Annotated in this window: 56 protein-coding genes and 1 riboswitch (1 of these 57 running past the window's edge); of the genes, 48 read left to right on the top strand and 8 right to left on the bottom strand. The window is 69.9% G+C overall.

Annotated features, from left to right (window positions below; translation table 11 throughout):
* Positions 1-213: the start of an HSP90 family protein gene (locus tag RMT89_RS28775; RefSeq protein ID WP_315886690.1), read on the bottom strand. 1,623 nt of this gene lie to the left of the window's left edge; only the first 213 of its 1,836 coding nucleotides appear in the window; it begins with the start codon at positions 211-213; the stop codon falls past the left edge of the window.
* Positions 214-402: 189 nt separating this feature from the next.
* On the opposite strand from RMT89_RS28775, the gene recG reads away from it, so the two are divergent.
* The 8 genes from recG (at position 403) to mutM (ending at position 7,653) form a co-directional block, all read left to right on the top strand.
* Positions 403-2,610 (top strand): ATP-dependent DNA helicase RecG, encoded by a 2,208-nt coding sequence (gene recG / locus RMT89_RS28770; RefSeq protein WP_315886689.1) that lies wholly within the window; start codon positions 403-405, stop codon positions 2,608-2,610.
* Positions 2,611-2,714: 104 nt separating this feature from the next.
* The gene (rsmD, locus tag RMT89_RS28765; protein WP_315886688.1) at positions 2,715-3,302 is read left to right on the top strand and encodes a 16S rRNA (guanine(966)-N(2))-methyltransferase RsmD; all 588 of its coding nucleotides are present in this window, start codon (positions 2,715-2,717) and stop codon (positions 3,300-3,302) included.
* A gap of 26 nt (positions 3,303-3,328) precedes the next feature.
* The gene (gene coaD, locus RMT89_RS28760; RefSeq protein ID WP_315886698.1) at positions 3,329-3,808 is read left to right on the top strand and encodes a pantetheine-phosphate adenylyltransferase; all 480 of its coding nucleotides are present in this window, start codon (positions 3,329-3,331) and stop codon (positions 3,806-3,808) included.
* A 58-nt stretch (positions 3,809-3,866) separates the two neighbouring features.
* Positions 3,867-4,913 carry a cell division initiation protein gene (locus tag RMT89_RS28755; protein WP_315886687.1) on the top strand — a complete coding sequence of 349 codons (1,047 nt, stop codon included), beginning with the start codon at positions 3,867-3,869 and terminating at the stop codon, positions 4,911-4,913.
* A gap of 152 nt (positions 4,914-5,065) precedes the next feature.
* Positions 5,066-5,722, top strand: coding sequence for a DUF177 domain-containing protein (locus RMT89_RS28750; protein WP_315886686.1), 657 nt, complete (start codon positions 5,066-5,068; stop codon positions 5,720-5,722).
* A 2-nt stretch (positions 5,723-5,724) separates the two neighbouring features.
* Positions 5,725-5,898: a 50S ribosomal protein L32 gene (rpmF, locus tag RMT89_RS28745; RefSeq protein ID WP_003951102.1), complete on the top strand. Its 174-nt coding sequence runs from the start codon at positions 5,725-5,727 to the stop codon at positions 5,896-5,898.
* A gap of 7 nt (positions 5,899-5,905) precedes the next feature.
* Positions 5,906-6,712: a ribonuclease III gene (gene rnc, locus RMT89_RS28740; protein ID WP_399498495.1), complete on the top strand. Its 807-nt coding sequence runs from the start codon at positions 5,906-5,908 to the stop codon at positions 6,710-6,712.
* Positions 6,713-6,792: 80 nt separating this feature from the next.
* Positions 6,793-7,653 (top strand): bifunctional DNA-formamidopyrimidine glycosylase/DNA-(apurinic or apyrimidinic site) lyase, encoded by an 861-nt coding sequence (gene mutM, locus RMT89_RS28735; protein WP_315886684.1) that lies wholly within the window; start codon positions 6,793-6,795, stop codon positions 7,651-7,653.
* Here the strand turns inward: mutM and RMT89_RS28730 are convergent.
* Positions 7,626-8,027 carry a helix-turn-helix domain-containing protein gene (locus RMT89_RS28730; protein WP_315886683.1) on the bottom strand — a complete coding sequence of 134 codons (402 nt, stop codon included), beginning with the start codon at positions 8,025-8,027 and terminating at the stop codon, positions 7,626-7,628. The two genes, mutM and RMT89_RS28730, sit on opposite strands and share 28 nt — an antisense overlap.
* 82 nt (positions 8,028-8,109) lie before the next feature.
* Positions 8,110-9,216, bottom strand: coding sequence for a CAP domain-containing protein (locus RMT89_RS28725; protein WP_315886682.1), 1,107 nt, complete (start codon positions 9,214-9,216; stop codon positions 8,110-8,112).
* Between the two features lie 160 nt (positions 9,217-9,376).
* On the opposite strand from RMT89_RS28725, the gene RMT89_RS28720 reads away from it, so the two are divergent.
* The 4 genes from RMT89_RS28720 to RMT89_RS28705 all read left to right on the top strand — a co-directional run bounded on the left by RMT89_RS28720 (position 9,377) and on the right by RMT89_RS28705 (position 15,635).
* Positions 9,377-9,658: an acylphosphatase gene (locus RMT89_RS28720; RefSeq protein ID WP_315886681.1), complete on the top strand. Its 282-nt coding sequence runs from the start codon at positions 9,377-9,379 to the stop codon at positions 9,656-9,658.
* 378 nt (positions 9,659-10,036) lie between these two features.
* The gene (locus RMT89_RS28715) at positions 10,037-10,240 is read left to right on the top strand and encodes a hypothetical protein (RefSeq protein ID WP_009327638.1); all 204 of its coding nucleotides are present in this window, start codon (positions 10,037-10,039) and stop codon (positions 10,238-10,240) included.
* 212 nt (positions 10,241-10,452) lie between these two features.
* Positions 10,453-14,037, top strand: coding sequence for a chromosome segregation protein SMC (gene smc / locus RMT89_RS28710; protein WP_315886680.1), 3,585 nt, complete (start codon positions 10,453-10,455; stop codon positions 14,035-14,037).
* Positions 14,038-14,222: 185 nt separating this feature from the next.
* Positions 14,223-15,635, top strand: a complete 1,413-nt coding sequence (locus RMT89_RS28705; protein ID WP_315886679.1) for a sugar porter family MFS transporter — start codon at positions 14,223-14,225, stop codon at positions 15,633-15,635.
* A gap of 90 nt (positions 15,636-15,725) precedes the next feature.
* Here the strand turns inward: RMT89_RS28705 and RMT89_RS28700 are convergent, their stop codons facing one another.
* Entirely contained in the window at positions 15,726-16,697 is a 972-nt protein-coding gene (locus RMT89_RS28700; protein WP_315886678.1) for an LLM class flavin-dependent oxidoreductase, read from the bottom strand.
* Positions 16,698-16,990: 293 nt separating this feature from the next.
* Between RMT89_RS28700 and ftsY the strand changes: the two genes are divergently transcribed.
* Positions 16,991-18,199: a signal recognition particle-docking protein FtsY gene (gene ftsY / locus RMT89_RS28695; RefSeq protein WP_315886677.1), complete on the top strand. Its 1,209-nt coding sequence runs from the start codon at positions 16,991-16,993 to the stop codon at positions 18,197-18,199.
* 63 nt (positions 18,200-18,262) lie between these two features.
* Here ftsY and RMT89_RS28690 read toward each other — a convergent pair whose 3' ends face one another.
* Positions 18,263-18,919 carry a bifunctional DNA primase/polymerase gene (locus tag RMT89_RS28690; RefSeq protein WP_315886676.1) on the bottom strand — a complete coding sequence of 219 codons (657 nt, stop codon included), beginning with the start codon at positions 18,917-18,919 and terminating at the stop codon, positions 18,263-18,265.
* 458 nt (positions 18,920-19,377) lie between these two features.
* Between RMT89_RS28690 and RMT89_RS28685 the strand changes: the two genes are divergently transcribed.
* From RMT89_RS28685 to ffh, 5 genes are all read left to right on the top strand, one after another.
* Positions 19,378-20,868, top strand: coding sequence for a hypothetical protein (locus RMT89_RS28685; protein WP_315886675.1), 1,491 nt, complete (start codon positions 19,378-19,380; stop codon positions 20,866-20,868).
* 324 nt (positions 20,869-21,192) lie between these two features.
* On the top strand, positions 21,193-22,530 hold the full coding sequence (locus RMT89_RS28680) for an ammonium transporter (protein WP_315886674.1): 1,338 nt from the start codon (positions 21,193-21,195) through the stop codon (positions 22,528-22,530).
* Positions 22,527-22,865 (top strand): P-II family nitrogen regulator, encoded by a 339-nt coding sequence (locus tag RMT89_RS28675; protein ID WP_003997576.1) that lies wholly within the window; start codon positions 22,527-22,529, stop codon positions 22,863-22,865. The genes RMT89_RS28680 and RMT89_RS28675 overlap by 4 nt, the downstream gene beginning before the upstream one ends.
* A 30-nt stretch (positions 22,866-22,895) precedes the next feature.
* Positions 22,896-25,343 carry a [protein-PII] uridylyltransferase gene (locus tag RMT89_RS28670; protein ID WP_315886673.1) on the top strand — a complete coding sequence of 816 codons (2,448 nt, stop codon included), beginning with the start codon at positions 22,896-22,898 and terminating at the stop codon, positions 25,341-25,343.
* Between the two features lie 83 nt (positions 25,344-25,426).
* Positions 25,427-26,980, top strand: coding sequence for a signal recognition particle protein (gene ffh / locus RMT89_RS28665; protein WP_315886672.1), 1,554 nt, complete (start codon positions 25,427-25,429; stop codon positions 26,978-26,980).
* A 217-nt stretch (positions 26,981-27,197) separates the two neighbouring features.
* Here the strand turns inward: ffh and RMT89_RS28660 are convergent, their stop codons facing one another.
* Both RMT89_RS28660 and RMT89_RS28655 read right to left on the bottom strand, forming a co-directional pair.
* A complete protein-coding gene (locus tag RMT89_RS28660; protein WP_315886671.1) occupies positions 27,198-27,803 on the bottom strand; it encodes a hypothetical protein in 606 nt (201 codons plus the stop codon).
* A 154-nt stretch (positions 27,804-27,957) separates the two neighbouring features.
* Complete coding sequence (locus tag RMT89_RS28655; protein ID WP_315886670.1) at positions 27,958-28,815, bottom strand: SAM-dependent methyltransferase; 858 nt, start codon at positions 28,813-28,815, stop codon at positions 27,958-27,960.
* Positions 28,816-29,013: 198 nt separating this feature from the next.
* Between RMT89_RS28655 and proS the strand changes: the two genes are divergently transcribed.
* The 20 genes from proS (at position 29,014) to RMT89_RS28555 (ending at position 44,706) form a co-directional block, all read left to right on the top strand.
* Positions 29,014-30,426 carry a proline--tRNA ligase gene (gene proS, locus RMT89_RS28650; protein WP_315886669.1) on the top strand — a complete coding sequence of 471 codons (1,413 nt, stop codon included), beginning with the start codon at positions 29,014-29,016 and terminating at the stop codon, positions 30,424-30,426.
* Positions 30,427-30,685: 259 nt separating this feature from the next.
* The gene (locus tag RMT89_RS28645; protein WP_186282930.1) at positions 30,686-31,282 is read left to right on the top strand and encodes a hypothetical protein; all 597 of its coding nucleotides are present in this window, start codon (positions 30,686-30,688) and stop codon (positions 31,280-31,282) included.
* A 300-nt stretch (positions 31,283-31,582) separates the two neighbouring features.
* On the top strand, positions 31,583-32,002 hold the full coding sequence (gene rpsP, locus RMT89_RS28640) for a 30S ribosomal protein S16 (RefSeq protein WP_315886668.1): 420 nt from the start codon (positions 31,583-31,585) through the stop codon (positions 32,000-32,002).
* 5 nt (positions 32,003-32,007) lie between these two features.
* A complete protein-coding gene (locus RMT89_RS28635) occupies positions 32,008-32,247 on the top strand; it encodes an RNA-binding protein (protein ID WP_003973401.1) in 240 nt (79 codons plus the stop codon).
* Between the two features lie 88 nt (positions 32,248-32,335).
* A complete protein-coding gene (gene rimM / locus RMT89_RS28630; protein WP_315886667.1) occupies positions 32,336-32,878 on the top strand; it encodes a ribosome maturation factor RimM in 543 nt (180 codons plus the stop codon).
* Positions 32,878-33,711 carry a tRNA (guanosine(37)-N1)-methyltransferase TrmD gene (gene trmD / locus RMT89_RS28625; protein WP_315886666.1) on the top strand — a complete coding sequence of 278 codons (834 nt, stop codon included), beginning with the start codon at positions 32,878-32,880 and terminating at the stop codon, positions 33,709-33,711. Before rimM ends, trmD begins: the two co-directional genes overlap by 1 nt.
* A 132-nt stretch (positions 33,712-33,843) precedes the next feature.
* Positions 33,844-34,194 carry a 50S ribosomal protein L19 gene (gene rplS, locus RMT89_RS28620; protein WP_128435180.1) on the top strand — a complete coding sequence of 117 codons (351 nt, stop codon included), beginning with the start codon at positions 33,844-33,846 and terminating at the stop codon, positions 34,192-34,194.
* A 45-nt stretch (positions 34,195-34,239) separates the two neighbouring features.
* Complete coding sequence (lepB, locus tag RMT89_RS28615; RefSeq protein WP_315886665.1) at positions 34,240-34,956, top strand: signal peptidase I; 717 nt, start codon at positions 34,240-34,242, stop codon at positions 34,954-34,956.
* Complete coding sequence (gene lepB / locus RMT89_RS28610) at positions 34,949-36,034, top strand: signal peptidase I (protein WP_315886664.1); 1,086 nt, start codon at positions 34,949-34,951, stop codon at positions 36,032-36,034. Before lepB (RMT89_RS28615) ends, lepB (RMT89_RS28610) begins: the two co-directional genes overlap by 8 nt.
* Positions 35,925-36,929 carry a signal peptidase I gene (lepB, locus tag RMT89_RS28605; protein ID WP_315886663.1) on the top strand — a complete coding sequence of 335 codons (1,005 nt, stop codon included), beginning with the start codon at positions 35,925-35,927 and terminating at the stop codon, positions 36,927-36,929. Before lepB (RMT89_RS28610) ends, lepB (RMT89_RS28605) begins: the two co-directional genes overlap by 110 nt.
* A gap of 233 nt (positions 36,930-37,162) precedes the next feature.
* The gene (locus tag RMT89_RS28600; RefSeq protein ID WP_315886662.1) at positions 37,163-37,543 is read left to right on the top strand and encodes a hypothetical protein; all 381 of its coding nucleotides are present in this window, start codon (positions 37,163-37,165) and stop codon (positions 37,541-37,543) included.
* Positions 37,544-37,585: 42 nt separating this feature from the next.
* Positions 37,586-37,993, top strand: coding sequence for a hypothetical protein (locus RMT89_RS28595; protein ID WP_315886661.1), 408 nt, complete (start codon positions 37,586-37,588; stop codon positions 37,991-37,993).
* A gap of 97 nt (positions 37,994-38,090) precedes the next feature.
* Positions 38,091-38,846: a signal peptidase I gene (lepB, locus tag RMT89_RS28590; RefSeq protein ID WP_399498494.1), complete on the top strand. Its 756-nt coding sequence runs from the start codon at positions 38,091-38,093 to the stop codon at positions 38,844-38,846.
* 19 nt (positions 38,847-38,865) lie between these two features.
* Positions 38,866-39,342 carry an NUDIX hydrolase gene (locus RMT89_RS28585; protein ID WP_315886697.1) on the top strand — a complete coding sequence of 159 codons (477 nt, stop codon included), beginning with the start codon at positions 38,866-38,868 and terminating at the stop codon, positions 39,340-39,342.
* A gap of 56 nt (positions 39,343-39,398) precedes the next feature.
* On the top strand, positions 39,399-39,707 hold the full coding sequence (locus RMT89_RS28580) for a DUF2469 domain-containing protein (protein ID WP_003965949.1): 309 nt from the start codon (positions 39,399-39,401) through the stop codon (positions 39,705-39,707).
* A 58-nt stretch (positions 39,708-39,765) separates the two neighbouring features.
* Entirely contained in the window at positions 39,766-40,158 is a 393-nt protein-coding gene (locus RMT89_RS28575) for a YraN family protein (protein ID WP_315886659.1), read from the top strand.
* Positions 40,158-41,783: a YifB family Mg chelatase-like AAA ATPase gene (locus RMT89_RS28570; RefSeq protein WP_315886658.1), complete on the top strand. Its 1,626-nt coding sequence runs from the start codon at positions 40,158-40,160 to the stop codon at positions 41,781-41,783. The genes RMT89_RS28575 and RMT89_RS28570 overlap by 1 nt, the downstream gene beginning before the upstream one ends.
* Positions 41,780-42,940, top strand: coding sequence for a DNA-processing protein DprA (dprA, locus tag RMT89_RS28565; RefSeq protein ID WP_315886657.1), 1,161 nt, complete (start codon positions 41,780-41,782; stop codon positions 42,938-42,940). The genes RMT89_RS28570 and dprA overlap by 4 nt, the downstream gene beginning before the upstream one ends.
* A gap of 282 nt (positions 42,941-43,222) precedes the next feature.
* Complete coding sequence (gene whiG / locus RMT89_RS28560) at positions 43,223-44,065, top strand: RNA polymerase sigma factor WhiG (RefSeq protein WP_315886656.1); 843 nt, start codon at positions 43,223-43,225, stop codon at positions 44,063-44,065.
* An 83-nt stretch (positions 44,066-44,148) separates the two neighbouring features.
* Positions 44,149-44,706: a helix-turn-helix domain-containing protein gene (locus tag RMT89_RS28555; RefSeq protein ID WP_315886696.1), complete on the top strand. Its 558-nt coding sequence runs from the start codon at positions 44,149-44,151 to the stop codon at positions 44,704-44,706.
* A 181-nt stretch (positions 44,707-44,887) separates the two neighbouring features.
* Here the strand turns inward: RMT89_RS28555 and RMT89_RS28550 are convergent, their stop codons facing one another.
* Complete coding sequence (locus RMT89_RS28550) at positions 44,888-45,439, bottom strand: M23 family metallopeptidase (protein ID WP_315886655.1); 552 nt, start codon at positions 45,437-45,439, stop codon at positions 44,888-44,890.
* Between the two features lie 272 nt (positions 45,440-45,711).
* Here RMT89_RS28550 and rpsB point away from each other — a divergent pair, with 272 nt between their 5' ends.
* The 10 genes from rpsB to RMT89_RS28500 all read left to right on the top strand — a co-directional run bounded on the left by rpsB (position 45,712) and on the right by RMT89_RS28500 (position 56,219).
* Positions 45,712-46,635: a 30S ribosomal protein S2 gene (rpsB, locus tag RMT89_RS28545; protein WP_315886654.1), complete on the top strand. Its 924-nt coding sequence runs from the start codon at positions 45,712-45,714 to the stop codon at positions 46,633-46,635.
* A gap of 158 nt (positions 46,636-46,793) precedes the next feature.
* The gene (gene tsf / locus RMT89_RS28540) at positions 46,794-47,630 is read left to right on the top strand and encodes a translation elongation factor Ts (protein WP_315886653.1); all 837 of its coding nucleotides are present in this window, start codon (positions 46,794-46,796) and stop codon (positions 47,628-47,630) included.
* A 186-nt stretch (positions 47,631-47,816) separates the two neighbouring features.
* A complete protein-coding gene (gene pyrH, locus RMT89_RS28535) occupies positions 47,817-48,575 on the top strand; it encodes a UMP kinase (protein ID WP_315886652.1) in 759 nt (252 codons plus the stop codon).
* 141 nt (positions 48,576-48,716) lie between these two features.
* On the top strand, positions 48,717-49,274 hold the full coding sequence (frr, locus tag RMT89_RS28530) for a ribosome recycling factor (RefSeq protein ID WP_186286237.1): 558 nt from the start codon (positions 48,717-48,719) through the stop codon (positions 49,272-49,274).
* Entirely contained in the window at positions 49,274-50,398 is a 1,125-nt protein-coding gene (locus RMT89_RS28525) for a phosphatidate cytidylyltransferase (protein ID WP_315886651.1), read from the top strand. Before frr ends, RMT89_RS28525 begins: the two co-directional genes overlap by 1 nt.
* 109 nt (positions 50,399-50,507) lie before the next feature.
* Positions 50,508-50,957, top strand: coding sequence for an SRPBCC family protein (locus RMT89_RS28520; RefSeq protein ID WP_315886650.1), 450 nt, complete (start codon positions 50,508-50,510; stop codon positions 50,955-50,957).
* 294 nt (positions 50,958-51,251) lie between these two features.
* On the top strand, positions 51,252-52,358 hold the full coding sequence (gene rlmN, locus RMT89_RS28515) for a 23S rRNA (adenine(2503)-C(2))-methyltransferase RlmN (protein ID WP_315886649.1): 1,107 nt from the start codon (positions 51,252-51,254) through the stop codon (positions 52,356-52,358).
* A gap of 24 nt (positions 52,359-52,382) precedes the next feature.
* A riboswitch (TPP riboswitch) is annotated at positions 52,383-52,490 on the top strand.
* Positions 52,487-53,563, top strand: a complete 1,077-nt coding sequence (locus tag RMT89_RS28510; protein ID WP_315886648.1) for a thiamine ABC transporter substrate-binding protein — start codon at positions 52,487-52,489, stop codon at positions 53,561-53,563. (Overlaps the previous riboswitch by 4 nt.)
* A 35-nt stretch (positions 53,564-53,598) precedes the next feature.
* On the top strand, positions 53,599-55,200 hold the full coding sequence (locus RMT89_RS28505; protein ID WP_315886647.1) for an iron ABC transporter permease: 1,602 nt from the start codon (positions 53,599-53,601) through the stop codon (positions 55,198-55,200).
* Positions 55,200-56,219 carry an ABC transporter ATP-binding protein gene (locus RMT89_RS28500; RefSeq protein WP_315886646.1) on the top strand — a complete coding sequence of 340 codons (1,020 nt, stop codon included), beginning with the start codon at positions 55,200-55,202 and terminating at the stop codon, positions 56,217-56,219. The genes RMT89_RS28505 and RMT89_RS28500 overlap by 1 nt, the downstream gene beginning before the upstream one ends.
* Positions 56,220-56,240: the final 21 nt, after the last annotated feature.

Genomic DNA, 56,240 nt, shown 5'->3' with positions numbered 1-56,240 from the left:
GTCGACGGACAACCGCACCCGCGCCGGGGCGTCGGGCTGCTCGGCCCGCCGGGCGGTGATGGCGTCCACGGCGTTCTGCAGCAGTTCGCGCAGATAGACCTTCGGACTGGAGTAGAGGTGATGGGAGAGCAGGTCCACCAGGCCGCGCAGGTCGACCTGGAACGTATGAGGGGACTGGGATGCCTGGGATGACTGTGAGGTCTGGGAGTCCATCGTCGCAGCGCCGGTGGGGGGAGCGCGTCGGCGCGGGGTCGGGCGGTCCGTGTGAGGCGATAACCGCGAAAGGATGGCCGGAGGCGCGTCATCCTAAGCCCCCGACCACCCGTCTGACCAGGGGTTTCCTCGGACGTATACGGCTTCGGCCGTGGAGGGTCTACGGCATTGTCAGTGCGGTGGTGTGCAATGGATCTCGTGCCCGCACTGCAAGAACCACTCCAGCAGCCACTGAAGTCGGTGCTCGGCCCCGCCACCGCGAAGGTGATGGCCGAGCACCTCGGCCTGCACACCGTCGGCGACCTCCTGCACCACTACCCGCGCAGATACGAGGAGCGCGGCCAGCTCACCCACCTCGCCGACCTCCCCATGGACGAACACGTGACCGTGGTCGCCCAGGTCGCCGACGCCCGGCTGCACACCTTCGCCTCCGCCAAGGCCCCGCGCGGCAAGGGCCAGCGCCTGGAAGTGACCATCACCGACGGCAGCGGCCGACTCCAACTGGTCTTCTTCGGCCACGGCGTTCACAAGCCCCACAAGGAGCTCCTGCCGGGCACTCGCGCGATGTTCGCGGGCAAGGTCTCCGTCTTCAACCGCCGCCTCCAGCTCGCTCACCCGGCCTACGAGCTGCTGCGCGGCGACGGCGACGAAACGGTCGAGACCTGGGCCGGCGCCCTGATCCCGATCTACCCCGCCACCGCCAAACTGGAGTCCTGGAAGATCGGCAAGGCCCTCCAGACGGTGCTGCCGACCGCCGAGGAGGCCGTCGATCCCCTTCCCGACGGCCTCCGAGAGGGCCGCGGTCTCGTACCGCTCCCCGAGGCCCTGCTGAAGATCCACCGCCCGCACACCAAGGCGGACATCGCGGATGCCCGCGCCCGTCTCAAGTGGGACGAGGCCTTCGTCCTCCAGGTCGCCCTGGCCCGCCGTCGGCACGCCGACGCCCAACTCCCCGCGGTGGCCCGCACACCCAAGCCGGACGGCCTGCTGACCGCCTTCGACGACCGCCTCCCCTTCACCCTCACCGAGGGCCAGCAGAAGGTCTCGCGGGAGATCTTCGGCGACCTGGCCACGGAACACCCGATGCACCGGCTGCTCCAAGGGGAAGTGGGTTCCGGGAAGACGATGGTGGCCCTGCGGGCCATGCTCGCCGTCGTCGACGCGGGCGGCCAGGCCGCCATGCTCGCCCCCACCGAGGTGCTCGCCCAGCAACACCACCGTTCCGTCGTCGAGATGATGGGCGAACTGGCCGAGGGCGGCATGCTCGGCGGATCGGAGCACGCCACCAAGGTGGTGCTGCTGACCGGTTCCATGGGAGCCGCCGCCCGCCGCCAGGCCCTGCTCGACCTCGTCACCGGCGAGGCCGGCATCGTGATCGGCACCCACGCGCTGATCGAGGACAAGGTGCAGTTCCACGACCTGGGCCTGGTCGTGGTCGACGAACAGCACCGCTTCGGCGTCGAGCAGCGCGACGCACTGCGCGGCAAGGGCAGACAACCGCCCCACCTCCTCGTCATGACGGCCACCCCCATCCCGCGCACGGTCGCGATGACCGTCTTCGGCGACCTGGAGACCTCGGTCCTCGACCAACTCCCGGCCGGCCGCTCCCCGATCGCCAGCCATGTCGTCCCCGCCGCCGACAAGCCCCACTTCCTCTCGCGCGCGTGGGAGCGCGTGCGCGAGGAAGTGGAGAACGGCCATCAGGCGTACGTCGTCTGCCCCCGGATCGGGGACGAGGAAGTGGATCCCAAGAAGAAGTCCGCCGAGGACGATGCGGAGAAGCGCCCGCCGCTCGCCGTCCTCGAGGTCGCCGACCAGCTCGCCAAGGGCCCCCTCTCCGGCCTCAAGGTGGAGGTCCTGCACGGCCGTATGCACCCCGACGACAAGGACGCGGTCATGCGCCGCTTCGCCGCGGGCGAGACCGACGTCCTGGTCGCCACGACCGTCATCGAGGTCGGCGTCAACGTCCCCAACGCCACCGCCGTGGTGATCATGGACGCCGACCGCTTCGGCGTCTCCCAGCTCCACCAGCTGCGCGGCCGCGTCGGCCGGGGCTCGGCACCCGGTCTCTGCCTCCTGGTCACCGAGATGCCCGAGGCAAGCCCGGCCCGCCAGCGTCTGAACGCCGTGGCCGCCACCCTCGACGGCTTCGAGCTCTCCCGCATCGACCTGGAACAGCGCCGCGAGGGCGACGTCCTCGGCCAGGCCCAGTCCGGCGCCCGCACCAGCCTGCGGATGCTGGCGGTCATCGAGGACGAGGAGATCATCGCGGAGGCGAGGGAGGAAGCCACGACAGTGGTCGAGGCCGACCCGGACCTCCAGAACCTTCCGGGCCTGCGCACGGCCCTGGACGCCCTCTTGGACGAGGAAAGAGAGCAGTACTTGGAAAAGGGGTGAGGGAGACTTCCCCAGGGGCGCGGGCTGTACCCAGATGCGGCTACCGCCGCGCGGGCGCGACCAGCCACACTGATACCAAAGCCGCCCACGACCAAGGACCGAAGATGACCCGCGTGATCGCCGGCGCAGCCGGCGGACGTCGCCTCGCCGTGCCGCCAGGCACCGGCACCCGCCCCACCTCCGACCGCGCACGCGAGGGCCTCTTCTCCACCTGGCAGTCGCTCCTCGGCGGCCCCTTGGACGGCGAACGAGTCCTCGACCTGTACGCGGGCTCCGGTGCGGTCGGCCTCGAAGCGCTCTCCCGTGGCGCCGGCCACACTTTGCTCGTCGAGGCCGACGCCAGAGCCGCCCGCACCATCAGGGAGAACGTAAAAGCTCTCGGCCTCCCCGGCGCCGAAGTGAGGGCCGGCAAAGCCGAACAGATCATCCAGTCACCGCCGCCGACCGAGCCGTACGACCTCGTCTTCCTCGACCCGCCCTACCGAGTCACAGATCACGATCTTCGCGAGATTCTGCTCACACTCCGCTCAGAAGGCTGGCTCGCGCCGGAGGTGCTCGTCACCGTGGAGCGCAGCACCAGAGGCGGCGAATTCCGCTGGCCGCACGGCTTCGAAGCGATCCGGGCCCGTCGCTACGGCGAGGGAACGTTTTGGTACGGTCGCGCCGCCTCTACGTGCGAAGACGCACGATGACCGGACCGGAGAGCGAGGGACCTCAAGTGCGCCGTGCCGTCTGTCCAGGATCGTTCGACCCCATTACCAACGGACACCTCGACATCATTGCCCGCGCCTCCAGGCTGTACGACGAGGTGTACGTCGCGGTGATGATCAATCAGGCCAAGAGGGGTCTGTTCGAGATCGACGAGCGGATCGAGCTGATCCGCAGGGTCACCGCCGAGTACGGGAACGTGAAGGTCGAGGCCTTCCACGGCCTCCTCGTCGACTTCTGCAAGCAGCGCGACATCCCCGCCATCGTCAAGGGCCTGCGCGCGGTCAGCGACTTCGACTACGAGCTGCAGATGGCCCAGATGAACAACGGCCTCTCGGGCGTCGAGACCCTCTTCGTACCGACCAACCCCACCTACAGCTTCCTGTCCTCCTCGCTGGTCAAGGAGGTCGCGACCTGGGGCGGCGATGTCTCGCACCTGGTCCCGCCCGCCGTGCTGGAAGCCCTGAACGAGCGGCTGCGCAAGGACTGATGGGGCTACAGTCGTCCCGTCCGTCTCCAACACAGCTGTAGAGAGTGGCGAGCACACGGTGGACGTGCAGAAGAAGCTCGACGAGATCGTCTCGGCGGTCTCCAGTGCCCGGTCGATGCCGATGTCGGCCTCGTGCGTGGTCAACCGCGCCGAGCTGCTCTCGCTGCTCGAAGAGGTCCGCCAGGCCCTGCCCGGCTCCCTCGCGCAGGCCCAGGAGCTGATCGGCGACCGCGAGCAGATGGTCGAGCAGGCCCGTCAGGAGGCCGAGCGGATCGTCCGCACCGCGCACGCCGAGCGGGGCTCCCTGATCTCCGACACGGAGGTCGCCCGCCGCTCCCAGGCGGAGGCCGACCGCATCCTCGCCGAGGCCCGCAAGGAGGCCGAGGACATCCGCGCCGAGGCCGACGACTACGTCGACTCCAAGCTCGCCAACTTCGAGGTCGTCCTCACCAAGACCCTCGGCTCCGTCGGCCGCGGCCGCGAGAAGCTCCTCGGCACCGGCCCGGGCGTCGACGAGCAGGGCTACGAGGACGAGGACGCCCCCGAGCGCAGCCACGACCCGGAGACCCTGCGCCGTACCGCCGACGAGTACGTCGACGTCAAGCTCGGCGCCTTCGAGGCGGTCCTCGCCAAGACCCTGGACGCCGTCGGCCGCGGCCGCCAGAAGCTGCACGGCCGGATCGCCTCCGACGACCTCGGCGCCCTCGCCGACGACATCAGCACCGTCCAGCACTCCAGCGACGCCGACTACCTCGCCGACCTCGCGGCCCTGGCCGAGCAGGACGCCCAGGTCCCGCAGCAGCACCAGCCCGAGCAGCCGGACTACGCCCCGCAGCAGCCGGACTACGCCCCGCAGCAGCCGGCGTACGACACGTACAGCGGCTATCAGCAGCCCGCGTACGCCCAGCAGGACCCGTACGGCTACCAGCAGGCCGACCCGTACGCCTACCAGGGCTACGACGCCCAGCAGCCGGCGTACGACCCGCACCAGATGCCCCAGCAGGCCCAGCAGGGCTATGCCCTCGACGAGACCAGCCTCTTCGACACCGGTATGATCAGCGCGGAGCAGCTGCGGGCCTACGAGCAGGGCCGCGGCCAGGGCTGAGCCGCGGGCCGTGACCGGGAGAGCACACCGGATTGGGCTGTCGGCGAAAGGTCCAGTATCCTGGCTCTTCGGTCGCGCGTACGTCCGCGATCAGCGCTGCCCTCGGACACCGAAGGGCGGCGTCCCCTGAGCTCAGAAGATCGAAAGCAGGAATGGCTCTGAACGCCCGCCTCGACCACCGCAACCCTCTCGTGTTCGACACACACGAGCTGGGGCGGCGTCCTGGCGCGCTCCAGCGCCTGAACCGCACGATCGACGCCCCGAAGGACCTCGGTCTGAAGGACGTCATCGGAGTGCCGGAAGGCGCTCCGGTGGAGCTCGAACTCCGACTTGAGTCGGTCATGGAAGGGGTGCTTGTCACAGGCACCGCCCGTGCGCTGGCCGAGGGGGAGTGCGTAAGGTGTCTGGAGCCGCTTCAGCTCGATCTCGAAGCGGACTTCCAGGAGATGTTCTCGTACCCTGACGCCGACGACCGGGGCCGCGCACACCGTGCGGAACCCGTCGACGACGCCGAGGAAGACGAGGACAGGCTCTATCTCGAGGACGGCTTGTTCGACCTCGAACCCGTGCTGCGGGATGCGGTGGTGCTCGCACTGCCGATGCAGCCGGTGTGCCAGGAAGACTGCCCAGGTCTGTGTGCCGAGTGCGGCGCACGCCTTGCGGACGACCCGGACCACCACCATGACGCCGTCGACATCCGTTGGGCGGCACTGAAGGGACTCGCCGGTTCACTCGAAGACGGCGAGAAGGACGAGATGAGCGGCGGCGCGCCTCAGTCAGCACGCGCCGACGAGAAGCAGGAGAAGTAGCCGTGGCTGTTCCGAAGCGGAAGATGTCGCGCAGCAACACGCGCCACCGCCGGTCGCAGTGGAAGGCTGCGGTCCCCACCCTGGTTGCGTGCGAGCGCTGCCACGAGCCCAAGCAGCAGCACATCGCGTGCCCGTCTTGCGGCACCTACAACAAGCGCCAGGTCCTCGAGGTCTGAGCGGCTGGTGAGAGGCACTGTGTCCACGCCGAAGAAAAACTCTGCGGAGACCACGGCCTCGTCCCACACGCTGTTGGAAGGGCGGCTCGGGTACAAACTCGAGTCCGCCCTTCTGGTGCGTGCACTGACCCACCGGTCGTACGCATACGAGAACGGCGGTCTGCCGACGAACGAGCGTCTTGAGTTCCTCGGGGACTCCGTGCTCGGCCTCGTCGTCACCGACACGCTGTACCGCACCCACCCCGACCTGCCCGAAGGCCAGCTGGCCAAGTTGCGGGCCGCGGTGGTCAACTCGCGTGCGCTGGCGGAGGTGGGCCGTGGGCTCGACCTGGGTTCCTTCATCCGGCTCGGCCGCGGTGAAGAGGGCACGGGCGGCAGGGACAAGGCATCCATCCTCGCCGACACCCTGGAAGCGGTGATCGGCGCGGTCTATCTCGACCAGGGCCTGGACTCGGCGGCGGAGCTGGTGCACCGCCTGTTCGATCCCCTGATCGAGAAGTCCTCGAATCTCGGAGCCGGCCTGGACTGGAAGACCAGTCTCCAGGAGCTCACCGCGACCGAAGAACTCGGCGTGCCCGAGTACCTGGTCACGGAGACCGGCCCCGACCACGAGAAGACCTTTACTGCTGCCGCCCGCGTCGGAGGCGTCTCGTACGGCACCGGCACCGGCCGCAGCAAGAAGGAGGCGGAGCAGCAGGCCGCCGAGTCCGCCTGGCGGTCCATCCGGGCCGACGCGGACGAGCGCGCCAAGCATGCCGCCGCGGCAGCGGAGGCCGCGGCGACGGAAGCCGACGAGGCGTCCGCCTCCGCCTGAGAAGAACAGCGCGACCCGAGCGCCCGCACCCGTACCGGGGCGGGCGCTCGGTTCATACACCGGCTTGTACGGGGGATCCCATGCCCGAGTTGCCCGAGGTCGAGGTCGTACGACGCGGTCTGGAACGGTGGGTCGCCCACCGGACCGTCGCCGATGCCGAGGTGCTGCACCCGCGTGCGGTGCGCCGGCACATCGCGGGCGCCGACGACTTCGCGCACCGGCTCAAGGGCCACCGCATCGGCGTCCCGAGCCGTCGCGGCAAGTACCTGTGGCTGCCTCTGGAGGACACCAACCAGTCGGTCCTGGCCCATCTCGGCATGAGCGGCCAGCTCCTCGTCCAGCCGCACGAGGTACCGGCCGAGAAGCATCTGCGCATCCGGGTGCGCTTCGCCGACGCCCTCGGCACCGAACTGCGCTTCGTCGACCAACGCACCTTCGGCGGGCTGTCGTTGCACGACAACACACCCGAAGGCCTGCCCGACGTCATCGCGCACATCGCCCGCGACCCGCTCGACCCGCTCTTCGACGACGAGGCCTTCCACCAGGCGCTGCGCCGCAAGCGCAGCACCATCAAACGGGCCCTGCTCGACCAGTCGTTGATCAGCGGCGTCGGCAACATCTACGCGGACGAGGCCCTTTGGCGCGCCCGCCTGCACTACGACCGCCCGACGGCGACCTTCACCCGCCCGCGCAGCCTCGAACTCCTGGGCCACGTAAGGGATGTGATGAACGCGGCCCTCGCCGTGGGCGGCACCAGCTTCGACAGCCTGTACGTCAACGTCAACGGCGAGTCGGGCTACTTCGACCGGTCCCTGGACGCGTACGGCCGTGAAGGTCTGCCGTGCGGGAGGTGCGGTACGCCGATGCGCAGGCGCCCGTGGATGAACCGGTCGAGCTACTTCTGCCCCAAGTGTCAGCGGGCGCCGCGGGTTTCGTCGTAGCGCTCCCGTGCGTCGAGCACGTCGTCCATCTGCCCTTCCAGGAAGTGGATGAGGGTGAGCAGCCGTTCCGCGACGCCGCGCCCGAGCGGTGTCAGTTCGTAGTCCACGCGGGGCGGGTTGGTCGGCTGGGCCTCGCGGTGCACCAGGCCGTCGCGCTCCAGCGCGTGCAGGGTCTGGGACAGCATCTTCTCGCTGACGCCGTCGACGCGGCGACGCAGCTCGTTGAAGCGCAGCGGCCCCTCGTGCAGGGCGCCGAGCGTGAGCGCGCCCCAGCGTCCCGTGACATGCTCCAGCGTGCCGCGCGAGGGACAGGCCTTCGCGAACACGTTGTACGGCAGGTCCTGCTCCGCCGTGCGCTCCTGGGTGGTGTCCATACCTGAAGCGTACTGGCATACAGCGCTAACGGGGATTTTGCGCTAACTTATCGTTAGTTGTCTTCGGCTTGACTACGCGCTTCTAGTACCCGAAGTTCTGCGTCCACCAGGGTCCGCCGGGCGCGATCTGTACGCCGACGCCCAGCGTCTTGAAGTCGCAGTTCAGGATGTTGGCCCGGTGGCCGGGGCTGTTCATCCAGGCGCCCATCACCGCGGCCGCGTCGGCCTGGCCCCGGGCGATGTTCTCGGCGCCGAGGTTGGTGATACCGGCCTTGGCGGCCCGGTCCCAGGGGCTCTCGCCGTCCGGGTTGGTGTGGTCGAAGAAGTCGCGCTTGGCCATGTCCTCGCTGAAGGCCGAGGCCAGCTCGGACAGGGCGCTGTTGGCGGCGACGGGGCTGCAGCCGGCCTTCGTCCGCTCCTCGTTGACGAGATTCAGCACCGCGGCCGCGGCGGCGGCCTCCTCCGACAGGGTCACCGGCGGGCTGGTCTTCTCCGGCGCCTTGGTCTCGACCTGCGACGGCGTGGCCTTCGGCTTCTTGGACGGAGTGGCCTTCGGCTTCTTCGACGGGGTCTCGGTCGGCGCGGCCGACGAGGTCGACGGCGACGCCGACGGCGAGGCCGCCCGCTCCTGGTCACGGCTGGCCGGCGAGCTGTCGTCGCGGCTCTCCGCGCTGCCGGAGGTGCCGCCCTGCTCGCTCGGCGAGCCGGTCGGGGAATCGACCGCCTGCACCTTGTCGCCGCTGCCCCCGCCGAGGGTGTAGTTGTCGCCGCCGGGCAGCACGCCGGTGGCGACCGCGACGGTGCCGAGGGCCACGGCCGCGGAGACCCCGAGCAGTCCGGTGCGCACCGGGGTGACGGCCTTCCTCTTCTTGCGGTGCGAGCTCATGCGCCGGGAGCCGTCGTCGGGCGTGAAGCCATCGCTCGCGAAGACGGCGGTGTCCGTGACGCGGGCGTAGTCCTCGGCATAGCCCTCGTCGCCAGCGAAGAGGTACGCCTCGGTCTGCGCGTAGGCGCCGGCGTACGCGTCCTGGTGCAGGTAGGGCGCGATGCCCACCGAGTCGTCCGGGTGCGAGTCCGGGTACGAGTTCAGCGGGTCAGGATTCCTCGGGGAGGAACCCTCTGTGTGATTGACCCCCGTGGCGCGGCCCGTGGCGGCGCGGCCGGCGGCGGAGCGTCGGTGGCGTCCCATGTCCTGGCCTTCCTCGTCCGTGCGGTCGACTCGTCCTCTGCGATCAACCAAACCCACCCGATCGAGTGAGTTTCATATGAGATTCATTGGGTCGGGACGGTACCGCATGGCGTCGGGTGTGGAAGTGCCCAGTGAGACATTGGCCGGTTAGGTTGCACCCATGAGCGAGGATGTGCGGCTGGTTGCCTGGGTGCGTGGACGTGTCCAAGGCGTGGGTTTCCGCTGGTTCACGCGTGCCAAGGCGCTGGAGATCGGCGGCCTGAGTGGTTTTGCTCTCAATTTGGACGACGGACGGGTCCAGGTGGTCGCCGAGGGTCCGCGCACCGGCTGTCAGGGGCTCCTCGACTGGCTCCAGGGCGACGACACGCCCGGCCGTGTGGACGGCGTCACCGAGATCTGGGACACACCGCGCGGCGGATACGACGGCTTCGCCATCCGGTGATCACGGGGCGCCGTCGGGTCCCGAGGAGGCGGAGGAGCATGCCACCGGCACCTGGCCCCAGCAGAAAGGTCCAGGTGGTTGCCGAGAAACGCTTGCGCCGGCAGGTTCCGCACGTAAGGATGATCGCCACGCCCTCAGGGCCCCGCAGGAGTCGCAGCGCCGCCGTTTTTGCCGCGCGCCCCCGGGATGCCCGCCAATACGGGGCGTGATCGTGTTGACCGTCAAACTTTTTGGTGAGACGCTGAAAGCCCCGCGCACCTTAGCTGTTTGGCATGTAAGAACGGCAGCAAGAACTCAAGAGTGCCAAGCACCGTGGGTGCGAATCCCTCACGACCCACACCGCTTCGGTCGGTCACTCAGTGTGGAGGACCATCCATCATGGCAAAGGCGCTTCTCGGTTACGTCGGCGGCTCCGACCCTCGACTCCTCGCCGAGATGCGACGGCTCCAGCAGCGCGTGCAGGACCTGGAATCCGAGCTTGTACGGATCCAGGCGGAGAACGACGCGCTGACGGCTGCCGCTTCTCACGACAGTCTCATGGAGAGCATCGACGCACACCAGGCGGAGCCTGCGCTCACCTGATCGCTGCACCGCTCCACAAGGCAAACGCAGCGGTTGGGCAGCCCATATCAACCGCTAAGTTGTCAGAAGTTGCAAGGGACGCTTCGGCGTCCCTTCTTTCTTTCCCCCGCGCATCCTTTCACTCTCTTTAACGTCTGGTGTGCCCTGCACGTTCATAGGCGAAACCGCGGGTTCATGGAGTGAGACACCCCCGGAAGGTAGAGTCCAGCGGCGTGCACCTCAAGGCCCTGACCCTCCGTGGGTTCAAGTCGTTCGCCTCGGCGACCACACTCCGGTTCGAGCCGGGTATCACGTGTGTCGTCGGACCGAACGGCTCGGGCAAGTCCAATGTCGTGGACGCGCTCAGCTGGGTCATGGGCGAGCAGGGTGCCAAGTCGCTGCGCGGCGGCAAGATGGAGGACGTCATCTTCGCCGGCACCACCGGCCGTCCGCCGCTGGGCCGTGCCGAGGTGTCGCTGACCATCGACAACTCCGACGGGGCGCTGCCCATCGAGTACGCCGAGGTCACCATTACGCGGATCATGTTCCGCAACGGCGGCAGCGAGTACCAGATCAACGGCGACACCTGTCGTCTCCTCGACATCCAGGAACTCCTCTCCGACTCCGGCATCGGCCGCGAGATGCACGTCATCGTCGGCCAGGGCCAGCTCGACTCCGTTCTGCACGCGGATCCGATGGGCCGCAGGGCCTTCATCGAAGAGGCCGCGGGAGTGCTGAAGCACCGCAAGCGCAAGGAGAAGGCCCTCAGGAAGCTGGACGCGATGCAGGCCAACCTCGCGCGCGTGCAGGACCTGACCGACGAGCTGCGCAGACAGCTCAAGCCCCTCGGCCGCCAGGCCGCGGTCGCCCGCAGGGCCGCCGTGATCCAGGCGGATCTGCGGGACGCCCGGCTGAGGCTGCTGGCGGACGATCTCGTACGGCTGCGCGAAGCCCTCAATGCCGAGGTCGCCGACGAGGCCGCCCTGAAGGAACGCAAGGAAGCCGCCGAACTGGAGCTGAAGAAGGCGCTCCAGCGCGAGGCGCTCCTGGAGGACGAGGTACGGCGGCTCACGCCGCGCCTCCAGCGCGCCCAGCAGACCTGGTACGAGCTCTCCCAGCTCGCCGAACGCGTCCGCGGCACCGTCTCGCTCGCCGACGCGCGCGTGAGGAGCGCCGGCTCCGCGCCCCCCGAGGAGCGGCGCGGCCGTGACCCCGAGGACATGGAGCGCGAGGCCGCCCGGATCCGTGAGCAGGAGGCCGAGCTGGAAGCGGCCCTGGAGGCGGCCGAGCGCGCCCTGGACGACACGGTCGCCCACCGCGCCGAGCTGGAGCGCGAACTCGCCCTCGAAGAGCGGCGCCTGAAGGATGTCGCCCGCGCCATCGCCGACCGCCGTGAGGGCCTGGCCCGGCTGAACGGCCAGGTCAACGCCGCCCGTTCACGCGCCGCCTCCGCCCAGGCCGAGATCGACCGCCTCGCCGCCGCCCGCGACGAGGCCCAGGAGCGGGCGTTCGCCGCACAGGAGGAGTACGAGGCCCTGAAGGCCGAGGTCGACGGCCTCGACGCGGGCGACGCGGAGCTGGCGGAGCGGCATGACGCGGCGAAGACGGCGCTGGCGGAGGCGGAGGCCGCGCTGACGGCGGCCCGGGAGGCGGCGACGGCGGCCGAGCGCAAGCGCGCCGCGACTCAGGCCCGGCACGAGGCGCTGGCGATGGGCTTGCGCCGCAAGGACGGCACGGGCGCGTTGCTGGGCGCGAAGGACCGGCTCACGGGTCTGCTGGGTCCGGCGGCGGAACTCCTGACGGTGACCCCCGGCTACGAGGTCCCCCTGGCGGCGGCCTTCGGCGCGGCGGCGGACGCCCTTGCGGTGACATCACCGGCCGCGGCGGCAGAGGCGATCCGGTTGCTGCGCAAGCAGGACGGCGGACGGGCGTCGCTGCTTCTCGCAGGATCACCACAGGCGCCCCAAAGGGGCGCGGGGAACGGCGCGCCCAGCCACGACGAACCCGCAGGCGCCGGACAACAACAAGCGGCAGATCTGGTCCGCGGGCCCTCCGACCTCATGCCCGCGGTAGGCCGCCTCCTGCACGGAATCGTCGTGGTCGACACCCTCGAAGACGCCGAAGACCTTGTCTACGCCCACCCCGACCTCACCGCGGTGACCGCCGAAGGCGACCTCCTCGGCGCCCACTTCGCCCACGGCGGCTCCGCAGGCGCACCCAGCCTCCTCGAGGTACAGGCGTCCGTCGACGAGGCAGCCGCCGAGCTGGAAGAGCTGGCCGTCCGCTGCGAGGAGCTGACCGAGGCGCAGCAAGCCGCAAGTGCGCGCCGCAAGGAGTGCGCAACCCTCGTAGAGGAGCTCGGCGAGCGGCGCCGCGCCGCCGACCGGGAGAAGTCCGCCGTGGCCCAGCAGCTCGGCCGGCTCGCCGGGCAGGCGCGGGGCGCGGCCGGGGAGGCCGAGCGGTCCGTGGCCGCCGCCGCGCGGGCGCAGGAGGCGCTGGACAAGGCCCTGGAAGAGGTCGAGGTACTCGCCGAGCGGCTCGAAGTCGCCGAGGAGATGCCCGTAGAAGAGGAACCCGACACCTCCGTACGCGACCGTCTCGCCGCCGATGGCGCCAACGCGCGACAGACCGAGATGGAGGCCCGCCTCCAGGTCCGTACGCACGAGGAACGGGTCAAGGGGCTCGCCGGACGGGCCGACTCCCTCGACCGCGCCGCCCGAGCGGAGCGCGAGGCACGCGCGCGTGCCGAGCAGCGGCGGGCGCGTCTGCGGCACGAGGCCGCCGTCGCCGAGGCCGTCGCCTCCGGTGCCCGGCAGTTGCTCGCGCACGTCGAGGTGTCCCTCGGCCGGGCCGAGGCGGAGCGCGCCGCCGCCGAGGCCGCCAAGGCGACAAGGGAGCAGGAGCTCACCGCCGCCCGGAACACGGGCCGCGACCTCAAGGCCGAACTCGACAAGCTCACCGACTCCGTGCACCGCGGTGAGGTGCTCGGCGCCGAGAAGCGGCTGCGGATCGAGCAGCTGGAGACCAAGGCGCTGGAGGAACTCGGCGTGGAGCCGGCCGGGCTCGTCGAGGAGTACGGCCCTCACCAGCTCGTACCGCCGTCGCCGCCCGCCGAGGGCGAGGAGCTGCCGGAGGACCCGGAGCATCCGCGCAACCGGCCGAAGCCCTTCGTGCGCGGTGAGCAGGAGAAGCGGCTGAAGGCGGCCGAGCGGGCGTACCAGCAGCTCGGCAAGGTCAATCCGCTCGCCCTGGAGGAGTTCGCCGCGCTGGAGGAGCGCCACCAGTTCCTCAGTGAGCAGTTGGAGGACCTGAAGAAGACCCGCGCCGATCTGCTCCAGGTCGTCAAGGAGGTCGACGAGCGGGTCGAGCAGGTCTTCACCGAGGCCTACCGGGACACCGCCCGGGAGTTCGAGGGCGTTTTCAGCCGGCTGTTCCCCGGGGGTGAGGGCCGGCTGATCCTGACCGATCCCGACAACATGCTCACCACGGGCGTCGATGTCGAGGCCCGGCCCCCGGGCAAGAAGGTCAAGCGGCTCTCCCTGCTCTCCGGCGGCGAGCGCTCGCTGACCGCCGTCGCGCTGCTGGTGTCGATCTTCAAGGCGCGGCCCAGCCCGTTCTACGTCATGGACGAGGTCGAGGCCGCCCTCGACGACACCAACCTCCAGCGGCTGATCCGCATCATGCAGGAGCTGCAGGAAGCCTCGCAGCTGATCGTGATCACCCACCAGAAGCGGACGATGGAGGTCGCCGACGCGCTGTACGGCGTCTCCATGCAGGGCGACGGTGTGTCGAAGGTCATCAGCCAGCGCCTGCGCTAAGCCCCTCCTCTTCCTTCAAGAGTTGAACACAACACCGTCATCTTGGGCTTCAAAGGTCACATCATTTGCCTCTTGACTTCGAAACCTGAAGGCATAGTCTCTGCAACGTTGCTTTTACCTTCAGGTACCTCGACTTGGAGGGGCTGACCCACCCGGCAGCGTTGCCGGTGCCCAAGGAGTTACACGTGACCAGCACAGCGCAGGCACCCCAGTCAGGAGCGAAGACGCACCCCGAACACCTCGGGCACGTCGTCTTCATCACGGCCGCGGCCGCCATGGGCGGTTTCCTGTTCGGCTATGACAGCTCTGTCATCAACGGCGCCAACGGCGGCATCCAGGACAGGTTCGACCTGAGCTCGGGTGCCACCGGAACGGTCGCCGCCTGCGCCCTGCTCGGCAGTGCGGTCGGCGCGGCCATCGCCGGCCGGATCGCGGACCGTATCGGCCGTATCCGTGTCATGCAGATCGCGGCGGTGCTGTTCGCCGTGTCGGCCGTCGGTTCCGGCCTTCCCTTCGCCGCGTGGGACCTCGCCGCCTGGCGTGTCCTCGGCGGCATAGCGATCGGTATGGCCTCGGTCATCGGTCCCGCCTACATCGCCGAGGTCGCCCCGCCGGCCTACCGGGGCAGGCTCGCCTCGTTCCAGCAGGCCGCCATCGTCATCGGCATCGCCGTCTCGCAGCTCGTCAACTGGGCCATCCTCAACATGGCCGATGGCGAGGAGCGCGGAAAGATCGCGGGCCTGGAGTCCTGGCAGTGGATGCTCGGCGTGATGGTCGTACCGGCCCTCGTCTACGGCCTGCTGTCCTTCGCCATCCCCGAGTCCCCGCGCTTCCTGATCAGCGTCGGCCGTACCGACGAGGCCAAGAAGGTGCTCGCCGACGTCGAGGGTGACATCGACCTCGACGCCCGTGTCGCCGAGATCGACGACGCCATGCGCAGCGACCACCAGTCGACGTTCAGGGACCTGCTGGGCGGCAAGTTCGGTCTGCTGCCGATCGTCTGGATCGGTATCGGCCTCTCCGTCTTCCAGCAGCTGGTCGGCATCAACGTCATCTTCTACTACTCGAACCTGCTGTGGCAGTCCGTCGGCGTGGACCCGTCGAGCTCGTTCTTCTACTCGTTCGAGACGTCGATCATCAACATCATCGGCACCGTGATCGCGATGATCTTCGTGGACCGGATCGGCCGCAAGCCCCTCGCCCTGATCGGCTCGGTCGGCATGGGCCTCTCGCTCGCGCTGGCCGCCTGGGCCTTCTCCTACCAGAACGGCAACGACCCGCTGCCGACCGCCCAGGGTGCCGTGGCGCTGATCGCCGCCAACGCGTTCGTGCTCTTCTTCGCCCTGTCCTGGGGTGTCGTGGTCTGGGTCATGCTCGGCGAGGTCTTCCCGAACAAGATCCGCGCCGCCGCGCTCGGTGTGGCCGCCTCGGCCCAGTGGATCGCCAACTGGGTCATCACGATCACCTTCCCGGACCTGTCGGAGTGGAACCTGTCGCTCACCTACGTCATGTACGCGGTGTTCGCCTTCCTCTCCATCCCCTTCATCCTCAAGTTCGTGCCCGAGACCAAGGGCAAGAAGCTGGAGGAGATGGGCTGACCCCCACAGGGGAGCCCCCCGGACTCGGGGAGAAGGGCCAAGTCCCCGCTGCCCCTCTCCTCGTACTCGTGAAAGACGTACTGCCCCGGCTCAGTCAGTGAGCCGGGGCAGTACGTCTTCGCACAGCAGCCGCAGACTGCGCCAGCCCTCCTCCAGCGGCATCCCGCCGCACAGCGGATGCAGCACGAGGTTGTCCAGGCCCTGAGCCGCGCACTGCTCGGGCGTCAGCACCCGGTACACGCCCTCCGCGCGCAGCTCGTCCACCGTCGTGGCCGCCGACCGCACGGCCGAGCGGATGTCCCCCGACTGCCAGGAGGCGTACGTCCGTGCCTCGTGCAGGAAGTGCGCGCCGTACTGCGCCCAGGCCCGGTCCGGATCCTCGGCGAGGTGCAGCAGCGGGGTCTCGGCGGCCGGCATCATCGTCCAGCCCTCGGTGCCGTACTCGATGAGCCGCTCCTTGTAGTACGCCTCCAGCTCCGGCAGGTGCGCGCTGGGGAAGAACGGCAGGCCGAGGCGGGCGGCCCGGCGTGCGGCGGCCTTCGAGGAGCCGCCGACCAGCAGCAGGGGGTGCGGCTCGGTGAAGGGGCGCGGGGTGACGCGTACCGTACGGCCGCGGTACTCGAACTCCTCGCCGGTCCAGGCCTTCAGCAGCGTCTCCAGGACCTCGTCCTGGATCCGGCCGCGCCGCTTCCAGTCCACGTCGAACAGCGCGTACTCCTCGGGCCGGTACCCGATCCCGGCCACGGTCACCAGGCGGCCGCCGCCGAGCAGATCCAGTACGGCGATGTCCTCGGCCAGCCGCAGTGGGTCGTGCAGCGGACCGATGATCGCCGAGACGGTGACCGCGACGCGCTTCGTGGCGCCGAAGACCGCGCCCGCGAAGGCGAACGGCGAGGGCAGCCAGTTGTTGGCGACGCCGTGGTGCTCCTCGGTCTGCACGGTGGTGATCCCGTGCTCGTCGGCGTACGCGGCCATCTCCAGGGCGGTGCGGTAGCGGGCGGCCAGCGAGGCGGGGGTCGCGTCGGGCTCGACGAGGTTGAAGCGTACGACCGTGACGGGCATGGGGGTCCCCTCCGACGGGCGGCTTTCGGCGGGAGGACGGTAGCTGACGGGGCATCAGATAGCCAGGGGCTGGGAATGGCAAGTGCGTGTCACCGCCCACCTCATGAGTCATGACACGCCCTGGGTACGCATTCGCGGACCCCACCGTCGTCCGACACCGGACGCGTTGTGACTCCGTCCCGGAGGGCTTCCCACCGGCGCGAGGCCGACGGCGGGCCGGCCCGGCCCGAGGGCGCGCGGCCCTGATCAGGTGGCGGCTGGCCGGACAGGGGGTCACGCATACTGGAGGCGTTATGGACATCGTCATCCTTGCTGTAGTCATCGCCGTGGTCGTGCTCGGTGCTCTCGGCGGGCTCGTCGTCGGCAGCCGGCGCAAGAAGCAGCTGCCCCCGCCGCCCCCCGCAGCGCCCGACATCACCGCCCCTCCGGCCGAGCCGCACGTCGGCGACGAGGCCGAGACGCCGCGCGACGAACCGCGCCGGACCATAGAGGAGGTGGATCTTCCCGGCGGCCCGGCCACCGCTGTCGAGGAACCGCCCGTCGTCGAAGAGCTCCCGCCGACCGAGATCGAGGTCCCGGAGCCCGCCGAGGGCCGCCTCGTGCGGCTGCGGGCCCGTCTGTCCCGTTCCCAGAACGCCCTCGGCAAGGGCCTGCTCACGCTGCTCTCGCGCGAGCATCTGGACGACGACACCTGGGAGGAGATCGAGGACACTCTGCTCACCGCCGACGTCGGCGTGCTGCCCACCCAGGAGCTGGTCGAGGGCCTGCGCGAGCGGGTGAAGGTGCTCGGCACCCGCACGCCCGAGGAGCTGCGCTGCCTGCTGCGCGAGGAGTTGCTCAAGCTGATCGGCACCGACATGGACCGGACGGTGAAGACCGAGCCGGAGGACCGCAAGCCCGGCATCGTGATGGTCGTCGGGGTCAACGGCACCGGCAAGACCACGACCACCGGCAAGCTCGCCCGGGTCCTGGTCGCCGACGGCAACAGCGTCGTGCTCGGCGCCGCCGACACCTTCCGTGCCGCCGCCGCCGATCAGCTCCAGACCTGGGGCGAGCGGGTCGGTGCCCACACCGTGCGCGGTCCGGAGGGCGGCGACCCCGCCTCGGTCGCCTTCGACGCGGTGAAGGAGGGCAAGGAGATGGGCTCCGACGTCGTCCTCATCGACACCGCGGGCCGGCTGCACACCAAGACCGGCCTCATGGACGAGCTCGGCAAGGTCAAGCGGGTCGTGGAGAAGCACGCGCCGCTCGACGAGGTGCTGCTCGTGCTGGACGCGACCACCGGTCAGAACGGGCTGGTGCAGGCCCGGGTCTTCGCCGAGGTCGTCGACATCACCGGCATCGTCCTGACCAAGCTGGACGGTACGGCCAAGGGCGGCATCGTGGTCGCCGTGCAGCGCGAGCTGGGCGTGCCCGTCAAGCTGGTCGGGCTGGGCGAGGGTGCGGACGACCTGGCGCCGTTCGAGCCGGAGGCGTTCGTGGATGCGCTCATCGGCGAGTGAGCCCGCCTACCGAAGTGGGTATGTGAAGAAGCGCCCGCCCCCGTCGAGGAGGTGGGCGCTTCGCTATGCGCGGGAGCGGTGGGCGACGTAGGCCAGGGTGCCGAGCAGCAGTCGCGCCGCCGGAGGCTTGGTCGCCGAGTCCAGCGCGGGGGAGCGCAGCCAGCGCACGGGGCCGAGGCCGCCGCGGTCGGACGGCGGGGCCGTGATGCAGGTGCCGGGGCCCAGGCCGCGCAGGTCGAGGGAGGTCGGGTCGTCCCAGCCCATGCGGTAGAGCAGCTCGGGGAGCTCGGCGGCGGCGCCGGGGGCGACGAAGAAGTGGGCGCGGCCGTCCGGGGTGGCGGTGACCGGGCCGAGGGGCAGGCCCATGCGCTCCAGACGGGCCAGCGCGCGGCGCCCGGCGGGTTCGGCCACCTCGATCACGTCGAAGGCCCGGCCGACCGCCAGCATCGCCGCGGCGCCGGGGTACTCCGACCAGGTGCGGGAGACCTCGTCCAGGGTGGCGCCGGCCGGGACCCGGGGCGCGAAGTGCAGGGGATGGGCGCCCGGTTCGGGGCAGTCCGCGCGGCCGCAGGAGCATTCGCCCGCCGCCGCTCGCGCTCCCGGCACCACGTCCCAGCCCCACAGACCGGTGAACTCGGCGACGGCGGTGCACTCCGACGACCGGCCGCGTCGACGCGTGCCGGAGCGGATCTCGCGGATGCCGGCGATCGTGAAGCCCATGCCCCCTCCAACGGGTCCGGCGCGTCAGCGGTTACGACGCGGGTGCGGATCGTGACCCTCTGTGTCCACCTTGTGCCTTCTCGCGCCCGGCTCCACGCATCCCGGGCGGCGCTCGGAAGCGTCCCGGGTGGTGCGTCCGACGCTGCGCGCCCCAGAGTGCACCGCTCCGCCCATGCCCGGTCGTCCTATGTCAAGTGAATCGTGTGGAGACGACCGTGAGTTCATTCGAAGGGGTGGCGAATGGTGGCGTTTCCGGGATCGCCATGGCTGGACCCGTGATCGTAGGATTACTTTGAGTGCACGAGTCCTGGGGGCGCTTGCACTTGCGGGTATGCCGGAGGCAACTCGGCTTTCCGTTCGAAGGGTGAGAACTTCCGGACGGGCAGCCGTATTTACCGGCATTCTGATAGGGCTTGGCGCACTCGGTGACAAGTGGTCCAAGGGATGGGGGCGTTCCAGTGAGCGGCAACAGCGGAAGCGACACGAGCGCCGGAAGCGCAACGCACGCTGACAAGCGCCCGAACGAGCTGCTCACGTCCTGGTTCGTGCGCAGCGGCTGGTCGAAGGGCGAACTCGCTCGCCAAGTCAACCGCCGGGCGCGCCAGTTGGGCGCCAACCACATCTCCACCGACACCTCCCGGGTACGCCGCTGGCTGGACGGCGAGAACCCGCGCGAACCGATCCCGCGGATCCTGTCCGAGCTGTTCTCCGAGCGGTTCGGCTGCGTCGTCTCCGTCGAGGACCTCGGCCTGCGCGCCGCCCGCCAGTCACCGTCGGTGTCCGGAGTCGACCTGCCCTGGACGGGCCCGCAGACCATCGCCCTGCTCAGCGAGTTCTCGCGCAGCGACCTGATGCTGGCGCGGCGCGGCTTCCTCGGGACCTCGCTGGCCCTGTCCGCGGGCCCGTCCCTCATCGAGCCCATGCAGCGCTGGCTCGTCCCCGCCCCGACGGCCCCGCGCACCGAGCCCGAGCCCCCCGCCCAGGCCCGCCGCGGCCGGCTCTCCAAGCCCGAGCTGGAACTGCTGGAGTCCACCACCGTGATGTTCCGGCAGTGGGACGCCCAGTGCGGCGGCGGCCTGCGCCGCAAGGCGGTCGTGGGCCAGCTGCACGAGGTGACCGACCTCCTCCAGGAACCCCAGCCCGAGTCCACCACCCGCACCCTCTTCAAGGTCGCCGCCGAGCTCGCCGAACTCGCCGGCTGGATGTCGTACGACGTCGGACTCCAGCCCACCGCGCAGAAGTACTTCGTCCTCGCCCTGCACGCCGCCAAGGAGGCCGCCGACCGGCCGCTCGGCTCGTACATCCTCTCCAGCATGAGCCGCCAGATGATTCATCTGGGCCGGCCCGACGACGCCCTGGAACTGGTCCACCTCGCCCAGTACGGCAGCCGGGACTGCGCGAGCCCGCGCACCCAGTCGATGCTGTATGCGATGGAGGCCCGCGCCTACGCCAACATGGGCCAGCCCGGCAAGTGCAAGCGGGCCGTGCGGATGGCCGAGGACACCTTCGGCGAGGCCGAGGAATGGGACGAGCCCGACCCCGACTGGATCCGCTTCTTCTCCGAGGCCGAGCTGTACGGCGAGAACTCCCACTCCTACCGCGACCTCGCCTATGTCGCGGGCCGCAGCCCGACCTACGCGTCACTCGCCGAGCCGTTGATGCAGCGGGCCGTGGACCTCTTCGCCAAGGACTCCGAACACCAGCGGTCCTACGCGCTCAACCTCATCGGCATGGCCACCGTGCATCTCCTCCAGCGCGAGCCCGAGCGGAGCGCGCAGTACGCCACCGACGCCATGACCGTCGCCAAGAAGGTGCGCTCCGAGCGCGTCAACACTCGTATCCGAAAGACGGTCGACACGGCCGTACGCGATTTCGGTGATCTGCACGAGGTCGTGGACCTCACCGACCGGCTCGCCGTCGAGCTGCCCGAGACCGCCGAGGCGGTCTGAGAATCCGCACCACCGCTCAAGCCCCGGCCGCGGCCGGCCCTCCCGAACTGCCCGACTCGGCTCCCCCATGCCAGGTCATCGGAAGGCCGCCCGCGGCCGGCTCATACCTTCATCCGAAGGTTGCGCCACGATAACGATCGACGCGCACCGAATCCGGCAGTTCATCGACGCGTAACACCCACAGCGCCTTCGTCACGGCGGCGAAACAACGAGGGGCTTCCACCGAAACCGCGCTGCGCCAATCTCATGGCGCATAACCGGCCCACCCCTCAATCCGCTCAGGCTTCGCCCGCACGGGGCCGTACCAACGACGAGGAGACGCCGATGGCACCAGCCATCACGCTTGCCGCAGAGACGGAGCTCTCTGCCGCCAACACAGGTTTCATGCTCATCTGCTCCGCCCTGGTGATGCTGATGACGCCGGGCCTGGCCTTCTTCTACGGGGGCATGGTCCGGGTCAAGAGCACCCTGAACATGCTGATGATGAGCTTCATCAGCCTGGGGATCGTCACCATCCTGTGGGTGCTGTACGGCTTCTCCATGGCGTTCGGCACCGACTCCGGCAGCGTCATCGGATGGAACTCCGACTGGGTTGGCCTCAGCGGTGTCGAGACGGGCGAACTGTGGGGGTCGTACAACATCCCGCTGCTGGCCTTCATGGTCTTCCAGCTGATGTTCGCGATCATCACGCCCGCCCTGATAAGCGGTGCTCTCGCCGACCGCGTGAAGTTCGGGGCCTGGGCGCTGTTCGTCGCGTTGTGGGCCACGATCGTCTACTTCCCCGTCGCCCACTGGGTATGGGGTGAGGGCGGCTGGGCCTTCGACCTCGGCGTCATCGACTTCGCCGGTGGTACGGCCGTCCACATCAACGCCGGTGCCGCGGCCCTCGGTGTGATCCTGGTCATCGGCAAGCGCGTCGGCTTCAAGAAGGACCCGATGCGCCCGCACAGCCTCCCGCTGGTCATGCTCGGCGCGGGTCTCCTGTGGTTCGGCTGGTTCGGCTTCAACGCCGGTTCGTGGCTCGGCAACGACGACGGCGTCGGCACGCTGATGTTCGTCAACACGCAGGTCGCCACCGCCGCCGCCATGCTCGCCTGGCTCCTCTACGAGAAGATCCGCCACGGCGCGTTCACCACGCTGGGCGCCGCCTCCGGCGCGGTCGCCGGTCTGGTCGCCATCACCCCCTCGGGCGGTGCGGTCTCCCCGCTCGGCGCCATCGCGGTCGGCGCCATCGCCGGTCTGCTCTGCGCCATGGCGGTCGGCCTGAAGTACAAGCTCGGCTACGACGACTCGCTCGACGTCGTCGGCGTCCACCTGGTCGGCGGCATCGTCGGCTCCCTGCTGGTCGGCCTCTTCGCCAGCGGCAAGGGCCAGTCCGAGGTCGAGGGCCTCTTCTACGGCGGCGGCCTGGAGCAGTTCTGGAAGCAGTGCGCCGGTGTCGGTGCCGTCCTCGCCTACTCCCTGATCGTCTCCGCGGTCCTCGCCTTCATCCTCGACAAGACCATCGGTATGCGGGTCTCCGAGGACGACGAGGTCGCCGGTATCGACCAGGCCGAGCACGCCGAGACCGCATACGACTTCAGCGGTGCCGGTGGCGGTGCCGCCCGGAGCACCGTCCCGGCCCCCGCCGCCGACTCTGCGAGCAAGAAGGTGGACGCATGAAGCTCATCACCGCAGTCGTCAAGCCCCACCGGCTCGACGAGATCAAGGAAGCCCTCCAGGCCTTCGGAGTCCACGGCCTGACGGTCACCGAAGCCAGCGGCTACGGTCGTCAGCGGGGCCACACCGAGGTCTACCGTGGTGCCGAGTACACCGTCGACCTGGTCCCGAAGATCCGCATCGAGGTCCTCGCCGAGGACGACGACGCCGAGCAGCTGATCGACGTCATCGTCAAGGCGGCCCGCACCGGCAAGATCGGTGACGGGAAGGTCTGGTCCCTGCCGGTCGAGACGGCCGTGCGGGTCCGCACCGGCGAGCGTGGGCCGGACGCGCTCTGAACGCACAGAAGTAAAGACAGGAGTCGCTGGGTGACGAGTACGGACGTTCGCAAGGATGCAGAGGACTCGGGACCCAGCGGCTACGCGGCGGCCCGGCTGCGCCTCCTCACCGAGGGGGCGCGGTCCGGGCCGCCGCGCCGTACCGCCCTCGCCGAACTCACCGACGACTGGCTGACCGGCCTGTTCGCCGCCGGCGCCGAGGGACTGCGCGGAGTCTCCCTGGTCGCCGTCGGCGGCTATGGCCGTGGCGAGCTGTCCCCGCGCAGCGACCTCGATCTCCTCCTGCTGCACGACGGCGCCGACGCGGACGCGGTCGCCGCCCTGGCCGACCGGATCTGGTACCCCGTCTGGGACCTCGGCCTCGCCCTCGACCACTCGGTACGGACGCCCGCCGAGGCGCGCAAGACGGCCGGGGAGGATCTGAAGGTCCAACTCGGCCTCCTGGACGCCCGGCACATCGCCGGCGACCTCGGCCTGACCGCGGGACTGCGGACGGCCGTCCTCGCCGACTGGCGCAACCAGGCGCCCAAACGCCTGCCCGAACTCCAGGAACTCACCACCGAACGCGCCGAACGCCAGGGCGAGTTGCAGTACCTCCTGGAACCCGACCTCAAGGAAGCCCGCGGTGGCCTGCGGGACGCCACCATCCTGCGCGCCGTCGCCGCCTCCTGGCTGGCCGACGCCCCCCGCGAGGGCCTCGACGACGCCCGGCGCCGGCTGCTCGACGTACGCGACGCCCTGCACCTGGCCACCGGGCGCGCGACCGACCGGCTCGCGCTCCAGGAACAGGACCAGGTCGCCGCCGAACTGGGCCTGCTCGACGCCGACACCCTGCTGCGGCAGGTGTACGAGGCGGCACGGGTCATCTCGTACGCCAGTGATGTCACCTGGCGTGAAGTGGGGCGCGTACTGCGGTCGCGCGCCGTGCGGCCCCGGCTGCGCGCCATGCTGGGCGGCGGCAAGCCGGTGACGGAACGGTCGCCGCTGGCCGAGGGCGTCGTGGAGCAGGACGGCGAGGTGGTGCTCGCCCGCGCCGCGCGCCCCGAGCGCGACCCCGTGCTGCCCTTGCGCGCCGCGGCCGCCGCCGCGCAGGCCGGACTCCCGCTCTCCCTGCACGCCGTACGGCGCCTGGCCGCCACCACCCGCCCGCTGCCCGCACCCTGGCCCGCCGAGGCCCGCGAACAGCTCGTCACCCTGCTCGGCTCCGGCCGCCCCACCGTGGAGGTCTGGGAGGCGCTGGAGGCCGAAGGCCTGATCACCCGCCTGCTGCCCGACTGGGAGCGGGTCCGCTGCCGCCCCCAGCGCAATGCCGTGCACATCTGGACCGTGGACCGGCACCTCATCGAGACGGCCGTGCGCGCCTCCGAGTTCACCCGGCGCGTCCACCGCCCCGACCTGCTGCTGGTCGCCGCGCTGCTGCACGACATCGGCAAGGGCTGGCCCGGCGACCACTCGGTGGCCGGCGAGATCATCGCCCGCGATGTGGCGGCCCGGATCGGCTTCGACCGCGAGGACGTCGCCGTACTCGCCGCCCTCGTACGTCATCATCTGCTGCTCGTCGACACCGCCACCCGGCGTGACCTGGAGGACCCGGCCACGGTCCGCTCGGTCGCCGAGGCGGTCGGCTCGCAGGGCACCCTGGAGCTGCTGCACGCGCTGACGGAGGCGGACGCGCTGGCCACCGGGCCCGCCGCCTGGTCGTCCTGGCGCGGCTCACTCGTCGCCGACCTGGTCAAACGCGTCGCGGCCGTGCTGGCAGGGGACGCGCCGGAGGAGCCGGAGGCCGCCGCCCCCACCGCCGAGCAGGAGCGCCTCGCCATCGAGTCGGTCGCGACGGGCAGCCCGGTGCTGGCGCTGCGCGCGCAGACCGAGCCGCCGGCGGACGACCAGCCTGCCGGGGATCCCGAACCGCTCGGTGTGGAGCTGCTCATCGCCGTGCCGGACCAGCCGGGCGTCCTGCCCGCGGTGGCCGGCGTCCTCGCCATGCACCGCCTCACGGTCCGCACCGCCGAGCTGCGCGCCCTGGACCTCCCCGACGGCGTCGAAGGCTCCGTTCTCCTCCTGAACTGGCGCGTTGCCGCGGAGTACGGCTCCCTGCCCCAGGCGGCCCGACTGCGCGCGGATCTGGTCCGCGCCCTGGACGGCTCCCTGGACATCGCCGCCCGCCTCGCGGAGCGCGACGCGGCCTACCCCCGCCGCCGGGGCGTACTGGCCCCGCCCGCCAGGGTCACCGTCCACCCGGCCGCCTCCCGCCTGGCCACGGTGATCGAGGTCCGCGCCCAGGACGCCCCGGGACTGCTGTTCCGGATCGGACGGGCGCTGGAGGACGCGCGGGTACAGGTGCGCAGCGCGCACGTCAGCACGCTGGGCGCGAACGCCGTGGATGCCTTTTATGTCACAGGCCCCGAGGGAGCGCCGCTGCCGCGTGAGGAGGCCTCTGCGGTGGCCCGGAAACTGGAGGAGACGTTGCGGGGCTGAACGGGGATCCCGGCAACTCGTGCGGCCGGGATACCCTGGAGGGCGATTCCCAGCTGCCACCGACCCCGAGGACCGCGAGCGCCGTGTTCGATACTCTCTCCGATCGCCTCTCAGCGACTTTCAAGAACCTGCGCGGCAAGGGACGGCTCTCCGAGGCGGACATCGACGCCACCGCGCGCGAGATCCGCATCGCGCTCCTCGAAGCCGACGTCGCGCTGCCGGTCGTCCGGACCTTCATCAAGAGCGTCAAGGAGCGTTCGCTCGGTGCCGAGGTCTCCAAGGCGCTGAACCCGGCGCAGCAGGTCCTGAAGATCGTGAACGAGGAGCTCGTCACGATCCTCGGCGGCGAGACCCGCCGTCTCCGCTTCGCCAAGCAGCCGCCCACCGTCATCATGCTGGCGGGTCTGCAGGGTGCCGGTAAGACCACCCTCGCGGGCAAGCTCGGCAAGTGGCTGCAGGAGCAGGGGCACTCTCCGCTGCTGGTCGCCTGTGACCTTCAGCGCCCGAACGCCGTGAACCAGCTCAGCGTCGTCGCCGAGCGCGCCGGGGTCGCGGTGTACGCCCCGGAGCCGGGCAACGGCGTCGGTGACCCGGTCAAGGTCGCCAAGGACTCCATCGACTTCGCGAAGTCCCGTGTCCACGACATCGTGATCGTCGACACCGCCGGCCGCCTGGGTATCGACCAGGAGATGATGCAGCAGGCCGCGGACATCCGTGACGCGGTCGGCCCCGACGAGATCCTCTTCGTCGTCGACGCGATGATCGGTCAGGACGCGGTCAACACCGCCGAGGCCTTCCGCGACGGCGTCGGCTTCGACGGCGTCGTGCTCTCCAAGCTCGACGGTGACGCCCGCGGTGGTGCCGCCCTGTCGATCCGGCAGATCACCGGCAAGCCGATCATGTTCGCGTCGAACGGTGAGAAGCTCGACGACTTCGACGCCTTCCACCCGGACCGGATGGCCTCCCGCATTCTCGACATGGGTGACCTGCTCACCCTGATCGAGCAGGCGGAGAAGACCTTCGACCAGGCCGAAGCCCAGAAGATGGCGGAGAAGCTGGCCTCCAAGAAGGGCCAGGACTTCACGCTCGACGACTTCCTGTCCCAGATGGAACAGGTCAGGAAGATGGGCTCGATCTCCAAGCTGCTCGGCATGCTGCCCGGCATGGGGCAGATCAAGGACCAGATCAACAGCCTCGACGAGCGGGACGTCGACCGCACCGCGGCGATCATCAAGTCGATGACCCCGGCCGAGCGCCAGGAGCCGACGATCATCAACGGCTCGCGCCGCGCCCGTATCGCCAAGGGCTCCGGTGTCGAGGTCAGCGCGGTGAAGAACCTGGTCGAGCGGTTCTTCGAGGCCCGCAAGATGATGTCCCGCATGGCCCAGGGCGGCGGTATGCCGGGCATGCCCGGGGTGCCGGGCATGGGCGGCGGCCCCGGCCGCAGCAAGAAGCAGCCCAAGAAGGCCAAGGGCAAGCAGCGCTCGGGCAACCCGATGAAGCGCAAGCAGCAGGAGCAGGAGGAGGCCGCCCGGCGCGCGGCCGCGGCCCAGGGCGGCGGCGCCTTCGGCGTGCCGGGCCAGCAGGTTCCTCAGGACTTCGAGCTTCCGGACGAGTTCAAGAAGTTCATGGGCTGAGTTCCGTATACGGCGATGAGGGCGCCCTTGTTCCACGGGGCGCCCTCGGGGTCGTCCAGCAGCGCAGCTTTGTGTCGAACCTGCATTGCTCTCGGGACGGTCGCGCGCCGGGGGGTGAGCGGAGGCCTGCCGCAAACCGCGCGATCACCTGGGTCAACTGGACGCGCTGGAGGCAGGGGGACGAGGGGTAGGCCTTCCGGTCACCCCTCCGGCCCGCCTAGCTGTTCGGGAAGGTCCAGATGTACGGCTCCCCTTCGGCCTCCTCCCAGTGCACCTCGACGTTCTGCGCGTCGGCGGGCACCAGGTAGGTCTCGCAGAAGGTGTGGCTCTCGCCCTGCTTCCAGCTCTCCACGTCGTACGGGTCCTCGCAGCCGGCCGCGTCCTCGGCGGCGCCGATGAGGATCGAGCCGCGCTGCCCGTCGGCCCAGACGGTGGTCTCGTCGCCGACCTGGGGCGAGCCGGTCAGCGCCGGGCCGCTCTTGTGCGTGAACTTCACCCGGGCGGCGGCCAGGACGAGGCCCTTGGCGTCCTCGGGGTCCGCGACCGCCTGCGCGGCCTCGGCCTCGGTGCCGATGTCGACCTGCTCCGCGAGGATCTCGTACGTGACCTTGCCCTGGTCCTCCTCGTACACCCCCGTGGCGCTCTCGCCGGCCTTCAGCTCGCCGCCGGAGGACGCCTTCGACGGGGACGGCGAGGCTTTCGCCTGCGAGGTGGCCGGGCTCTTCGCGTCGGCCTCGTCGTCCCCGCCCGAGCAGGCGGTGAGCGCCAGGGCGAGGACGGCGACGGGCGCGGCCAGACGCAGCGCGGTCTTGCGGTACAGCACAACAGCTCCTGTATGCAGATGTGTAGGTCCCCCGAGCGGTTCGTCAGGCTAAGGGGAGGGCGCGCAGTTCAGCGAAGCGGGAGCGGGCCCGCTTCGCTTTCTTCACACCATTCACACCTGCATTTCCAGGAACTCTCTTACCGGGCCCGGCACTTCAGGGGACGCGGGCGATCAGGTACCGGAAGACGTTCGGCATCCACACGGTCCCGTCCGGCCGTTGGTACGGATGCAGCGCCTCCGTGAGCTCCTTGTCCACCTGCGCCGGGTCGGTCGCGGAGATGGCCGCGTCGAACAGCCCGGTCGACAGCAGTCCTCGTACGGCGCTGTCGACGTCGGCGTAGCCGAAGGGGCACGCCACCCGTCCGGAGCCGTCGGGGCGCAGTCCGGAGCGCTGGGCGACCTCCTCCAGGTCGTCGCGGAGGGCGGGGCGCCAACTGCCCGCGCTGCGCAGCGGATCGGCCAGTTTGGTGGCCACGCGCAGCACGGACGACGTGGTGCAGCGCTCCGGCGGACCCCAGCCGGCCAGCACCACGGGCGCCCCCCGCTCGGCGAGCGGCTTCGCCCCTTGGAGCAGTTCGCCGAGTCCCTCCGAGTCGCCCGCGAGACACCCGATGGGCTCGAAGGCGGTCACCAGGCTGTACGCGGGCGTCTCCGCGTCGGCCGCGTCGCCGGGTGAGCCGACCGTGAGCCGGGTCCCGGCACGCGCGTGTGCGCCCCAGGGCTCGGGCAGCAGCCGCTGCCGGGCGAGGGCGAGCCGCTCGGGGGAGGAGGCTTCGACACCGGTGACGGCCGCTCCCCGGGCGGCCGCCATCAGCAGGGCGAGCCCGGAACCGCAGCCGAGGCCCAACAGCCGGGTGCCGGAGCCCACTTCGAGCCGCTCGTAGACGGCTTCGTAGAGCGGTACCAGCATCCGCTCCTGGATCTCGGACCAGTCACGCGCGCGTGCCCACAGGTCCACACGGGGTGAGGATCCCGTATGAGACAGGTGTTGCCGCACGAGCGTAGGTGTCATCGAAAGCGCCCCATTCCGCCGAGAGTTGCCGCTGTGCCCGTTTCCTGAGCCCCCGTGACGTGCGCTCGCTCTCCCCCCGTATGCCAGGAAACTCCGCGCTCGACCCGGCGTCCAGGGGTCGTCGGGCCCTGCTTGTGGCTGGGCCGTGCCTGAGGCGAGAATTCACAATCCGGCAACGTGGGCCCGTACCATCGCGCCATGGCAAAAGCACCCGTTCTCACGCCGCGGGCGGAAGACTTCCCGCGCTGGTACCAGGATCTGATCAACAAGGCCGAGCTGGCCGACAACGGGCCGGTGCGCGGCACGATGGTGATCCGACCGTACGGGTACGGACTGTGGGAGCGGATGCAGGCGGAGATGGACGCCCGCATCAAGGAGACGGGCACCCAGAACGCGTACTTCCCGCTGCTGATCCCGCAGTCGTACTTCGTGAAGGAGGCCGACCACGTCGAGGGCTTCGCGCCCGAGCTGGCGGTGGTCACGCACGGCGGGGGCAAGGAGCTGGAGGAGCCCGCGGTCGTCCGGCCCACCTCCGAGATGATCATCAACGACTACTTCTCGAAGTGGGTGCAGAGCTACCGCGATCTGCCGCTGCTGATCAACCAGTGGGCGAACGTGGTGCGTTGGGAGCTGCGCCCCCGGCTGTTCCTGCGCACGACCGAGTTCCTCTGGCAGGAGGGCCACACCGCGCACGCCACGTACGAGGACGCCCGCGACTTCGCCGCGCACATCCATCGTCAGGTCTACGAGGACTTCATGGTGAATCTCCTCGCCATGGATGTCGTCCCCGGCCGCAAGACCTTCAAGGAGCGGTTCGCGGGCGCCATCAACACCCTCACGCTCGAAGCCATGATGGGCGACGGCAAGGCGCTGCAGATGGCCACCAGCCATGAGCTGGGCCAGAACTTCGCCAGGGCCTTCAACACGCAGTACCTGTCGAAGGAAGGCAAGCAGGAGCTCGTCTGGCAGACCTCCTGGGGTTCGACGACCCGCATGATCGGCGCCCTGGTGATGGCTCACGGAGATGACAACGGCCTGCGTGTCCCGCCGCGGCTCGCGCAGATCCAGGTCGTCGTCCTCGCCATCAAGGGCGAGGAGGCGGTTCTGGCCAAGGTCCGCGAGCTGGGTGACCGGCTGGAGGCGGCGGGCATCCGGGTCCAGGTCGACGACCGCACGGACACCCCCTTCGGGCGGCGCGCGGTCGACTGGGAGCTCAAGGGCGTTCCGGTACGGATCGAGATCGGGCCCCGTGACCTGGAGAACGGCACCGCGATGGTGGCGCGCCGGATTCCGGGCGGCAAGGAGCCGGTGGCCGTCGAGTCCCTTGTGGAACTGCTGCCCGGGATCCTGGAGGACGACCAGGAGCTGCTGCTGAAGCAGTCCCGAGAGCGCCGCGAGTCCCGTACGAGTGAGGTGTCGACGATCGAGGAGGCCGTCGAGGCCACCGCGACCGGATGGGCGCGCATCCCGTGGGCGGTGCTCGGGGCTGCGGGCGAGGCGAAGCTGGCCGAGCACTCGGTGACCGTGCGGTGTCTGGTCGCCGAGGACGGGTCGGTGCCGGCCGACGAGGACGCGCCGGGTAACGTCGCGATCGTCGCGCGCGCTTACTGAGACGAGGCAGAAGGCGCGAGAGCGACCGAAAGGCCTCTTGCGCCTCTGCGCGACACTGTCACCCCGCCGCGCGGAGACGGTCTACGCGCGGGTGCGTACGTCAGACTACGCACCAGCTTGTGGTGAGCTGTGAGGCTTCTCCGCAGATCAGCGCACCCGCCCTCGTCCGGACGCATCAGCGGCAACTGACGGGTACGTGCAAATTATTTGGGATGGCCCGGAATCGGAACACAGAGGCACCCCGGCTCGTTGTCATTACGTGAGCACGACACAGACACCACCTGTTCTCGCCGCAGAGCTGGCGCAGGCGTGGGCCGACATTCAGCGGCACCACCCCGAGCTGCCGGATCTCGCCGCGCCAGAGTCCCTGATCGGAGAGTCGTCGTCCGCGTGCGGACACGAGCTCTCCTTCGAGCGGCTCCTCCATGAGGCGGTACACGGCATCGCCGCCGCCCGCGGAGTCCGCGACACCTCCCGTGCCGGCCGCTACCACAACCGCAGATTCCTCGCCATCGCCGAGGAGCTGGGCCTGGACCACCCCGACGAACCGCACCCCAGCAGCGGTTTCTCGCTGGTCACGCTCAACCCGGAGGCCAAGCGCCGCTACCGCCCGACGATCGAGCGTCTCCAGCGCGCCCTGAAGGCGCACACGGCGGCCACCTCGGCGGACACGGCCCGCTCCTTCCGGGGCCCGGCGGCCCGGCACGGCTCCTCCGGCGGCGGCGTACGCGTCAAGGCGGTCTGCGACTGCGGCCGCAATGTCCGCGTCGTCCCCTCGGTCCTGGCCCAGGCCCCGATCGTCTGCGGCGGCTGCGGCAAGCCGTTCCGGATCCCCGAGGTCGTGGGCGCGGCGTAGCACTGACCGACTACCGGCAACTCGTGGCTGCCGGTCGGGTGAGTGACCTGGGTGCGCCGGGGTGCCGCTGTGCGGTCGTAGCGGTGCCCGGGCGCCGGGTGCTGCTCAGGCATGCCCGCGCGCAGCCGCCCTCGGTCCGAAGTGAGCCGCGGGGTGTGGCACAATGGCTAGCTGTACTCGACAGCCGCACAGGACCCCTCTCTCCTCCGGCTGACGCGTCCATCGGGCACTCGGGTACCGCAACCCCACGCGGCCATCTCGCCGTGCCCAACCACGTCAAAACCAGGAGAACCCACTCCCGTGGCAGTCAAGATCAAGCTGAAGCGTCTGGGCAAGATCCGTTCGCCTCACTACCGCATCGTCGTCGCCGACTCCCGTACCCGTCGTGACGGTCGTGCGATCGAGGAGATCGGTCTGTACCACCCGGTGCAGAACCCCTCGCGCATCGAGGTCAACGCCGAGCGCGTGGCGTACTGGCTCTCCGTCGGCGCCCAGCCGACCGAGCCCGTGCTCGCCATCCTGAAGAAGACCGGCGACTGGCAGAAGTTCAAGGGCGAGCCCGCCCCGGCGCCGCTGCTGCAGCCGGCCGAGAAGGCCGCGCGCCCCTCGTTCGAGGCCCTGAGCGGCGACGACGAGGGCAAGGGTGAGGCCATCACCCAGAAGAAGAAGGCTGAGAAGAAGGACGAGGCGGCCGCCGAGTCCGAGTCGACCGAGGCCTGAGCAGCATGCTCGAAGAGGCGCTTGAGCACCTCGTGAAGGGCATCGTCGACAACCCTGACGATGTGCAGGTCGCCTCGCGCAACCTGCGCCGCGGACGTGTGCTTGAGGTCCGGGTCCACCCCGACGACCTCGGCAAGGTGATCGGTCGCAACGGCCGCACCGCACGCGCTCTGCGTACCGTCGTGGGCGCCATCGGCGGCCGCGGTGTCCGCGTCGACCTAGTCGACGTGGACCACGTCCGCTGACGCCGAACGCAGCACCGGCTCGGGCCGGGGAGGGCCACTGTGCCGTCCCCGGCCCGCAGTCGTACGTACGACAGGAGATCTTCAAAAAGTGCAGCTCGTAGTCGCCCGGATCGGCCGCGCCCACGGCATCAAGGGTGAGGTCAACGTCGAGGTACGTACCGACGAGCCGGAACTCAGGCTCGCCCCCGGTGCCGTACTGGCCACCGATCCCGCATCCGCGGGCCCGCTCACCATCGAGACCGGCCGTGTGCACAGCGGGCGCCTGCTCCTGCGCTTCGAGGGCGTGCGCGACCGCACCGGCGCCGAGGCCCTGCGCAACATCCTCCTCATCGCCGACGTCGACCCCGACGAACTGCCCGAGGAGGACGACGAGTACTACGACCACCAGCTGATGGACCTGGACGTGGTGACCAAGGGCGGCGAGGAGGTCGGCCGGATCACCGAGATCTCGCATCTGCCCTCGCAGGACCTGTTCATCGTCGAGCGGCCCGACGGCAGCGAGGTGATGATCCCGTTCGTCGAGGAGATCGTCACCGAGATCGACCTCGCCGAGCAGAAGGCGGTCATCGACCCGCCGCCCGGTCTGATCGACGACCGCGCGGAGATCGACTCGTCGCGGGAAGAGTCGTAATGCGGCTCGACGTCGTCACGATCTTCCCCGAGTACCTGGAGCCCCTGAACGTCTCCCTGGTCGGCAAGGCACGCGCGCGTGGGCAGCTGAACGTTCAGGTGCACGATCTGCGCGGCTGGACCTACGACCGGCACAACACGGTCGACGACACGCCGTACGGCGGTGGCCCGGGCATGGTCATGAAGACCGAGCCCTGGGGTGACGCGCTGGACTCCGTCCTGGCGGACGGCTACGAGACCGGCTCCCACGCCCCCGCGCTGATCGTCCCCACGCCCAGCGGCCGCCCCTTCACCCAGGAACTGGCCGTCGAGCTCTCCGCGCGCCCGTGGCTGATCTTCACGCCGGCCCGCTACGAGGGCATCGACCGGCGGGTCATCGACGAGTACGCGACCCGGATGCCGGTCTACGAGGTGTCCATCGGCGACTACGTCCTCGCCGGCGGTGAGGCGGCCGTACTGGTGATCACGGAGGCCGTGGCCCGGCTGCTGCCCGGCGTCCTCGGCAACGCCGAGTCCCACCGCGACGACTCCTTCGCCCCCGGCGCCATGGCCAACCTCCTGGAGGGGCCCGTCTACACCAAGCCGCCCGAGTGGCGCGGGCGTGGCATCCCGGACGTGCTGCTCAGCGGCCACCACGGCAAGATCGCCCGCTGGCGGCGCGACGAGGCCCTCAAGCGCACCACGGCCCACCGGCCCGATCTGATCGAGCGCTGCGACCCCAAGGCCTTCGACAAGAAGGACCGCGAGATGCTGTCCATCCTGGGCTGGGAACCGGATCCCGAGGGGGAGCCGCACGGCCGATTTTGGCGCAGGCCGGACGGCGTGGAAGAATAGGTCGCTGTTGTGCGCCGTCCGGCGTGCGCCCCTGCCACAGGGGGACACGACGCCCGCCCCGACGCGAACAGCATCCTTTTGGAAACCAGCTCCCGCCTATGACCTGTGGCATGGGCGAAGAAAGCAGACGAAATGTCTCACCTGCTCGACTCCGTCGACTCCGCGTCGCTGCGCAGCGACGTCCCGGCCTTCCGCCCGGGTGACACCGTCAACGTCCACGTCCGCGTCATCGAGGGCAACCGCTCCCGTGTGCAGCAGTTCAAGGGCGTGGTCATCCGTCGCCAGGGCGCCGGTGTCCGCGAGACCTTCACGGTCCGCAAGGTCTCCTTCTCCGTCGGCGTCGAGCGCACCTTCCCGGTGCACACCCCGATCGTGGAGAAGATCGAGCTCGTCACCAAGGGTGACGTGCGCCGCGCCAAGCTGTACTACCTCCGTGACCTGCGCGGCAAGGCGGCGAAGATCAAGGAGAAGCGCGAGAACTGAGCGCTTTCCGGACGTCACAGCGGGGCCGGATAGCATCTGGCCCCGATGGACACCGAAGCACAGCCGACGGAGCGCGACCGCTCCTCCCGCCCTTCCGACACCGAGGACACCTCGGATCCGAGGGGGCCGGAGGGACGGTCGCGTTTCGCGTTGGTGTCGCGGATCTCCGCATGGCTGCCCGGCGGGCGGATCACCCTGACCCTGCTGGTCTGCCTGCTTTTCCTGCTGCTGCTCAGCACCTTTGTGCTCCAGCCGTTCCAGATCCCCAGCGGATCCATGGAGCGCGGATTGAGGATCGGGGACCGCGTTCTCGTAAATAAGTTGGCGTACCGTTTCGGTGCCCAGCCGCGGCGTGGCGATGTCGTCGTGTTCGACGGAACCGGGTATTTCGGGGACGCCGACTACATCAAGCGCGTTGTCGGTGTGGGGGGAGACCATGTGGTCTGCTGCGACAAGGAGGGGAGGATCCAGGTGAACGGCCGGTCGGTCGACGAGTCGGCGTTCCTGTACCCCGGGGACGGCCCGTCCAGCGTGGCCTTCGACATCATCGTGCCCGACGGCACCCTCTTCGTCCTCGGCGACCACCGCAGCGCCTCCAGCGACTCCCGCGACCACCTGGGCTCCCCGGGCGGCGGCATGATCCCCGTGGACGAGGTCGTGGGCCGGGCCGACTGGATCGTCTGGCCCACCGACCACTGGACCCGCCTGGAGCGCCCCGACGCGTACGCGCGCGTGCCGGCCCCGGAGGGTGCGCATGGGTAACCGCGGGAAGCCACGCGGGGCACCGAGCAGCGCCGCCGACAACCTCCTGCCCACCGGCGTCCGGCGCGCCTCCGGCTCCGGCGGCGGCCGTACGCGCGCGGAGCGGCGCAAACTCCAGCGCAAGGTCAAGCGGCGGCGCAGGCGCAGCGCGATCAAGGAGATACCTCTCCTCGTCGGTGTCGCGGTGCTGATAGCCCTCGTACTGAAGACCTTTCTCGTCCAGGCCTTCGTGATCCCGTCGGGCTCGATGGAGCGGACGATCCAGATCGGCGACCGGGTGCTGGTCGACAAGCTCACCCCGTGGTTCGGCTCCAAGCCGCAGCGCGGGGACGTCGTCGTCTTCAAGGACCCCGGTGGCTGGCTCCAGGGCGAGCAGCCCACCGCCAAGAAGGAAGACCCCGTCGTCGTCAAGCAGATCAAGGAAGGGCTCACCTTCATCGGTCTGCTGCCGTCCGACAACGAGAAGGACCTCATCAAGCGGGTCGTCGGCGTCGGTGGCGACCGGGTCAAGTGCTGCGACGCGCAAGGGCGGGTCACCGTCAACGGCGTCCCCCTGCAGGAGGACTACCTCTTCCCCGGGAACGTCCCTTCCCTGACCGAGTTCGACGTCGCCGTCCCCCAGGGACGCCTGTGGGTGATGGGCGACCACCGGGCCGACTCCGCCGACTCCCGTTCGCACCAGAACCAGAACGGCGGCACGGTCTCCGAGGACGAGGTGGTGGGCCGCGCCATGGTCATCGCCTGGCCGTTCGGTCACTGGGGCACCTTGGACGAACCGAAAACCTACGCATCCGTCTCCGACTCGGCCACCGGGTCGGCCGCGGCCCCGCGGCTGTCGCATAGGGTTGCCTCCGACGATCCGAACGGAACGATCCGACTCCCGAGCCCTGCGGAACTCCCGCTCGTTATGGGAGTGGTGGGCCTGCATCGTCTCTGGGGCAGGCAGCGGCAGAGAGTAAGGAGTTGGCGTGGGGGATGTGGCGGTAGGCGCACGATCCGGGCACGACGGCGAGGACCGCGGACGCCCCGTGGAAGCGGCCGACCCGGCCTCGGACGGCGCCGTGACCTCCGGGAGTGACGGCGGCGCGGCTGAGGACGGCACCGCGGAGCGGACCGCGACGGACGGGCAGGGGCCCGGCGACTCGGCGCCGGCCCCGAAGAAGCCGCGCTCTTTCTGGAAGGAGCTGCCGATCCTCATCGGCATCGCGCTCGTCCTCGCGTTGCTGATCAAGACGTTCCTCGTGCAGGCGTTCTCGATCCCCTCCGACTCGATGCAGAACACCCTCCAGCGGGGTGACCGCGTCCTGGTCGACAAGCTCACCCCGTGGTTCGGCTCCGAGCCCGACCGCGGCGAGGTGGTCGTCTTCCACGACCCCGGCACGTGGCTGCTGGGCGAGCCGACGCCCGAGCCGAACGCGTTGCAGACGTTCCTCAGCTGGATCGGCCTGATGCCGTCGTCCGAGGAGAAGGACCTCATCAAGCGCGTCATCGGCGTCGGCGGTGACACGGTCGAGTGCAAGGGCACCGGCCCGCTGAAGGTCAACGGCAAGGCGCTGAACGAGCCGTACGTCTACCCCGGCAACACCCCCTGCACCAATGACGACCAGGGCGGCCAGTTCAAGGTGAAGGTCCCCGAGGGCTTCATCTGGGTCATGGGCGACCACCGGCAGAACTCGCGTGACTCGCGCTACAACAGGGGCGACAAGTACAAGGGCATGGTCCCGGTCGACGAGGTCGTCGGGCGCGCCATCGTGAAGGCCTGGCCGATCAACCGCTGGGGCACCCTGCCCGTTCCCGACACCTTCGACCAGCCGCTCGACGCGCGGGCGTCCGCCGCCGCGGCACTGCCCTACGCACCGCAGACAGCCGCCTTCGCGGGTGTCGTACCGCTCGCGCTCTGGCGGCGCCGCAGGCTCGCCCGGGCTGCCGAGACCGAGGCGGCCGCCAACTCCCACCACCACAGCGCTCCCTAGCCGCACAGCGCCGGCCCGGCAGCAGCACGCCGACTCCCGGGGCCCACCCGCGGACCACAAGGTCCCGCGGGTGGGGCCCCGTTGGCGTTTCCGATCAAGGAATAACGAGTGGATCACATTCGTCCACTTGTTCGTTCTTCAAGGTTGACTCCGCTAATCTTCGATCTTGTTCGAGTGGTAAACGTCAGCTAAAGCCTGGGGGTTTCGTGAAGAAGTTTCGGCTCGTTGGGGCAATGGTCGGTGCGGTCGCGATGGTCGGTCTGGCCAACTCGCCGGCCTCGGCGGGAACGGACGTGACCGTCTACGGTCCGAGCATGAAGTCGGGCTGTTCGTACGCCTCCGCGGCGCTCTTCGCCTCCTACGGCGAGACGATCACCGTGTACGACAAGTGCGCCGACGGCTGGGCCGCGGTCGTGAAGGTGGACGTCGCGCCCTACCAGTCCGGTGGCGGCTACGACTTCGCCATCTGGAACCCGAACAGCGCCTCCGGCTCCCCGGTCGTCTCCAACCGGAGCTACGCCGAGGGCACGGGCGTCTGCATGCAGGCCGGCTCGGGCGAGTACTCCAGCGGCGAGTGGGGCAGCTGGGGCTACTGGAGCTGTGGCACGGCCTGATCTCGGTACCGGTAAATCATTCGGCTGGAGCCTGGGGGTTTCGTGAGCAAGTTTCGAGTCGTTGGGGCCCTGGTCGGCGCGGTCGCGATGGTCGGTCTGGCCAACTCGCCGGCCTCGGCGGGAACGGACGTGACCGTGTACGGTCCGAGCGTCAAGAACGGCTGTTCGTACGCCTCCGCGGCGCTGTTCGCGTCCTACGGTGAGACGATCACCGTGTACGACAAGTGCGCCGACGGCTGGTCCGCGGTGGTGAAGGTGGACGTCGCGCCGTACCAGTCGGGCGGCGGCTACGACTTCTCCGTCTGGAACCCGAACGGGGCCGCCGGCTCCCCGGTGGTCTCCAACCGGAGCTATGCCGAGGGCACCGGCGTCTGCATGCAGGCGGGCGTGGGTGAGTCCTCCAGCGGCGAGTGGGGCTACTGGGGCTACTGGAGCTGCGGTACGGCCTGATCGAGTGATGTGACCCGCGGCGGTCTTCCTGAGGATCTCGGGGAGGCCGCCGTGGTGTTTTCCCGGCGCGATATGGTGCCCCGGCGCGGACTGTGGGATGGGAGCGGACGTGGGAGCAGCGGGAAACGACAAGGGGAAGTCGGGCGCCGACCTGGGCGGAATACTGTCCGGGCTGGCGGTGGCCCTCGGCTGTGTGCTGTTCCTCGGCGGATTCGCCTGGGGGGCGGTGGTCTACCGGCCCTACACCGTGCCCACCACCTCGATGGCGCCCACGATCGATGCCGGTGACCGGGTTCTGGCGCAGCGCGTCGACGGCGACGAGGTGCGCCGCGGTGATGTCGTCGTCTTCCGGGACACGAGCTGGGTCACCGATGCGAACGTGCTCAAGCGTGTGGTCGCGGTCGGCGGCGACACGGTCTCCTGCTGCACCGACGGCAAGCTGACCGTCAACGGCAAGCAGATCGAGGAGTCGTATCTGCCCGAGGGAAGCCTCGCCGAGATCAAGAACTTCCCGACCGTGAAGGTCCCCAAGGGCCGGCTCTTCCTCCTCGGCGACGAGCGCCGCGGCTCGCTCGACTCCACGGCCCACATCAGCGACGCCGCCAGCGGTACCGTCGCGCGCAGCGCCGTGTCGGCCCGGGTGGACGCCGTCGTATGGCCCATGGACGGCATGCTGAAGCGCCCCACGGGCTTCGAGGAACTGGGCGGTCTGTCCTCGCCGGGGCCGCTCCGTACGGTCGTCACCCTGATCGTCGTCGGCGCGGTGCTGATCCTGGGCGGCGCGGCGTACGGCCCGATCGCCAAACGGCTCGCGGGTCGCTCCCGGCGGACGGAGCTCGCGGGTGCCCGCTGAGGACACGTACACGGGCGGGATGCGCAAGGTCGCCCGGGTCGTTCTGCTCGACCCCGAGGACCGGATCCTGCTGCTGCACGGGCACGAGCCGGACGACACGACCGACGACTGGTGGTTCACACCGGGCGGAGGCGTCGAGGGCGACGAGAGCCGTGAACAGGCGGCTCTGCGGGAACTCGCGGAGGAGACCGGCATCACCGAGGTCGACCTCGGCCCGGTGCTGTGGCGGCGGATGTGCTCGTTCCCGTTCGCGGGGCGCCGCTGGGACCAGGACGAGTGGTACTACCTGGCCCGTACGACGCAGACGGCCGTCGAGGCCGTGGGCCTCACGGAGCTGGAGCGGCGCAGTGTCGCCGGAGCGCGCTGGTGGACGTGTCAGGAACTGACCCAGGCACATGAGACGGTGTATCCGACCAGACTCGCCGAGCTGCTGCGCAGGCTGCTCGACGAAGGTCCCCCGGCCGGGCCCGTGACCCTTGACACCGAAATCGTCTAGAGGCTTACGGGACTGGCGCACAATGGGGGGATCGCACGGCTGAAGGGGAACATGCCATGAGCGCCGAGGACCTCGAAAAGTACGAGACCGAGATGGAGCTCAAGCTCTACCGGGAGTACCGCGATGTCGTCGGTCTGTTCAAATATGTGATCGAGACCGAGCGGCGCTTCTATCTGACCAACGACTACGAGATGCAGGTGCACTCGGTCCAGGGAGAGGTGTTCTTCGAGGTGTCCATGGCGGACGCCTGGGTCTGGGACATGTACCGGCCGGCCCGCTTCGTGAAGCAAGTCCGCGTGTTGACGTTCAAGGACGTGAACATCGAGGAGCTCAACAAGAGTGACCTTGAACTCCCGGGCGGGTGACGGAGTTATCCACAAGGAGTGAGTCGTCCACCAAGATCCTTTTCTTGGGGGCGGATGCGTGATCGTCGGTGCCGGAGGTGGTGCCGACATGAACGCACGCAGTGCACTCGGCAGGTACGGAGAAGGGCTGGCCGCCAGGCGGCTGGCCGAGGCCGGGATGACGGTCCTGGAGCGCAACTGGCGCTGCGGCCGGACCGGCGAGATCGACATCGTGGCGCGGGACGGGGACGCGCTGGTCGTCTGTGAGGTCAAGACCCGCAGGAGCGACTGCTTCGAACACCCGATGGCCGCGGTGACCCCCGAGAAGGCGGCGCGGCTGCGTGATCTCGCCGAACGCTGGATCCAGACACACGGAGGAGCACCACCCGGCGGCGTCCGCATCGACGTCGTCGGGGTGCTCCTCCCTCAGCGCGGCGCCCCGCTCGTCCAGCACGCGCGGGGGGTGGCGTGATGGGTTTCGCACGCACCTGCTCGGTGGCCCTGGTCGGGGTCGAGGGCGTGGTGGTCGAGGTCCAGGCCGACCTCGAACCGGGCGTCGCGGCGTTCACCCTGGTAGGCCTCCCGGACAAGAGCCTGACGGAGAGCCGGGACCGGGTTCGGGCGGCCGTGGTGAATTCGGGGGCCGAGTGGCCGCAGAAGAAGCTGACGGTGGGACTCAGTCCGGCGTCGGTCCCCAAGGCCGGCAGCGGCTTCGACCTGGCCGTCGCCTGCGCGGTGCTGGGCGCCGCGGAGCGGGTCGATCCGCGGGTGCTCGCCGACATCGTGATGATCGGGGAGCTGGGTCTGGACGGCCGGGTACGGCCCGTCCGCGGCATCCTCCCGGCGGTGCTGGCCGCGGCCAACGCCGGTTACGAACAGGTGGTCGTACCGGAGTGTGCCGCCGCCGAGGCCTCCCTGGTGCCGGGCGTCTCCGTGCTGGGGGTGCGCAGCCTGCGCCAGCTGATCGCGGTACTGGCGGACGAACCCGTGCCCGACGAGGAAGCGCACGAACCGGGCCGCCCCGACCCGCTGCTCGCCGGGCTGCGGGTGCCGGGCACGGGCGCGGCCACCGGGATGCACAGCGCCGGAGCGGCACAGCAGGACAGCGGTCATGACCTCGCCGACGTCGTGGGCCAGCACTCCGCCCGTACGGCGGTCGAGGTCGCCGCGGCGGGTGGTCACCATCTGTTCCTGGAGGGGCCGCCCGGTGCGGGCAAGACGATGCTCGCCGAGCGGCTGCCGGCCATCCTGCCCCGGCTGGCCAGGGAGGAGTCGCTGGAGGTCACGGCGGTGCACTCGGTGGCGGGCCTGCTGCCTCCGGGCAAGCCCCTGATCGACGTCGCCCCCTACTGCGCCCCGCACCACTCGGCGACGATGCAGGCGCTGGTCGGCGGCGGCCCCGGGGTCGCACGGCCGGGCGCGGTGTCGCTCTCCCATCGAGGCGTCCTGTTCCTGGACGAGACCCCGGAGTTCAGCAGTCACGTCCTGGACGCCATGCGGCAGCCCCTGGAGTCCGGGCACGTCGTGATCGCACGCAGCGCTGGTGTCGTCCGGTTCCCGGCGAAGTTCCTGATGGTGCTGGCGGCCAACCCCTGCCCCTGTGGGCGGTTCTCCCGGAACGACGACTTCTGCGAATGCCCGCCCGCCGTGATCCGCCGGTACCAGGCCAGGCTCTCCGGGCCCCTGCTGGACCGGGTCGACCTGCGGATCGAGGTGGACCGGGTCACGCGCGCCGAGCTCACCGAGCGCGGTGCCCGGGGCGAGTCCACGGCGACGGTGGCCGCACGGGTGCAGGAGGCCAGGGACCGGGCGGCGGCCCGGCTGGCCGGCACCCCGTGGCGGACGAACAGCGAGGTGCCGGGCCGGGAACTGCGCAGCCGCTGGTACGCCACGCCCGGCGCGATGGACGAAGCGGAGCGCAATCTGGAGCGCGGCGTGCTGACAGCGCGCGGTCTCGACCGTGTCCTGCGCGTCGCCTGGACCGTCGCCGACCTCGTTGGTCACGACCGGCCCGACGCGACGGACGTCGCCCTGGCCCTGCAGCTGCGTACGGGGGTCCCCCGAGGGGTTCCCATGGCCATCGGGGCGTTGACGTGAGCCGCGCCGATGATCCGGACGAGGAACTCCATGACCGGGTGTTCCTCGCCCGGGTGCTTGAGCCCGGGGACGAGATCGCGGGGCGCTGGTTGCGGGAGCTGGGGGCCCGCGAAGTGGCGCGGCGGTTGCGGGGGAAGGGGGCCAGGCTTCCCGGTGTGAGCGAGCGGCGTTGGGCCGGGCTGTTGGGGCGGGCTGAGCGGGCCGTGCCCGAGCGGGATCTGGAGGTTGCCCGGGAGGTGGGGGTTCGGTTTGTGTGTCCGGGGGGTGTCGAGTGGCCGGGGCAGCTTGATGATCTGGGGGATGCGCGGCCTGTCGGGCTTTGGGTGCGGGGGGCGGCGAGTCTGCGGATGTGGGCGCTTCGGTCCGTTGCCGTCGTGGGGGCCCGGGCCTGTACCGAGTACGGGTCCCATATGGCCGCCACCTTCGGCGCGGGGCTTGCCGAGCGTGGCTGGGTGGTGGTGTCCGGGGGTGCCTACGGCATTGACGGCGCCGCCCACCGCGGTGCCCTCGCCGCCGGTGGGGCCACCGTCGCCGTGCTCGCCTGCGGTGTCGACCGGCCCTATCCGCGGGGGCACACCCAGTTGATCACCAGAATCGCCCAACAGGGGCTCGTCATCGGGGAGTTGCCACCCGGAGATCATCCGACTCCGAGCAGGTTCATCGTCCGCAACCGCGTGATCGCGGCGCTCACCAGGGGCACTGTCGTCGTCGAGGCCGCGCATCGCAGTGGGTCACTGGCCACGGCCCGGGCGGCGCAGCGGCTGGGGCGCCACACGATAGGGGTACCGGGCCCCGCGACCAGTGGGCTCTCCGCCGGAGTGCATGAATTGCTGCGCCAGGACGCCGTCCTCGTCACCGATGCCGCGGAAGTCGTCGAGCTCGTCGGGGACATGGGGGAGCTCGCCCCGGATCGGCGCGGGCCCGTCCTGCCGCGGGATCTGCTCGCGCCCCAGATGCGCCGGGTGCTGGCCGCGCTGCCCGGGCAGCGCGCGGCCCCGGCCGACGAGATCGCCCGTGGGGCGCAGACGACCGTGGACGACGCCATCGCCCGGCTGTACGAACTACGAGCACTTGGTTACGTCGAACGACACGGCGACGGCTGGAAGTTGACACGCCAGGCGATGATCTCCGTGCGCGGAGGTCGGAGCCGATGTTGACCGAGTGTGTTCGGCCGTCCGGGGGAACCATGACGCCCTTGGGAATTCCCGTAGTTGATGTGCGGGGCCGATCACACAGAGCGACCACCGTGCCCCGGGGGGACGCCTAGCGGAACGTATCTGCGCACTCCCCGAGCCCCGGCCTTCGCACACCGCGACACTCCAGTCACGCTACGCTCACGTGGATTCCGGTGCAGACCGGCAACAGGACACCAGACCCGTACACGACCGACAGCTCACCCAGGCACCCGCACTTCACGGCAGAACGGCACAAGGCGACGAATGCCCCAGCACACCTCCGGGTCCGACCGGGCGGCGATCCCCCCAGCCGCCCGCGACGGTGGCAGCGTGCGGCCGCCCGCTCCCTCGACACTCGACGAGCTGTGGCGGTCGTACAAGGCGACGGGGGACGAGCGGCTGCGTGAGCAGCTGATCCTGCACTACTCGCCGCTCGTGAAGTACGTGGCGGGGCGGGTGAGCGTCGGGCTGCCGCCCAACGTGGAGCAGGCCGATTTCGTGTCCTCGGGGGTGTTCGGACTGATCGACGCGATCGAGAAGTTCGACATCGACCGGGAGATCAAGTTCGAGACCTACGCGATCACCCGGATCCGGGGCGCGATGATCGACGAGCTGCGGGCGCTCGACTGGATTCCGCGGTCGGTGCGGCAGAAGGCGCGCAACGTGGAGCGGGCGTACGCCACGCTGGAGGCGCGGCTTCGGCGGACGCCGTCGGAGGGGGAGGTGGCCGCCGAGATGGGGATCGCGGTGGACGAACTCCACGCGGTCTTCAGTCAGTTGTCGCTGGCCAACGTGGTGGCGCTGGAGGAGCTGCTGCATGTGGGGGGCGAGGGCGGGGACGGTCTGAGCGTCATGGACACGCTGGAGGACACCGCCGCGGACAACCCCGTCGAGGTGGCCGAGGACCGGGAGCTGAGGCGGTTTCTGGCCCGGGCGATCAACACGCTGCCCGAGCGGGAGAAGACCGTCGTGACGCTCTACTACTACGAAGGGCTCACGCTTGCCGAGATCGGGAACGTGCTCGGGGTGACCGAGAGCCGGGTGAGCCAGATCCACACCAAGTCGGTGCTCCAGCTGCGGGCGAAGCTGGCGAGTTTTGGACGGTGAGCCGGAGCGGGCGGCCGGGAGACTCCCGTCGTGGGTGGCGCGTCCGTAGAGTGGTTGACGTGCCAAGGATTCGAGCGGCCTCCGTGGCCGAGCACCGGTCGATGCAGCGAGCCGCCCTGCTGGACGCGGCTCGTTCCCTGTTGTCCGAAGGTGGGACGGAGGCGCTGACGTTTCCGGCTCTCGCTGAGCGGACGGGGCTTGCCCGGTCGTCCGTGTACGAGTACTTCCGGTCCCGGGGGGCCGTGGTCGAGGAGCTGTGCGAGGTCGACTTCCCGGTCTGGGTCGCGGAGGTTTCCTCGGCGATGGAGCGGGCGGAGTCGGCCGAGGGCAAGGTCGAGGCATATGTGCGGGCACAGCTGGCCTTGGTGGGGGACCGGCGGCATCGGGCCGTGGTCGCCATTTCCGCGAGCGAGCTGGACGCGGGAGCCCGGGAGAAGATCCGGGCCGCGCACGGCGGGCTGGTCGCGATGATCGTCGAGGCGTTGCGGGACATGGGGCACGCGCAGCCGCGGCTGGCGGCGATGCTGCTGCAGGGCGTCGTGGACGCGGCCGTGCGGCGGATCGAGCTGGGGGCGGCGGAGGAGCCGACCGCGATCACGGACGCTGCGGTGTCCATGGCCTTGCGAGGGGTCCGGGGCTAGGGGGTGTTTTGAAAGTCCCGTGCGGTGCCCGCGGTGTTCGGTGCGTGCCCTCGGCGTGCCGGACGAAGGCCCTCGTACTGGACGTACTTGGGTCTTTGGCCGGTGCGGCGAGGGTGCGTGCCGGGCGCCGTGGGTGCTGTGCGGGACTTTCAAAACACCCCCTAGGGCCGGAACGTCGGCTTCACGGGAGCGGTACTCCCAGCACCGGCAGCAGTCTCGACGGTCCCCTGTTCAGCAGGGACAAGGGGTTCAGGTAGGTGTCGTCCCGCAGCAGGCCCCAGTGGACGCATGCCGCCGCGCAGTGGGACGCAGGGCCACTCGCCGTGCCGACCACCTGGCCTGCCCTCACCTCGTCTCCCTTCGTCACCTCCGGGTCGATCGGCTCGTACGTCGTTCGGAGGGGTGGGGCGCCGGTGTTCTTCAGTTCGATGGAGAGCACACCTCGTCCCGCCACCTGCCCCGCGAAGAGCACTCTGCCCGCCGTCACCGCTCGTACTGGAGTGCCCGCCGGGGCTGCCAGGTCCACCCCTCGGTGGCCTCTGGCATAGGGCGTCGGCGGGGGCTCCCAGCCGCGCAGGACCGTGGGGCCGGGCACCGGCCAGGTCACCGCCGTCGGGCGGCCCGAGGCGGCGTCCGTCGCCGTGAAAGACAGGGGCGCCTCAGGCCCGGCCCCTCCCGGCACCAAAGTCGTCAGCGCCAGTACCGCCGTACCCGCGCATCGTTTCGCTCGCATGCCCACAGACTCGCGCCACCACCGTCGATCATGGCGTGATCTGTGGACCACTCCCCGGTTGTGGACAGCGGCGTCACCCGGTGCCTTCTCGGTCCCGTACACTTCTTCTGGCGATCCGGGTCACCGGGTCGACTTCGCACGCCCCGACATCGGGTCGACAAAACGACCCGTGTCAGCGCTCCTCGGTCCTTCGTGGCACGGCGCATGTGGGCGTCAGGCGCGGGAGCCGTCCGGCATCCGCGGCACAACCGAGAAACTCAAGGAGAACGGCCATGGCCGTCGTCACGATGCGGGAGCTGCTGGAAAGCGGCGTCCACTTCGGTCACCAGACCCGTCGCTGGAACCCGAAGATGAAGCGCTTCATCTTCACCGAGCGCAACGGCATCTACATCATCGACCTGCTCCAGTCGCTGTCGTACATCGACCGCGCCTACGAGTTCGTCAAGGAGACCGTCGCCCACGGCGGCACGGTCATGTTCGTCGGCACGAAGAAGCAGGCGCAGGAGGCCATCGCCGAGCAGGCCACCCGCGTCGGCATGCCCTACGTCAACCAGCGCTGGCTGGGCGGCATGCTCACCAACTTCTCCACCGTCTACAAGCGTCTGCAGCGCCTCAAGGAGCTTGAGCAGATCGACTTCGAGGACGTCGCCGCTTCGGGTCTGACCAAGAAGGAGCTCCTGGTCCTCTCGCGTGAGAAGGCCAAGCTGGAGAAGACCCTCGGTGGTATCCGCGAGATGCAGAAGGTGCCCAGCGCCGTCTGGATCGTGGACACCAAGAAGGAGCACATCGCGGTCGGCGAGGCCCGGAAGCTCAACATCCCGGTCGTCGCCATCCTCGACACCAACTGCGACCCCGACGAGGTCGACTACAAGATCCCGGGCAACGACGACGCGATCCGCTCCGTCACCCTGCTCACCCGTGTGATCGCCGACGCCGTCGCCGAGGGCCTCATCGCCCGTTCCGGTGTGGCGACGGAGGGCAAGGGCGAGAAGGCCGCGGGCGAGCCGCTCGCCGAGTGGGAGCGCGACCTGCTTGAGGGCGAGAAGAAGGCCGAGGAGGCTCCGGCTGCCGCCGAGGCCCCCGCCGAGGCCGCCGCTGAGGCCCCCGCCGAGGCCGCCGCCGAGGCGCCCGCCGAGGCCGCTGCCGAGGCTCCGGCCGCCGATGAGGCTCCGGCTGCCGAGGCCGAGCAGGCCTGACCCGTCAGCGTCAGGGTTGACGGCGGGGGCGGTGACATCAAGTCCGCCCCCGCCGTTCACCCGTAGGTCAGCGGTGGGTCGTCGGTCCGCGACTACATGTGGATCGCAGACTCCGCAGATCTTCGATCTTCCAGACTTCGAGAAAGATTTCGAGACTCATGGCGAACTACACCGCCGCCGACGTCAAGAAGCTCCGTGAGCTCACGGGCGCCGGCATGATGGACTGCAAGAAGGCGCTGGACGAGGCCGAGGGCAACGTCGACAAGGCCGTCGAGGCGCTCCGCATCAAGGGCCAGAAGGGCGTCGCCAAGCGCGAGGGCCGCTCCGCCGAGAACGGCGCCGTGGTCTCCCTCATCGCCGACGACAACACCTCCGGTGTCCTGGTCGAGCTGAAGTGCGAGACGGACTTCGTCGCCAAGGGTGACAAGTTCCAGGCCGTCGCCCACCAGATCGCCGAGCACGTCGCCAAGACCGCCCCGGCCGACATCGAGGCCCTGCTCGCCTCCGAGATCGAGGCCGGCAAGACCGTCCAGGCGTTCGTGGACGAGGCCAACGCCAACCTCGGCGAGAAGATCGTCCTCGACCGCTTCGCGCAGTTCGCCGACGGTTTCGTCTACGCCTACATGCACCGCACCATGCCCGACCTGCCCCCGCAGATCGGTGTCCTGGTCGAGCTGGACAAGGCCGACGCCGAGCTGGCCAAGGGCATCGCCCAGCACATCGCCGCCTTCGCGCCGAAGTACCTCTCCAAGGACGAGGTCCCGGCCGAGGTCGTCGAGTCCGAGCGCCGCGTCGCCGAGGAGACCACCCGCGCCGAGGGCAAGCCCGAGGCCGCCCTGCCGAAGATCGTCGAGGGTCGCCTCAACGGCTTCTTCAAGGACGCCACGCTGCTCGGCCAGCCGTACGCGCTCGACAACAAGAAGTCCGTCCAGAAGGTCCTGGACGAGGCCGGTGTCACCCTGAAGCGCTTCACGCGTATCAAGGTCGGCATCTGAGTCCGTACCGCGATCGACGCTCGACCCCGATAGGGTCGACAGCAGTCGTCCGCGTACGCCGTCACTTGTGTGGCGGACGACAGCAGATCTGACGAGGAGGCCATTGCCGCGCATGGGACACGAACCAGTTCCCATCGGCAGTGGCCTTCTTCGTATGTGCGACCCGTTCAAAGAATTGAGAATTCCATGACCACCAAGGCCCAGAAGAGCGACGACGGCAAAGTACGCGGCCGGTATCTGCTGAAGCTGTCCGGAGAGGCCTTCTCCGGCGGTGGCGGCCTGGGCGTGGACCCGGACGTGGTGCACAAGATCGCCCGCGAGATCGCGGCCGTCGTGCGCGACGGCGCGCAGGTCGCGGTCGTCATCGGCGGCGGCAACTTCTTCCGTGGCGCCGAACTCCAGCAGCGCGGCATGGACCGCGCCCGCTCCGACTACATGGGCATGCTCGGCACCGTGATGAACTGCCTCGCCCTCCAGGACTTCCTGGAGAAGGAGGGCATCGACAGCCGGGTCCAGACCGCCATCACCATGGGCCAGGTCGCCGAGCCGTACATCCCGCTGCGCGCCGTGCGCCACCTGGAGAAGGGCCGTGTGGTCATCTTCGGCGCCGGTATGGGCATGCCGTACTTCTCCACCGACACGACCGCCGCCCAGCGCGCCCTGGAGATCGACGCCGAAGCCCTGCTGATGGGCAAGAACGGCGTGGACGGGGTCTACGACTCCGACCCGAAGGCCAACCCGGACGCGGTCAAGTTCGACTCCCTCGGCTACGGCGAGGTCATCACCCGGGACCTCAGGGTCGCCGACGCCACCGCCATCACGCTGTGCCGCGACAACAAGCTTCCGATCCTGGTGTTCGAGCTTCTGGTGGAGGGCAATATCGCCCGCGCCGTCAAGGGTGAGAAGATCGGCACGCTTGTGGGTGACCAGGACAGCCGGGACTGACAGGCAAGACCTACGGACCCTGACCGGGGGATGGACAATGTCCTGCGGGTCGGGAACCGTGCAGGAAGAAGACGCGACGCAGCCGGCCGCCGCCCCTCAGGAACCGCAGCCGGGCCTACTCAAGACACGCAGGAGCAAGTGGTGATCGAAGAGACCCTCCTTGAAGCCGAGGAGAAGATGGAGAAGGCCGTCGTGGTCGCCAAGGAGGACTTCGCCGCGATCCGCACCGGCCGTGCGCACCCGGCGATGTTCAACAAGATCGTGGCCGACTACTACGGCGCGCCGACGCCGATCAACCAGCTGGCCTCGTTCTCCGTGCCGGAGCCGCGCATGGCGGTCGTGACCCCCTTCGACAAGAGCGCGCTGCGCAACATCGAGCAGGCGATCCGCGACTCCGACCTGGGCGTCAACCCGAGCAACGACGGCAACATCATCCGTGTGGTGTTCCCCGAGCTCACCGAGGAGCGCCGCCGCGACTACATCAAGGTCGCCAAGGGCAAGGCCGAGGACGCGCGCGTGTCCATCCGCTCGGTGCGCCGCAAGGCCAAGGACGCGATCGACAAGCTGATCAAGGACGGCGAGGTCGGCGAGGACGAGGGCCGCCGGGCGGAGAAGGAGCTCGACGACTCCACCCACAAGTACGTGGCGCAGGTGGACGAGCTCCTGAAGCACAAGGAAGCGGAGCTGCTCGAGGTCTGATGAACGACTCTTCCTGGGGAGCGCCGCCACAAGCCGGGTACTGGGGGCCGTCTGACCAGGGGCCTGTCCAGGGGGCTGCCCCGGCGGGTCCCGCGTACGATGCGCCTGAGGCGCAGCACACTCGCCCCATGCCCATCGTGCCCGACGTACCGTCGTATGGCGGAGACCAGGATGACGACCGGGGGGCCGCTCGGCTGAGTGGCCCCCTGTTCCGCGACGAGACGCCGCGGGCGCAGCCCCACGGGAACGCGCCGCAGAATCCGGAGCCCATGCACGACGCCCCGCAGCCTGCGCCCCGACCGCAGAAGAAGAGCGCGGGGCGCGATCTGGGTGCGGCGATAGGGGTCGGTATCGGGCTCGGCGCGGTGATCGTCGCCTCGCTGTTCGTCTACAAGGCCGTGTTCGTCGGCGTCGTGGCCGTCGCCGTCGTCGTGGGTCTGTGGGAGCTGACCAGGCGGCTCGACGAGCGCAAGGGCATCAGAGCGCCGCTCGTGCCCCTCGCGGTCGGCGGTGCCGCGATGGTCGTCGCCGGTTACGTCCGGGGCGCCGAGGGCGCCTGGGTGGCGATGGCGCTGACCGCGCTGGCCGTCCTGGTCTGGCGGATGACGGAACCGCCGGAGGGCTACCTCAAGGACGTCACCGCGGGCGTCTTCGCGGCCTTCTACGTTCCGTTCCTGGCGACCTTCGTCGCGATGATGCTCACCGCCGACGACGGCCCGGCCCGGGTGCTGACGTTCCTGCTGCTGACGGTGGTCAGCGACACCGGGGCGTACGCGATCGGCTGGCGCTTCGGCAGGCACAAGCTCGCCCCGCGCATCAGCCCCGGCAAGACCCGCGAGGGGCTGCTGGGGGCGGTTTCGTTCGCCATGGTCGCGGGCGCGCTGTGTATGCAGTTCCTGATCGACGACGGCGCCTGGTGGCAGGGCCTCGTGCTCGGCCTCGCGGTGGCGGGCAGCGCCACGCTGGGCGACCTCGGCGAGTCGATGATCAAGCGTGACCTCGGCATCAAGGACATGGGCACGCTGCTGCCGGGGCACGGCGGCATCATGGACCGCCTGGACTCGCTGCTGCCGACGGCGCCGGTCGTCTGGCTGCTGCTCGTGCTGTTCGTCGGATCCGGCTGAGCGTCGTATCCGTCCTGGACGAGCCCCCGCCTCGGCGGGGGCTCGCCTGTTCAGTCGGGCGGTCCGGTGGGACGATTTGGGTGTACGCCCTCAAAAAGGGAGTTCAACCATGTCCGTCATCCGAGAATCCATCGACGTCGACTGCACGCCCGAAGACGTCTACGCGTATATCACCGACCCCTCCCACCTGCCCGAATGGCAGCTGAGCGCCGTCAAGGCGGAGCCGCTCGAAGAGGGGCCCCTGCACCCCGGTTCCCAGGTCCGGGTCACGCGCCGTATCGGCAACCGTGAGATCCCGATGACCGTGGAGTTCGACGACCTCGTCCCGGCGCGCAGCTGGGATCTGCACGGGGTCACGGGGCCCGTGCGGCCCCGTACCCACGGTTCGATCGAGCCGCTCGACGACGGCCGTCGCTCCCGCGTGACGATAGAGATCGACTTCGAAGGACACGGTCTGGGCAAGGTCCTGGTGCCCCTCGTCGTCCGTCCCCAGGTCCGCAAGGAGCTTCCGAGGGACGAGGCACTCCTCAAGGAGAGGCTGGAGGGGACCACGGCGTAGGTCCTTTCGGCGGACCGGTCCCGCGGGCGGTCGCCAAGGTCCGCCCCCGGGTCGGCTACATCTGTTTCCGAGGCGCCGCCAGCGTGCGGAAGTGTGCTGCAAGTGGTGTGAGGCACCGGTCCCGCAGCCGCCCGGACGCCTCCGCAGACGCCGCTACTGCGGCAAGGCGCACCGCCGCCGGAGCCGGATCCTGGAAGCCGTCCTCACCTTCTTCGGCAGTCTGCAGGCGGCCGCCCGGGGTGGTATTGCCGGGTGGGAGGGCCTGGTCAATCGATCTGCGACACTGGTACGGCCATGCCTAAGCCCGGAGAACTCACATTCGTCGCCCCGCGCGGAGTCAAGAAGCCGCCGCGGCACCTTGCCGATCTTTCGCCCGCCGAGCGTAAGGACGCCGTCGCGGCGGTCGGGGAGAAGCCGTTTCGTGCCAAGCAGCTCTCGCAGCACTACTTCGCGCGGTACACCCACGACCCCGAGCAGTGGACCGACATCCCCGCCGGGGCGCGCGGCAAGCTGCGCGAGGAGCTGTTCCCCGAGCTGATGACCGTCGTACGGCATCTGTCGACCGATGAGGGGACCACCCGTAAGACGCTGTGGCGGCTGTTCGACGGGACGCTCGTCGAGTCCGTGCTGATGCGGTACCCGGACCGGGTCACCATGTGCATCAGCTCGCAGGCCGGGTGCGGGATGAACTGCCCCTTCTGTGCCACCGGGCAGGCCGGGCTGGACCGGAATCTGTCCACCGCCGAGATCGTCCATCAGATCGTCGACGGGATGCGGGCCCTGCGGGACGGGGAGGTCCCCGGCGGGCCGGCTCGGCTGTCCAACATCGTCTTCATGGGCATGGGCGAGCCGCTCGCCAACTACAACCGGGTCGTGAGTGCCATCCGGCGGCTCACCGATCCGGAGCCCGACGGCCTTGGGCTGTCCCAGCGTGGCATCACCGTCTCCACCGTCGGTCTCGTCCCGGCCATCAACCGGTTCTCCGACGAGGGCTTCAAGTGCCGGCTCGCGATCTCGCTGCACGCGCCCGACGACGAACTGCGCGACACCCTCGTCCCCGTGAACACCCGCTGGAAGGTCCGCGAGGTCCTCGACGCAGGGTTCGAGTACTCCGCCAAGTCCGGACGCCGGCTGTCCATCGAGTACGCGCTCATCCGGGACATCAACGACCAGGCCTGGCGCGGTGACCGGCTCGGGCGGCTGCTCAAGGGCAGGCCCGTGCATGTGAACCTGATTCCGCTGAACCCGACTCCGGGCTCGAAGTGGACCGCCTCCCGGCCCGAGGACGAGAAGGCCTTCGTCGAGGCCATCGCCGCCCACGGCGTGCCGGTGACGATCCGGGACACCCGTGGTCAGGAGATCGACGGGGCCTGTGGTCAGCTCGCGGCCACCGAGCGGTAGTCTGATCGTCGTACGTACATCTTCAATATCCGACAGGGGAGCGCGACAGCGCTGAGAGTGCGGCGATCGGGCCGCAGACCCTCTGAACCTCGCCCAGGTCATTCTGGGTAGGAAGTTCGGTCATCACCGTGAACAACAAGAAGCATCTGGCTGCCTTCGTCGGCCTCGGTCTCGTCGTGCTGTCCGCGTGCGGGTCGTCCGGCGACGGCGAGTCCGCCGGCGGCTCCAGGACTGTCACCCTCGTGAGCCACAACTCGTGGGCCGTCTCCAAGAACGTCCTCGCCGCCTTCGAGAAGGAGTCCGGCTACAAGGTCAAGGTCCTGGAGGACGGCGACGCCGGGCAGGCCGTCAACAAGGCCATCCTCACCAAGGACAACCCGCAGGGTGACGTTTTCTTCGGCGTCGACAACACCCTGCTGTCCCGGGCGCTCGACAACGGGCTCTTCCAGCCGTACGAGGCGAAGGGCCTCGAACAGATCGACGCCGGCTTCCAGCTCGACAAGGGCGAGCACCGGGTCACGCCGGTCGACTACGGCGACATCTGCGTCAACTACGACAAGCAGTACTTCGAGGACCGCAAGCTGACCCCGCCGGCCTCCCTCGACGACCTGATCAGGCCCGAGTACAAGAACCTCCTGGTCACCGAGAACGCATCCACCTCCTCACCAGGACTCGGCTTCCTGCTCGGCACCGCCGCGCAGTACGGCGACGACGGCTGGCCGGACTACTGGAAGAAGCTCAAGGCCAACGGCGTGAAGGTGGTCGACGGCTGGGAGCAGGCCTACAACGAGGAGTTCTCCGGCTCCGCCGGTGGCAAGGCCGCGAAGGCGGACCGGCCGCTCGTCGTGTCGTACGCCTCCTCGCCGCCCGCCGAGGTGATCTACGGCGACCCGAAGCCGACGACCGCTCCCACCGGGGTCGCGGAGGGCACCTGCTTCCGGCAGATCGAGTTCGCGGGCCTGCTGAGCAACGCCAAGAACAGCGAGGGCGGCAAGGCGCTGATCGACTTCCTGGTCAGCAAGAAATTCCAGGAGGACATGCCGCTGAACATGTTCGTCTACCCCGTGGTCGAGGAGGCGAGCGTGCCCGCGGAGTTCACCACGTACGGGCCCGCGGCCAAGGACCCGCAGACCATGGACCCCGCCAAGATCGCCGAGTATCGCGATGAGTGGGTCAAGTCGTGGACCTCGCTCGTACTGAAGTAGCCGGCCGGACCAGGCATGCGGCGCGGCTGGGCCTCATGGCCCTGCCCGTCGCGTTCTTCGGCGTCTTCTTCGCCTACCCTGTCGCCGCGATCGTCGCGCGCGGTCTGCGGGTCGACGGGGGATGGCAGCTCGGCCGGATCGGGGATGTCCTGAGCCAGCCGGACATCCGGCACGTCCTGTGGTTCACCACTTGGCAGGCCCTCGCCTCCACCGCGCTGACCCTGCTGATCGCGCTGCCCGGCGCGTATGTGTTCGCCCGCTTCGACTTCCCCGGCAAGCAGATCCTGCGGGCCGTGGTGACAGTGCCGTTCGTGCTGCCGACGGTCGTCGTCGGTACGGCCTTCCTGGCGCTCGTCGGGCGCGGCGGACTGCTCGACGAGTTGTGGGGCGTACGGCTGGACACGACCGTATGGGCGATCCTGCTGGCGCATGTCTTCTTCAACTACGCGGTCGTCGTGCGCACCGTCGGAGGGCTCTGGGCGCAGCTCGACCCTCGGCAGGAGGAGGCGGCGCGGATGCTCGGGGCGTCGCGCTTGACGGCGTGGCGGCAGATCACCCTCCCGGCGCTCGGCCCGGCCGTGGCCGCCGCCACCCTGATGGTCTTCCTGTTCACCTTCACCTCCTTCGGTGTCGTGCAGATCCTCGGCGGCCCGACCTTCTCCACCCTCGAAGTGGAGATCTACCGCCAGACCTCCGAGATCTTCGACCTGTCCACGGCCGCGGTCCTCACGATCGTCCAGTTCGCGGCCGTCGGCGGAATCCTCGCCCTGCACGCCTGGACCGTACGGCGGCGGGAGACCGCCCTGCGTCTGGTGGACGCCTCGCAGACCGCGCGCCGGCCGCGCGGGGCCGGGCAGTGGGCGCTGCTGGCCGGGGTCCTCGCCACCATCGCCGTACTGCTTCTGCTGCCGCTCGCCGTGCTGGTGCAGCGGTCCCTCGGCGCCCCCGACCTCGCCTACTACCGGGCGCTGACCTCCGCCGACGGCGGAGTCTTCCTGGTCCCGCCGATCGATGCGATCGGCAACTCGCTGTCCTACGCCGTCGTCGCCACCGCCATCGCCGTGCTGATCGGAGGCCTCGCCGCCGCCGCGCTGACCCGGCGGGACGCGGGCCGGTTCGTACGGGGATTCGACGCGCTGCTGATGCTGCCGCTCGGGGTGTCCGCGGTGACCGTCGGATTCGGCTTTCTGATCGCCCTGGACGAGCCGCCGCTGGACCTGCGGGCCAGCTGGATCCTGGTGCCGCTCGCGCAGGCGCTGGTCGGGGTGCCGTTCGTCGTACGGACCATGCTGCCGGTGCTGCGAGCCGTCGATCACCGGTTGCGGGAGGCCGCGGCCGTGCTCGGGGCGTCGCCGTGGCGGGTGTGGCGGGAGGTGGATCTGCCCTTGGTGCGGCGAGCTCTGCTGATCGCGGCCGGGTTCGCTTTCGCCGTATCGCTGGGGGAGTTCGGGGCGACCGTGTTCATCGCGCGGCCGGACAATCCGACGCTGCCGGTCGCCGTGGCCAAGTTGCTCGGGCGGGCCGGGCAGCTCAACTACGGCCAGGCGATGGCCCTTTCGACGATTCTGATGGTGGTGTGCGCGGTGGCGCTGCTGGTGCTGGAGCGGCTGCGGACCGATCGGACGGGGGAGTTCTGATGCTGCTGAGCCTGGAGAACGCGACCGTGCGGTTCGGCGGGCGGGCCGTGCTCGACGCCGTGGATCTGTCGGTCGCCGAGCACGAGGTGGTGTGCGTGCTCGGGCCCAGCGGCAGTGGCAAGTCGACGCTGCTGCGGGCGGTCGCCGGTCTGCAACCCCTCGACTCCGGGCGGGTGTTGCTCGACGGGCGTGACCAGAACGGCATCCCCGCGCACCGGCGTGGGGTGGGGCTGATGTTCCAGGACCACCAGCTCTTTCCGCAGCGGGACGTGGGCGGGAACGTTGCCTTCGGGCTGCGGATGCACGGGGCGTCGAAGCGGCAACAGGCCGACCGGGTCCAGGAGTTGCTCGATCTCGTCGGACTTCCGGGGGCCGCCGGCCGGGCCGTCGCGGCCCTCTCCGGCGGCGAGCAGCAGCGGGTGGCGCTGGCCCGTGCGCTGGCGCCCAGGCCCCGGCTGCTGATGCTCGACGAGCCGCTCGGACAGCTCGACCGCTCGTTGCGGGAGCGGCTGGTGGTGGAACTGCGGGAGCTGTTCACTGAGTTGGGCACGACCGTGCTGGCCGTGACGCACGACCAGGGCGAGGCCTTCGCACTCGCCGACCGGGTCGTGGTGATGCGGGACGGGCGGATCGCCCAGGCGGGTACGCCACTGGATGTGTGGCAGCGGCCGGCGGACGAGTTCGTGGCCCGCTTCCTCGGTTTCGACAACGTGGTCCCGGCGACGGTCACCGGGCAGGCCGCCGACACACCCTGGGGCAAGCTGCCGGTGCCCGACGACACCGCCGAGGGCAGCCGCACGCTCCTCGTCCGGCCCGCCGGGGTCCGCCTGGTGGCGGCCGACCAGGGCCTGCGCTGCACGGTGGCCGCGCGGACCTTCAAGGGCACCCATGTCGCCGTGCACCTGCAACCCGAGGACGCCCCCCGGTTGGAGGCGGCGTGTGCGCTCAGGGAGGCGCCGGAGGTCGGGGAGGCGGTCGGGGTGGAGTTCGAGGCGGCCGACATCGTGCTGCTCGGGTGATCGACCGGATCATGTGGGAGC

The organism is Streptomyces sp. P17 (assembly GCF_032436805.1).
In the GTDB taxonomy this organism is placed as follows: domain Bacteria; phylum Actinomycetota; class Actinomycetes; order Streptomycetales; family Streptomycetaceae; genus Streptomyces.
This window is presented reverse-complemented; position numbering and strand designations above follow the sequence as displayed.

Excerpts from the sequence above, each read along its gene's own strand:
- recG (WP_315886689.1), top strand. The coding sequence starts at position 403 with ATGGATCTCGTGCCCGCACTGCAAGAACCACTCCAGCAGCCACTGAAG.
- rsmD (WP_315886688.1), top strand. The coding sequence starts at position 2,715 with ATGACCCGCGTGATCGCCGGCGCAGCCGGCGGACGTCGCCTCGCCGTG.
- RMT89_RS28750 (WP_315886686.1), top strand. The coding sequence starts at position 5,066 with ATGGCTCTGAACGCCCGCCTCGACCACCGCAACCCTCTCGTGTTCGAC.
- mutM (WP_315886684.1), top strand. The coding sequence starts at position 6,793 with ATGCCCGAGTTGCCCGAGGTCGAGGTCGTACGACGCGGTCTGGAACGG.
- RMT89_RS28730 (WP_315886683.1), bottom strand. The coding sequence starts at position 8,027 with ATGGACACCACCCAGGAGCGCACGGCGGAGCAGGACCTGCCGTACAAC.
- RMT89_RS28725 (WP_315886682.1), bottom strand. The coding sequence starts at position 9,216 with ATGGGACGCCACCGACGCTCCGCCGCCGGCCGCGCCGCCACGGGCCGC.
- RMT89_RS28720 (WP_315886681.1), top strand. The coding sequence starts at position 9,377 with ATGAGCGAGGATGTGCGGCTGGTTGCCTGGGTGCGTGGACGTGTCCAA.
- RMT89_RS28715 (WP_009327638.1), top strand. The coding sequence starts at position 10,037 with ATGGCAAAGGCGCTTCTCGGTTACGTCGGCGGCTCCGACCCTCGACTC.
- RMT89_RS28700 (WP_315886678.1), bottom strand. The coding sequence starts at position 16,697 with ATGCCCGTCACGGTCGTACGCTTCAACCTCGTCGAGCCCGACGCGACC.
- ftsY (WP_315886677.1), top strand. The coding sequence starts at position 16,991 with ATGGACATCGTCATCCTTGCTGTAGTCATCGCCGTGGTCGTGCTCGGT.
- RMT89_RS28690 (WP_315886676.1), bottom strand. The coding sequence starts at position 18,919 with ATGGGCTTCACGATCGCCGGCATCCGCGAGATCCGCTCCGGCACGCGT.
- RMT89_RS28680 (WP_315886674.1), top strand. The coding sequence starts at position 21,193 with ATGGCACCAGCCATCACGCTTGCCGCAGAGACGGAGCTCTCTGCCGCC.
- RMT89_RS28675 (WP_003997576.1), top strand. The coding sequence starts at position 22,527 with ATGAAGCTCATCACCGCAGTCGTCAAGCCCCACCGGCTCGACGAGATC.
- RMT89_RS28655 (WP_315886670.1), bottom strand. The coding sequence starts at position 28,815 with ATGACACCTACGCTCGTGCGGCAACACCTGTCTCATACGGGATCCTCA.
- proS (WP_315886669.1), top strand. The coding sequence starts at position 29,014 with ATGGCAAAAGCACCCGTTCTCACGCCGCGGGCGGAAGACTTCCCGCGC.
- RMT89_RS28635 (WP_003973401.1), top strand. The coding sequence starts at position 32,008 with ATGCTCGAAGAGGCGCTTGAGCACCTCGTGAAGGGCATCGTCGACAAC.
- trmD (WP_315886666.1), top strand. The coding sequence starts at position 32,878 with ATGCGGCTCGACGTCGTCACGATCTTCCCCGAGTACCTGGAGCCCCTG.
- rplS (WP_128435180.1), top strand. The coding sequence starts at position 33,844 with ATGTCTCACCTGCTCGACTCCGTCGACTCCGCGTCGCTGCGCAGCGAC.
- lepB (WP_315886665.1), top strand. The coding sequence starts at position 34,240 with ATGGACACCGAAGCACAGCCGACGGAGCGCGACCGCTCCTCCCGCCCT.
- lepB (WP_315886664.1), top strand. The coding sequence starts at position 34,949 with ATGGGTAACCGCGGGAAGCCACGCGGGGCACCGAGCAGCGCCGCCGAC.
- RMT89_RS28600 (WP_315886662.1), top strand. The coding sequence starts at position 37,163 with ATGGTCGGTGCGGTCGCGATGGTCGGTCTGGCCAACTCGCCGGCCTCG.
- lepB (WP_399498494.1), top strand. The coding sequence starts at position 38,091 with ATGGGAGCGGACGTGGGAGCAGCGGGAAACGACAAGGGGAAGTCGGGC.
- RMT89_RS28585 (WP_315886697.1), top strand. The coding sequence starts at position 38,866 with ATGCGCAAGGTCGCCCGGGTCGTTCTGCTCGACCCCGAGGACCGGATC.
- RMT89_RS28580 (WP_003965949.1), top strand. The coding sequence starts at position 39,399 with ATGAGCGCCGAGGACCTCGAAAAGTACGAGACCGAGATGGAGCTCAAG.
- RMT89_RS28570 (WP_315886658.1), top strand. The coding sequence starts at position 40,158 with ATGGGTTTCGCACGCACCTGCTCGGTGGCCCTGGTCGGGGTCGAGGGC.
- whiG (WP_315886656.1), top strand. The coding sequence starts at position 43,223 with ATGCCCCAGCACACCTCCGGGTCCGACCGGGCGGCGATCCCCCCAGCC.
- RMT89_RS28550 (WP_315886655.1), bottom strand. The coding sequence starts at position 45,439 with ATGCGAGCGAAACGATGCGCGGGTACGGCGGTACTGGCGCTGACGACT.
- rpsB (WP_315886654.1), top strand. The coding sequence starts at position 45,712 with ATGGCCGTCGTCACGATGCGGGAGCTGCTGGAAAGCGGCGTCCACTTC.
- tsf (WP_315886653.1), top strand. The coding sequence starts at position 46,794 with ATGGCGAACTACACCGCCGCCGACGTCAAGAAGCTCCGTGAGCTCACG.
- pyrH (WP_315886652.1), top strand. The coding sequence starts at position 47,817 with ATGACCACCAAGGCCCAGAAGAGCGACGACGGCAAAGTACGCGGCCGG.
- RMT89_RS28525 (WP_315886651.1), top strand. The coding sequence starts at position 49,274 with ATGAACGACTCTTCCTGGGGAGCGCCGCCACAAGCCGGGTACTGGGGG.
- RMT89_RS28520 (WP_315886650.1), top strand. The coding sequence starts at position 50,508 with ATGTCCGTCATCCGAGAATCCATCGACGTCGACTGCACGCCCGAAGAC.
- rlmN (WP_315886649.1), top strand. The coding sequence starts at position 51,252 with ATGCCTAAGCCCGGAGAACTCACATTCGTCGCCCCGCGCGGAGTCAAG.
- RMT89_RS28505 (WP_315886647.1), top strand. The coding sequence starts at position 53,599 with ATGGCCCTGCCCGTCGCGTTCTTCGGCGTCTTCTTCGCCTACCCTGTC.
- RMT89_RS28500 (WP_315886646.1), top strand. The coding sequence starts at position 55,200 with ATGCTGCTGAGCCTGGAGAACGCGACCGTGCGGTTCGGCGGGCGGGCC.